Here is a 56917-nt window from a genome sequence, read left to right as displayed (position 1 = left end):
ATATAGGATTCTTTATCGGTATACGCTGCCATGAATCGACTTCGAACACTGCCATCTTGAGTCAGTGGAATGGATACATCTGCTTCAACACGGGTATTGTCCCATGAGCCATAAGTTGAGCTGACATTGCCCTTAAACTCTTTTTCAGGACGCTTACGTACCATATTGATGGTTGCAGAAGGGCTGCCTGTTGAACCAGTTAAGCCAGAAGCACCTTTGATCACTTCAACTCGGTCAAAGAAAAAACTATCAAAGCGGGGAGCATTGTCTCCTACAGGCATACCATCAATTTGCCTATTGGTAATTTGAAAACCACGGGAATAGTAGTTAGAACGTTCACTGTCATTTTTAGTCGCGGTAACGCCTGGTGTTGCGGCAAGAACATCATCCAGAATGGTCAGCCCGCGTTGTTCAATTTGTTCACGGGTGACGACGCTTACAGATTGTGGTGTTTCTTTTAAAGATAATTTTAATTTTGATGAGCTTCTTGAAGATTTTGCTTTAAAACTTCCGCTTCCCTCAGTTTTTTCATCCTGAGCATCTGCTTTAACTGTAATGGTTGGGAGTACCGAAGTATTCGCTTCATTACTTTTTTGCTCTTGCGCAAAAGCACTATGGGAAATAGCACTGCAAATAAGAATTGATTTTATTGCAATGTTTAATGCCGTTTGTTTACGTAGATTGTCCATAAGAATAGAAATTGGTAAATAAGAATCGTTATTATTATCAATAAGAATACAAAAAGATACAAATAGAACATAATTTTTAAACTTTTTATTGGTGATATAAATACAAGATATAGTCGGATTTTTTAATTTAAATATATGATTTTTAAGTGTAAGTTGTGAAGTGGTGGGTGTTATTTTTGAGTGTAAATTTACACTAATAAATTGCGAAATAATAAGCTTATATCTTTTTCCATTGTCGGTTTTCTTCTGAAAAATTAACCAGAAAAGAAATACCTGATTCATCACCAACAAGATATGAGGATGGGTTTACCATCAGTACCTTTAATAAAGTCCCAGTTTCAATAGTAATTGGTTCTAAATCATCTTTATTTAAGGTAACGGGTTGGAGTAATTCAATGATTTCCACTTTTATACTAACCTATTGTTTGAACATAAAATTCTATAAATAATTATTGCACAGCGCGATGAGCTTTGCTGAGATACAGCGTTAAGAAACGCAACATTGATGGGGCTTTATGTAGCCTAAACATTTTTAAAGTTTCACTGTTGTATAAGGCTAAGTTTTCTCTCAGCGGAAAACTTAGCTTAGACAGTTTTAAATTTTATAAAGTAATCGTTGCACCAAGCGCTTTAACAAATTGGGCTAACCAAGCAGGATGTGCTGGCCATGCTGGCGCTGTTACCAGGTGTCCATCTGTGACTGCTTCAGTGACTGCAATATCTGCATATTGTCCGCCTGCGAGTTTAACTTCTGCGGCACATGCAGGATAAGCGGAACATAAGCGTCCTTTTAATACATCGGCTGCGGCAAGTAGTTGTGCACCATGGCAAACAGCGGCAATTGGTTTTTTAATCGCATCAAACTCGCGAACAATTTCGATTACTCGATCATTCATACGTAAATATTCAGGTGCACGACCACCCGGAATCACTAATCCAACGTAGTTTTCGCTGTTAACTTGGTTAAAGTCATAGTTAATTGCAAAGTTGTGACCACGCTTTTCACTATAGGTTTGCTCACCTTCAAAATCATGAATCGCCGTTGCGATTGTATCGCCAGCTTTTTTATCAGGGCAGACTGCATGAACACTATAGCCCAATCCAGTGAGGAACTGAAAAGGAACCATGGTTTCATAATCTTCAACATAATCACCCACTAACATTAGAATTTGTTTAGACATTTTTACACCTTTTGTTTAAATTTTATGATTTATTTCATGTAAAATAGCATGCTCTAGTTGCAGTTTTAAGTTGAATTTATACGGCTTTAGTCTTAATTTAACAGACTTAACTGTAATAAAAATTGTATTCAGTGATGAATGAGAAAAATATGAAAAAGTGTCTATTGGGTTTAGTGATTGCGGCGGCTACCATGAGCAGCCATGCTGCGGTAGAAGAAACAGTGTATAGAGGAATGGGCGAGGCATCTGCACAGTTTCCAAGCTTTAAAAAGATGCAAAAGCAGGGGCTAATCAATAAAAAACCGGATATTTCAAGAAATGACTATAATGATGTATATAAATTAAAAAAACCGCTTCAATTTATGGGACAAACGGTTGCACTGCTATCAGACGAATATATGACACAGTATGCTGGATGTTGTGTTAGTGAGGGTTGGGGAGCGGTTTTAGCTAAAAAGAGTGATATGAAACTCTTGACTCAATTTGCCAAAACCAACCAGTGCTCATTAAGCAAAGTAGAATCAGATGCCAGTAACTATTATGGTTTTAAACTGAAAGCATTACCAACAGCAGAATATTATGAGCTTTCTTGCCGAGAACGTGATTTAGAAAACCAGCAGTAAAATAGATAAATCAAACTATATAGAGCAGTCGCGATTTAAATCTCAGATTACATTATAAGTTTTCTCCCTCTTTGCTTTGTGTGATACATGGCTTAGAGGGAGGGAGATGTCTTGACTGAATTTTTATGAATGAACCTGTGTAGGTGGTCTTGATCAATATCTACAGAATTAAAGCACCTGTACCAGCACCAATCACCATTAACCAAACTGGATGAACGTTTTTAAACAAACTTAGGCAAATAGTGATGGAGACGATTGCAATCAGTAAAATATTTTGAGCAGAGGCTTGGGCAATAATCCAAGCACTGACTAAAACCAAACCGACTGTAATAGGTTTTAACGCCTTTTCAAATTTCGCCCGAAGTGGGTGACTTTTAAAATTATTCCAAAATTTAAGTGCATAAATGGTGATGATTGAAGACGGACCAAACTTTGCAAAAGACGTCACGATCAATCCCATAGGCCCTGCGACATGCCATCCCACCAAGGGAACAATCATCATGTTTGGACCTGGTGCAGCTTGTGCCATTGCAAACATAGAGCTGAATTGCTCAGCAGTCATCCATTGGTGAATCACAACCACCTGATGTTGCATTTCAGGTAAGATCGCATTCCCGCCACCAAAGGCCAATAAAGACAGTTGAGTAAACACTAAAGTCAATGTGATGAGAACATACATCTTATTTTACTCCTGAGTCACTTTAGTTTGATTAAATGCTAAAACTGCCATATTCACGGTAATTAAAATCAACAGCGTCAGTGCCAAGGGCAATTTAATCAACAGCATAAAAATAATGGTCAAGATAATGGTGAAATAGGTCAGCTTACTTTTCATAATTGGTTTTAACATCTTAAAACCTGTAGCAAACAGTAGACCCGCAGCAGCGGCAGCTAAACCTTGAATCATGTGTTGCACCATTGGGATATCTTGAAAACTGCTATATAACTGGTACAACGAGATAACAATAATGGTCGGAGCCAGCATAAGACCAAATACCGCACTAATCGCACCTTTTACTCCAGCAAAGTCATAACCAATCGCCACTGCCATATTTACAATATTTCCACCGGGTAAGATTTGGCAGACACCCAACAAGTCGGTAAATTTTTCAGATGTTAACCATTTCTGATCTTCTACAATTAAACGATGTGCGAGAGGGAGTACCCCACCAAATCCCATGAGGCCAAGTTTCATAAAGCCTAAAAATAATGCTTTGCAATTGGGTGTGGTCATGGATTGTTCCATTGGGATTGCTTCAGTATTCATTTAGACCTCTTCAATTTGCTGTGATGTACTTGGCTTGAATGTGATTATCTGCTTGTTGAGTCATAAAGAAAAATGCTATTTTTGCTGTTATTCATACCTAAAAAGTATGCTTTAAACGTGAATTAGCACGATAAAAATGAAAAGATCGATATTGAGGCGAAAAGATGATTGATATTCATAAGCTTAATGCGTTTGTGGCTGTGGTTGAGGAAAGTAATATTTCTCGGGCAGCGGTACGTCTGAATATGCAGCAACCGCCTTTAACACGAATTATCAAAAACTTAGAAGATGAATTAGACACAGATTTATTGAAGCGTTTACCGCGTGGCGTAGAAGCAACTGAAGCGGGTAAGGCCTTATACCAAGAGGCACTTACCATACTTGCGCATGCACAAGCTATTCCCAAACGTGTGCAAAATATTTCTAAAGGTTTGGAAGGGCAAATCAATATTGGTTTTACCAACTCAGTCGGCTTACATTCCTTTTTGCCTGCTTTACTGCGTAATTTTCGTGAAGTATTTTCAGCGGTGTCTATTCATTTGGAAGAAGATGGCAGTAGCTCATTGATTGATTCGATTATCAATGAAAAGAACGATATCGTTTTTTTGCGTAAGCCTGCGCCGATTGGTTTGGGACTCACCAGTTTGCATGTACTTGATGAGCCTTTAATTGTGGCACTACCCAATAATCACCCCTTAGCTGAACATCCAGATGCCATCCAATTACTTGATTTAGAGCCTTATGATTTTGTACTGTATCGCCGTTTAGCAGGACAAGACTTGTTTGATAATATTTTGGCCAGCTGTTATCAGGCTGGATTTAGTCCAAAGATTGTTCAAGAAGCCCCACGTTTAACGTCGAGTTTAAATTTGATTGCAGCAGGGATTGGTTTGTCGATTGTTCCAGAGGCCATTCGAGATTTTTGGAACAAGCAAATTATTTACAAAGCGCTTAAAGCGGATACGCCGTGTATTGCACCAATTTATGCAGTCTATAAGCAGGATGCAGAAAATATCCGTTTAAAACATATTTTAAATTTGCTCGTTTAATTTATAGGTTGACTTGCTAAAGCTCCAACTAAATAAGTGGATTTATATATTTTGAATGTTTGAGCTATTTTGGAATAATTTATGCTTTGAAACTCTATCTTTAAAACAAAATCAGTGAATCATTGCATTTTTGCTACACATAAAGTCTGAGCTCAAGATTACTATTATTGTTTTAAATTCAAACCTTAGAAATAGAATTGAGGATATCGCTTTGAAACTTGGATTTGTAAAAAGTGTTTTAGCATCTGCAATCATGTTGTCATCTGCACCAGTATGGGCTGAAACAACAGGGCAAATCACTCAAACCACTTCAGCTATTGTGAAAGATCAAAAAAAATCGGGGATTGATCATCAATATTTTGATCAAAATGTAAAAGGAAATGATGATTTTTATCAACATGTAAATGGAGGATGGTTGAAAAATACCGAAATTCCTGCAGATAAATCACGTTGGGGAACTTTTGATATTTTGCATGAAGAATCATTAAAACAATTGCATGATATTGTCGATGAGCTTTCAAAACAGCAATTGGTGGAAGGAAGTTCTGAGCAAAAAGTGGCAAGTCTATATGCCAATTTTATGGATGAAAAAAGTATTGAAGCATTGGGTATTCAGCCGATTCAAGCGGAAATTACCAATGTTGATGCATTGAAAAGTAAAAAAGATATTGCGCAATTGGCCGCACATTTTTCACGTATTGGTGTTACCAGCCCTTTTGATGTGGGTATTGACCAAGACATGAAAAACTCAACTGAAATGGTGGCAATGCTTGGGCAAAGTGGTTTAGGGTTACCTGATCGTGATTATTATTTAAAAAATGATGCCAAATTTAAGAAAATCCGTTCGCAATATCTAAAGTATATTGAAAAAACTTTAAGCCTAGCTGGAGACAAGCAAGCCGCCCAGCATGCGCAAGGGATTTTAAAATTAGAAACGCAAATCGCCAAGATACAATGGAGTAATGTTCAAAACCGTGATGTAACAAAACTCTATAATATTTATAAAACGCAAGACTTAGCTAAACTTAGTCCAAAAATTGATTGGCAAACTTATCTAGAAAAACAAGAGTTGTCCGATAAGATTAAAACCATACAAGTCATTCAACCAAGTTACTTCAAAGGGTTAAGCCCAATTGTTGACAATACCTCACTAGAGGTTTGGAAAGCTTATTTTAAATTTCATTTAGTTAGTGATTTTTCATCATTGCTTAGTCAAGCTTTCGTAGACAATAGCTTTGATTTTTATAGCAAACAGCTCAGAGAAATTAAGGAGCAGAAACCACGTTGGAAGCGTGGTGTGCAATTGGTTGAGGGAACTTTAGGTGAAAGTTTGGGTCAGATTTATGTGAAAAAGTATTTTTCTGCTGAGAAAAAACAACGCATGGAAGTCTTGGTGCAAAACTTAATGAAAGCTTATTCTCAAAGCATAGACAAACTGGATTGGATGAGCCCAACCACGAAAGTTCAGGCGCAGAAAAAGTTAGCAAGTTTTGCGGTGAAAATTGGCTATCCAAACAAATGGCGTGATTATTCAGCTTTAGAAATCAAAAATAATGACTTGATTGGTAATGTGATCCGTTCACGTGAATTTGAACATCAATATGCCTTGAATAAATTGGGCAAGCCTGTTGATCGTGATGAATGGGGCATGACACCGCAAACCATCAATGCGTATTACAATGCTTCATTAAATGAAATTGTCTTTCCAGCAGCAATTTTACAACCTCCATTCTTTGATATGGATGCCGATGATGCGGTGAACTATGGTGCGATTGGTGCAATTATCGGACATGAGATCAGTCATGGCTTTGATGACCAAGGCAGTCAGTTTGATGAATTGGGCAATATGAAAAATTGGTGGACGGCAGAAGACCATCGAAAATTTAAAGAAAAAACCAATACATTGGTTGCTCAATATAACGCTTATGAGCCAATCAAAGGTTATCATGTCAATGGTGAGTTAACTTTAGGTGAAAATATTGCTGATAATTCTGGATTGGCAATTGCTTATAAAGCTTATCAACTGTCTTTAAATGGCAAGGCTGCACCAGTGTTGGATAATTTAACAGGTGAACAACGCTTTTATATTGGTTGGGCACAAGCATGGCGTTCTAAAATTACTGATGCAATGCAAGTTGAATTCTTAAAAAGAGATCCGCATTCACCTGATAAAGTTCGTGGCAATGCCACCTTGCTAAATCAAGCACCATTTTATGATGCTTTTCATATCCAGCAGGGCGATAAAATGTATTTACCTGCCAATAAACGCGTGACCATTTGGTAATTATCTGAGCTAAAAGCCTGCCAAGCTGTATCAAGACTTGGCAGGCTTTTTTATATTTTTTTCACATGTTGTATAAATAAATGGTAGTGGAATAGATGTCTAGATAGAGCTTTTTAAGTTTTAACTTAATTGATTATCTCTAATCATTTTTTTTGTGATTTTCTTATCACTTTATTTCGATAAATAGTCAATAAATTCAATGTAATAAGTTTGTTGTTTTGAGCATTTTAAGATATTTTTATGCATAAATATAATTGAGAAATATCAGGTGAATTTAAAAACATTCTTATTGTTGGGTGGGGTAGGTTTTGTATTGCAGGGTTGTACAACCATGAATACATCAACATCAGACGCTTTTAAACAATATGCTTCTGCTCAAGAACTCATTGATAAGCACAATATTAATGAAAACAATAGTGCATCTAAAGAATATGTTTATGATTGGGGAGCAAAACAAAGCGATCAGCAGATGCAGTCTTTAACACCGAAAAGTTACTTAAGCCGTTATTGTAATGCCAAAGGTGGTCATTTTTCTCAAGTGCAAAAAAGCACAATGAGTTCTGTTAAGGATATTTGGGCAAAAAAATTATTAAATACTTATAGCAGTGTTAAACAGGGGATCGGTGCATACCAATGTACTGAAAGTAATGGTCAGCAATGGTATGTATCCATCGAACCTTTATCTGAACGTAAACTCGACCAAACTGGAACTCGAGTTGTAAATTTGCAAACCAAAGTTTTATCTTTGGATGAGCTTAATAAATTCTATAACAACAAAAGCAATATGGCGGCAGTTGCCCAAGAAAAGAAATCTAAAAATAGTCATTCAAAAAGCAGTGATACAAAAAACATTGATATAAAAACGAACAATTCAAAAAATGCTACTGTTAACAGCGTAGCAAAAACTTCCCCTGTTAAAGTCGTGGAAGAAAAAAAGCCAGTCGCCGCAGTTGCAGAGGAAGTGAAAGAAAAGCTTCAGCCTGAAAAAACAATAACGACACCGCAGTCACAACAGATGCAATTATATATTTCTGCGCGTAAAGAGTTAGGACGTGGACAAAATCAGATCAATGCCTGTAACAATGCTGAACGTGCTTATAATTATGGGCGCTTGCATGGAACAAGTGGAATTAATGTCTATGCTGAGTCAGGTGTATTGGTGGCAAGATGTTTAACCAATGTGCCAAGTTATAGTCAGCGTTTTTCTAATCCGCAAGATCGAGCTAAACGAATTTTGCAGAATTTGGCGGGTAATCAAAATCATGCAGTTGCCAAACATATGCTAAAGCAGATTAAATAATGGAATAGGGTGTTTCATCTCAATGGAGCGAAACACCCGAATAAATTAAAAGCGTTATTCATCATTCAATGAACATTCAAAACTACTCGGATTCTCTTTACAACGAACTTTTTTGAGGAAATTCATCATTTGTGGATCATAAATACCTGATTTAGTCAGTGCAATACGAGATTCACGCATCATTTTGATATAGTTCAGTTGTTCATTGGCAGGAATATTCATCCAATATTTTGCAGGAATTTCTTTTTCATATTTGGCTACAATGTTAAATGTTCTGCCCAATTGACTCGCGACCCAAGTTCGAGATTTTTGTCCAAAGCCTTGAGGGAATTTGTCTTTGCGAATAATAAAATTGGCCGAAATTTGAGTCAGTGGGAATTTTACGATGCCGCCTTTTTCTCCTAGGCCCTTATAGAGCTCAAAAGGTTTAAATGCAACAACAGGTGCAGGAAGGATATCAATTTCATGATTGTTAAATTTAGCGCCTGCACTGGTGACATCAACAGAAACAGCTTGTGCGCCCACTTGTTGAACCAATTTTGGTTGCGCTTCGTCATAACGGAACACCCCAATTTTTTTACCAGCAGCTTTTGCTAATGTGTTGATATTTTTGTCATTTACAAATAGATATGCTGGGCCAATTGTACCTAATCCTGCAATTTCATAAGGACCATTGACCATTTTCTCCGCTGCTCGGGGTAAAGATAATAATTTATAGGCTGAAATGGCTGTCTTCATATCCGTTAATGCACCGATCGCGTCTAAGGAGCCAATATATTTATTAAATTGGCGACCACGTAAACCACTGATAATTGCACCATCACATTTACCCACTTTTAAGTCTTCTGCGGCGAGCCTTTCGTCAGTAACGGCTCTTAAATCTATATCAGCACCCCAATTTTTTGCTTCAAGTGCATAATCTTTAGCTAGGGCATATGCATCACCTGCTTTACCAACCGGATCAAAAACACATACAACTTGCTTTGCAAAAGCAGGCATTGAAAGTGCGAATAAAGTAGTTATTGTGAGAGCTTGAACCATTTTCATATATATTTCCCTATAAACAGTTATGGCATATCTTATTAAAACGTATGTGCTATTGATGAACTAATGACCATGAGGATTGTTTTTTGTGTCAATAAACCCAACAAATGTAGGTTTTTTAGTATGGATTATCGATTGAGATTTGAGATATTGGTCTTTTAGATCTTTAATCAGTTTGAGCTAGATGATGGATTAAGAAAGTATTTTATTTTTGAAACTTGAGATGCTTTCTATTTTTAATACAACCTAAATATTGAATCCAGTTTAGCACAGCAAATGAGATTATTTTCAGTAGATGTTGTTTACAGAGTCATAACAGGCGAATAGGTAGCGCTTGTGATACAAAGGATTTAATTTCGAATTGGACTTTGTTTATGTCACGCCAAATTTTCTCCTCAATGCATTCTAAATTTTCCCATATGGGTCGTTCTGTATTTATGGCGACGGCATTAATGGGAACAGCACAGTTTGCTGTCGCAGGGCCAACCGTCGATCAACTCAGTGATTGTTTGGTAAAAGCAACCACGGCAACAGATAAAACTACAGTATTGCAGTGGACCTTTGCTGCGTTATCTACACACCCTGATCTAAAAGCATTGAGTAATGTTAGTGATGCGCAAAGAACGCAACTTGATCAAAAGTTTGCTCAGGTTTTACAACGGGTGATTGTAGAGCAGTGTTCCGCACAGACCAAAGCAGTGATTGCTGCTGAAGGTGTGCAAGCAGTAGGTGATAGTTTCCAAGAGCTAGGTCGTACGACAGGTGAAGATATTATTAAAAACCCTGAAGTGAAAAAACAGTTACAGGGTGTATTGCGATATGTTGACTTAAATAAATTGGTGATGACGTTTTTAACCCCAGATATTTGGAATAAGTTGGGTGTGATTCGTCCATAAATCACTTTACCTTTACGGAGCAAGACTTCTTCTCTGTTTAAAGGAGTGGGAATCTTCATGACTCAATTGAAGTCATTATAGAAATCTCAACGAAGGCTCCTCTTACTATTGAAAGGGTTTGGGGAGTGGAATGAATGCATCAAGAAAACTTGTTTAAAGTGACATTGTTAAAATTAGATTGAGTCTTGATCTGTAAAAAAATGATGATTGAGGGTATTTAAAAGATCGGTTTTTTTCAGTGATTGCATGTTATCTTGATGATTTGATTCAAAGAAAGCTTAGGTCAATTTAATGAATTTTGAAAAACTCTTTTTATATAAACAATGGTCAGATCAGCGTTTATTTAAAGCCATAGATCAAATTGATCAAGTGCAATATTTAGAAGATTATAATTTTGCCAAGCAACAATTCAATCACATGATCATTGTCGAAGAGTTATTTAGATCTCGGCTAGAAAACAAAAAAGCGTTGCACAGCCAAACCAATACAGAATTTTTACCCGCCTTAGATGAACTTAAACATCGAATTGCTGAATCACATTTATGGTTTATTGAATTTGTACAAAATATTCAATCGGATCAACTTGCAGAAATTATTCATTTTCAATTTATAGATAAAAAAACGGGTAGCCTATCAATAGAAGAGATCCTCTTTCATATCATCAATCATGGAACATACCATAGAGGCAATATCGCGCATGCTTTACATCATGCTGAGGTGCTTCATCCTGCTGATACATATACAGTCTTTATTCATCAGTACGAACCTGAACGGAGAGTGGGATAAATCATTATCATGATATATGTAAGATGTTGAATTAAAAACTTTAAGTGAATAGATAAATAAACATGGACAAGAAAGCAGTCAAAATTTTACTTAAAACCATTAAAAGCTCGCAGGATCAAAATTTAGAGCGCTGGTTTTATTGGGATACATATATGCAATTCATTACTGAAGATGAGTTTGAATATGCAAAAAGCCATTCCGTTATGTTTGAACAAGAAAAAATAAATCACAATGAAATCTGTCGAAGAATAAAAACAGCAGTTAATCAAATTGAAAAGCAATCTGTGGTGGATGCATTTATTTACAGTCTAAGTACAAGACGATTGGAGTATCGATCTTTTTTATCAAGTTACTGTATTGGTAAAAGTTTGATTGAACATGACTTTGTTTCCAGTCCAGAACCAAACTCAAATATATGTGCAGTTTGTGGGCTATATACGTATGAGTTTGAAAGACTCATTGAGTTTAATACACTCAATTTCTTTAAATACAAACATGGAAGCTGTACAGATAATTTGATTTCTGTTTTATTTGATTTGGAACAATTTCTTAAATTTCCTGTCGTTGAACCAAGCGATGAAGATTACAATATTCTCAATGAACTCAAAACGATAATAGAAACAGCTCAACCCAATGACAGAATAGTTCAACTTAAAAAAAGTATTTCTAAAGCACTCAAGTCCAATGACGATGAGCGTTTGGGGCTTTTAGAGATTTTTGGAGTGATTGGTATTTTGCATGATGATAAGCATTTTGGCTATGCAGATAAATATGTGACTTATCCAGAAAGGGTACATCGCCCAATTAGAAATGATGATGTGAACTATCCAACACGATGGTGGCAAGGCCAGTTTGGCGTTGATCGTGAGAAATGGGATTATTGGTTTAATAATAAATGATCAGTAGCGCTCCTCATCTCGTAAACGGAGGGAGAACATTCATTGTTGGATGAATAGCATGATTAAGATCATATGAAGCTCTTTCTCCATTCGGGAGAGGGTTGGGGTGAGGGAAACTTCTCGCAAAAAATGACATTGAAAAGAAATAATCTATTTGGATATCTGGGAGAGATTTTAAAAACTCAGGGTATATATTTTATGAACTATAAGATTGCTCTTGAATAGTATCATCTTGCCGACACATATACAGTCTTTATTCATCCGTATGAACCTGAGCGTAGAGCGCTTTGATAGTTTAAAAATAACAGATGATTTTTGTTTTCTGATATTAGAAATAAGATAGGTATTGTGAAATCAATCCTTGTCTAATTTGGTTAAAATTTAATTGTTAAAAATTAACCAATACGTATAATTAATTAAATGATACGTATGAGGTGAAATCTTATGCAAGCGAAATTGACCTTGTCTATAAATAAAAAAGTGATTGAACGGGCGAAACTTTATGCTCAGGAACATGAGCAGAGTGTTTCGAGTTTGGTTGAAGCTTATTTAGATCGTATTTCAGCACACACTGAAATTTCGAGTGATGTTCAAGCGCCTATTACTGGAAGTTTGACTGGGATGTTTGCCATTCAAGACCAAGGGCAAGATTATAAGGCATTGCTTTCTGAAGCTCGTATGGAAAAACATAAATGAGCGAGCGAATATTTATTGATTCTGATGTAATTTTGGATATGGCTTTAGCACGTCAGCCTTTTGTTGAGGCAAGTCAAACTGTTGTAGCATTGTGTGAGAAAGGGCATTTGACAGGGTGCATTTCTTCGAACAGTGTTGCCAATATTTATTATATTTTGCGTAAGTTGGGAGGTGATGAGAAAGCGCGTCTTTTTATTCAACAACTTTTAAAATTCTTGGTGATTATCCCTGTTGATCATGTTGGGATTTCTCAAGCGTTGGTGTCTAAGTTTTCTGATTTTGAAGATGCAATTCAATATTTTTCTGCGTTGAGTTTTGGTTGTAGCAAAATCGTGACGAGAAATATTCAGGACTATAAATTTGCTGAAATAAGTGTTGTTTTACCGAGTGCTTTTATCGGCTGAGGGTATTTTGCCAGATAAAAAAATGAGAAAAATAATAGATTTAAATGTATGCCAAATTTTAAAAACTCAACATATAAATCCTTTAAACAAAGAAAACCCGCTCTAAAACGGATTTTCTTTTAAAATAAAATCAGCTTAACCAATCAATATTTTTTAATGCTTTGGCTTAAAGCAAGGTTGGTTTAGTTTAATGAGCAGGCTTTACCCTGATACTCATAGCGATTTATCTCATAACTTTTACCATCCCAACGATATACCGCAAAACATAAACCTGGACCTCCATTTTCAATATCAGGCCAGCCATCTTTTCCTTTGGTTTTTAGAAAAGTAGGGATGCCCATGTTTTCAAAAATGAGTTTCCAATTTCCAGTTTTTTGCTGAGCAACGATATGGTAGCCGACACCTGTGTTGCCATAGCACATGCTGCTGTAGTCTGAAATAACAGCATCATTTAGCCCATCGTTATTTAAATCTCGATATACAGTAATTTCACCCGTTTCGCATTTTCCTTCCCAACCATGTTTGGTTTTTGCAAAACCTGCTGCTTTAAAAATCAAGCTGGCTTCTTTTGAAGGAACATTAACTTTCGTTTCTGCGAAAGTTGTAGTTGTGAAAAGGACAAGTGTTGAGAGAGTTAGGATAGATATTTTCATTTTGACCTTGAATTTTGAGCAGTAGATTAATGTTTTTAAAGTAATAACAGCAAAGATTTCTTTTGAAAGTGTAACTGTTTCTGGAAAATAAAAAAGTAATAGTGAAGATAAAATGACTCTTTACCTCTTACCTCGTTATGCTTATTAACTCGTAAAAAGTATGAGATTAATAACATGATTAAAATCAGATGACGCTCCCTCTCCCTCTGGGAGAGGGCTGGGGTGAGGGTGCTTTTCCATATAAAAAATTTTGAAATAAAACAATAGATTTGAATATAACCAAATTTTTAAAAAGCTAAACATACCAACGCTTTAAACAAAGAAAACCCGCTCTAAAGCGGGTTGTCTTTTAAAATTAAATCAGCTTAACCAATCAATTTCTTCATCAATTCATTGACTTGAGCAGGGTTGGCTTTACCACGAGAGGCTTTCATCACTTGACCAACTAGACCATTGAATGCTTTCTCTTTACCAGATTTATACTCTTCAACCATCTTCTCATTGGCAGCAAGCACTTCTTTGATGATTGCTTCAATGGCACCTGTATCAGTTTCCTGTTTCAAGCCTTTTTCAGCAATGATGTCATCTGCAGTTTTGCCTTCTTCCCACATAAAGCCAAACACTTGCTTAGCAATCTTACCGCTAATGGTATTGTCAACAATACGTGCGATCATCCCGCCCAGTTGTTCTGCTGAAACAGGAGAGTCTTGAAGTTCAAGGCTGGCTTTATTTAAAGCACCTGAGAATTCACCCATCACCCAGTTTGCAGCAACTTTACCTTGAGCCGCGCCGCCAGAAGCCGTAACAACCGCTTCATAGAAGTCAGCCAATTCACGAGATAGAGTCAGTACATGTGCATCATATTCAGTCACAGCAAAGTCAGCGATAAAACGCGCACGACGTGCTTTAGGTAACTCTGGAAGTGCAGCACGAGCAGCTTCAATTTGCTCATTTGCAATGATCACTGGAAGCAAGTCAGGGTCAGGGAAGTAACGGTAATCGTTGGCTTCTTCCTTAGAACGCATTGAACGTGTTTCCATTTTGTTCGGATCGAACAAACGGGTTTCTTGATCAATACGACCGCCATCTTCCAAGATGTCCATTTGACGTTGAATTTCAACATTGATGGCTTGTTCGATAAAACGGAATGAGTTGAGGTTTTTTAACTCACAACGGGTACCAAATGGTTGCCCCGGACGACGTAACGATACGTTACAGTCAGCACGGAATGAACCTTCAGCCATGTTACCGTCAGAAATACCTAACCAACGCACCAATGTATGAATCGATTTGATATAAGCAACGGCTTCTTCAACTGAACGCATATCAGGTTCAGACACGATTTCCAGTAAAGGGGTGCCAGCACGGTTTAAGTCGATGCCAGACATGCCTTCGAATTGATCGTGAATCGATTTACCTGCATCTTCTTCCAAATGCGCACGAGTCACGCCTATACGCTTCACTGTGCCATCTTCAAGCTGGATGTCGATATGGCCTAGCCCGACGATAGGATTGTCCATCTGGCTGATCTGGTAGCCTTTTGGCGAGTCTGGGTAAAAGTAGTTCTTACGCGCAAACACAGAGGCTTGGTCGATATAGGCATCAATCCCCAAACCAAAACGAATTGCAAGATCAACCACTTCTTGGTTTAGCACAGGAAGTACACCCGGCATTGCCAAGTCAACAAGGCTGGCTTGAGTATTTGGGTCTTGACCAAATTCAGTTGATGAACCTGAAAAGATTTTAGACTGAGTTGCAAGCTGTGTGTGAATCTCAATACCAATAACGACTTCCCAACCGTCAATCAGCTTTGATACGGATGGTGCTAACTTTTGAGCTTCAGTCATTATGCATTCTCCTCAGCAATTGCCGCACGTTTAGTATGCCAATCTGTATTTTGTTGATATTGATGCACAATTGAAAGCAATTGTGATTCTGACCAATAGTTACCAATTAACTGTAAACCTACTGGGAGATTATTCGTATCAAAACCAACAGGTGCGTTAATGGCTGGTAAGCCTGCCAAGTTCACCGCAAGTGTATAGATATCGCCTAAATACATTTCGGTTGGACTCAAGTTCGCACCGATTTTGTATGCTGTCGTTGGTGCAGATGGTGCTGCAATGACATCGACATTCTCAAAAGCTTTTAAGAAATCTTGTTGGATTAAACGACGAACTTTTTGTGCTTTCACGTAGTAAGCATCGTAATAACCAGCAGAAAGCGCATAAGTTCCAATCAAGATACGACGTTGTACTTCTGCACCAAACGCTTCTGAACGAGAGCGTTTATAGAGATCTAAAATATCCGTTGGGTTTTCACAACGGTAGCCATAGCGAACACCGTCATAACGTGACAAGTTAGAAGACGCTTCCGCAGGCGCGATCAAATAATAAGTTGGTACATAGGCTTCAGTCATGTTGAGGTCAATCTCAACCAATATCGCGCCCATGTCTTGTAATTTTTTCAAAGATTCTTCAACACGTGCCTTAACTTCTGCATCGAGACCTTGAACATTGAAGTATTGTTTTGGAATACCAATACGTAAACCTTTCACTGCTGTTGCATTTAAGTTTGCAACATAGTCATCTACTTCTTTGTTGATTGACGTTGAATCTTTGAGATCATGTCCAGCAATGGTGTTCATCAAAAAAGCACAGTCTTCAGCAGAACGTGCCATTGGTCCACCTTGATCCAGTGATGATGCAAATGCAATCATCCCGAAACGAGAGACACGGCCATAGGTCGGTTTAAGACCGGTTAAGCCACAGAAAGAAGCAGGCTGGCGAATTGAACCACCTGTGTCGGTACCTGTTGCAAGCGGGGCAAGATCAGCTGCAACAACAGCCGCAGAACCACCAGAAGAGCCACCAGGAACATGTTCTAAGTTCCATGGGTTTTTAGTCGCGCCGTAGAATGAGCTCTCAGAGGTTGAACCCATTGCGAATTCATCCATGTTCACTTTACCTAAAGTCACTAGGCCAGCTGCTTTGGCTTTCGCCACCACAGTTGCATCATAAGGTGAAATGAAGTTGTCCAGCATTTTTGAACCCGCAGTGGTTTTAATCCCTTGGGTACAGAAAATATCTTTATGCGCCAGTGGAACACCAGTCAATATGCCAGCAGTTCCAGATTTTAGTAAGTTGTCAGCAGCATCAGCTTGAGCCAATGCTTGTTCGGGAGTGACCGTTACATACGATTTGACACGATCATCAATTTTCGCAATACGGTCCAAATAATGCTGAGTCAATTCACGAGATGAAAATTGGGCAGATTTTAAGCCTTCTGTCATTTCACGAATCGATAAACGGTGTAAATCAGTCATGAGTACAATTCTTTACGATTAATTTTTTAAAATAAGTTCATTTGATCAAATATTATTCAATCACTCTCGGAACGAGGTACAAACCATCCTGAGTTGCAGGAGCAATGGCTTGATATTCTTCACGATGGTTCGCTTCAGTCACGACATCTGGACGAAGTGGTTGCGGATTATCAAATGGGCTCTTAAGTGGCTCAACACCATCGGTATTGATCGCTTTTAAGGTCTCCATCATCCCTAAGATTTTATTTAAACTTTGAGCATATTCAGCAGATTGCGTATCATTCAGCGACAATCGAGCAAGATTGGCGATTTGTGATACAGTTTGTGCATTTAATTCTGCAGAATGCTGAACATCTGAACTTGACATGATGTCTCACCTAATCAGTTTTAAAAAAATTCAAAATATCGTGCGTTATAATAAGCGATTGACTTGTTCAAATCATCACATTTAGTTAAAGTTGCCATCTTGCGTCCATATAAAGTTTAAACTGAGAACGACCCGTGATTCTAAAACGACTAATTGGCTTGTTTTCGCCAGATCTCGCCATTGATTTAGGTACTGCAAATACACTTATTTATGCACCAGGAAGGGGCATTATATTAAACGAACCGACAGTTGTGGCGATTCGTCACAGTGGTTCGCAGAAAATTGTTGCAGCTGTGGGTTTAGATGCTAAGCAAATGCTTGGTCGTACCCCAGCCAATATTTCTGCAATCCGTCCGATGAAAGATGGTGTTATTGCAGATTTCGAAGTTACTGAAACCATGTTAAATCAATTTATTGGTAAAGTGCATGAAAAACGTTTATTTCCACCTGCACCTCGTGTAGTGGTATGCGTACCATGTAAATCAACATTGGTAGAACGCCGTGCGATTCGTGAAGCTGTGTTTAACGCAGGTGCACGTGATGTACGTTTGATTGAAGAGCCTATGGCTGCTGCGATTGGGGCGGGTATGCCTGTTGAGCAAGCATGTGGTTCTATGGTCGTAGATGTGGGTGGTGGTACAACTGAAATTGCCATCATTTCCTTACAAGGTTGTGTGTACGCAGATTCTTTACGTATTGGCGGTGATGTTTTTGATGAACAAATTATTAACTATGTACGTAAAGCACATGGTTGTGTAATTGGTGAAACAACAGCTGAAACTATCAAAAAAGAAGTGGGTATGGCTGTTGCTGACAGCACAACTTTAGAAATTGAAGTTCGTGGTCGTAACCTTGCTGAAGGTGTACCGCGTGCTATTACGGTAACTTCAGATGAAATTACCCAAGCGATTTCTGATCCATTACAAAGTATTGTTTCTGCTGTGAAATCAGCACTTGAGCAAACTCCACCTGAGTTATCTTCTGATATCGCAGAGCGTGGTATTGTGTTGACAGGTGGTGGTGCATTACTGCGTAACCTAGATAAGTTGCTTGCCCAAGAAACAGGTTTACCTGTTGTTGTAGCAGAAGATCCTTTAACTTGTGTAACGCGTGGTGGCGGTAAAGTCTTAGAATTCTTTGACAATCCAAACCATGATATGCTTTTTGTAGGCTAAACTATACTCGATTAAGTTTAAGGATGAGGCGGTGCAACCGAATCTCTTTTCAAGACAACCGCCATCTTTTCGCTCGTTCATCATTGCGGTCATCACTTGTTTGGTAGTGCTGTTTTTTAACTGGCGCATGCCACAAGTGATTCAACCTGCAAGAGATGTCTTGTATGCGGCATATAATCCAATTTATGCCTTAGCAAGCTATCCTGTATTGTCGAAAGAATGGCTAAATCAACAAACTAAATCTGAGGCTCAGTTACGTCGTGAAAATACCGCGATGCAAGCTGAATTGCTTCAGGCTCAAGTACGTCTGCAAAAACTCTCTGAACTTTCTGCTGAAAATACCCGTTTACGTGGTTTACTCGATACGCCATTGATTATCGATGGGCGTATGGAAATTGCAGAAGTGATTGGAACCGATGCTGACCCATTGCGCCATATCATTATCATTAACCGTGGTGAAGCCAATCATTTAAAAGTCGGGCAAACCGTTTTAGATGATAAAGGTATCATGGGGCAAATCATCAACGTCTATCCACATAGTAGTCGTGTTATGTTGCTTTCCGATAAAGAGCATTCTTTATCTGTACGTTTAGAAAGCTCAGGTATGCGTGCCATCGTGACGGGTACTGGTGATTTAGGACATTTGAAAATGGAATATGTTCCAACAAGTGCCAATATCAAAGTGGGTGATAAAGTTTATAGTTCAGGTTTGGGGCAACATTTCCCAGCAGGCTATTTGGTTGGTTCTGTATCTAAAGTCATGCGTCATAACACGGGTGAGTTTGCGCAAATTGATGTGGTTCCCGCTGCACAATTAGCAGGTGGTCATCATGTTGTGGTACTTTTCTCTGATTCTTTAGCGATGGAGCAGCCAAATGTTGATCGCTAAGAAATTACCTTCTGAAAAGCAACGTAAAGATCCATTATGGATTATTGTTGTCTCAATTATTATTGGTTCAATTTTAGTGGTTTATCCGATGTCCTATGCATTAGCAGGATGGCGGCCACTGTATATGTTTTTAATCATGCTATTTTGGGTGCTGTGTCAGCCTACATGGTGTGGAATTTGGTTTGCATTTACCATGGGGCTATTTACTGACTTATTGTTAGATGCACCTTTGGGGATGAATGCATTGAGCTATGTGTTGATTGCATTTTTAACTCGCTATTTTATTCGAGAAAGACGTGTACTGACATTTAGTAATCTTTGGATTATTAGTATGTTTGCAATTCTTGCGCATTTGGTCTTTACCTTTATGGCACAAGTGATGGCAGGTACGCATTTTTCGATTACCCGTCATTGGCAAACATTGGTTTCAAGTATTTTTTGCTGGCCAGTTCTTTATTATTTATTAAGAAGATGGCGCATTTAATTCTGGCCTCAGGCTCACCAAGGCGTAAAGAGCTGCTTTTACAAGTGGGCTTGGATTTTAGCATCCACAGCCCAGATATTGATGAATCTGTCTTGGAACATGAACAGATTGAGCAGTATGTACAACGTTTGGCTGAAAGCAAAGCCAAAGTGGTATTGACTTTGCATCCACAAAGCACTGTTATTGCAGCAGATACAAGCTTGGTTTTTGCCAATCAAATTATTGGGAAACCAACATCTAAGCAGCATGCTTTTGAAATATGGACATTATTGTCAGGTCAAAAACATGAAGTGTTGACAGGTGTTTGTGTTGCAAATGCACATCAATTATTGAGTGTCGTGGTTCGCACGGAAGTTGAGTTCCAACAATTCAGTCTGAATGATATGGAAGAATATTGGGCTACAGGTGAACCTTTGGGGAAAGCTGGCGCATATGCAATTCAAGGCATTGCGGCAAAGTATGTGACAGGTATAAAGGGTAGTTATAGCAATGTGGTTGGGCTACCGTTGCATGAAACGATACAGTTACTTGATCGTATAGATCAGCGCAGTTGAGGCACTAAATTAACTGCTGAAAAGAATTTTTATAATGTTTTGAGTTTAGTTATGTCTGACGAGTTATTGATTAACGTCACACCTATGGAATGTCGTGTGGCGCTAATTCAAAATGGTACGGTCAACGAACTGTTTGTTGAACGAACTGTTAAACGCGGGTTAGTCGGGAATATTTATAAAGGAAAAGTTGTCCGTGTACTTCCAGGGATGCAAGCAGCCTTTGTCGATATCGGGTTATCTCGTACTGCATTCTTACACATCAATGATATGATTTGGCCGCGTAATCAACCTACACCAAATGTCTTTGAGTTATTACAACCTGGTCAAATTCTGACGGTTCAAGTGATGAAAGACATGTTGGGCACTAAAGGTGCGCGACTCAGTACCGATCTTTCTATCCCATCTCGTTATCTTGTCTTGATGCCATATGGCAGTCATATTGGTGTATCGCAACGAATTGAGTCTGAAGAAGAACGAGACCGTTTACGCTCGATGATTGAAAGAATTCAAAGCGAGCATAAGTTGCCGGGTTCAGTGATTGTACGTACAGCCGCTGAAGGAATTGAAGAGGCTTCAATTGCTCAAGATATGGCATATTTAGCCAAGCTTTGGGAATTTATTCAGAAAAAACAAAAAATTATTGCAGTTCCTTCGTTGATTTTTGAAGAGCTTCCTTTACCACAACGTGTTATTCGTGATTTAGCCAATGATGATACGGCAACGATTTATGTCGATTCACGAGAAATACATGCCAAGTTGCAAGAGTTCGTTTGTGAATTTGTACCGAGTATGGAAAGCCGCTTGCAGCATTATCCTGGTGAGCGTCCACTTTTTGATTTGTACAATGTCGAAGAAGATATCCAAAAAGCATTACAAACCCGTGTAGCTTTGAAGTCAGGTGGCTATCTGATGATCGACCAGACTGAAGCGATGACCACAATTGATGTCAATACAGGTTCGTATGTTGGTGGGCGCACGCTAGAAGACACTGTGTTTAAAACCAATATGGAAGCGACACAGGTGATCGCGCGCCAATTACGCTTACGTAATTTGGGTGGCATTATCATTATTGACTTCATTGATATGCAGGAAGCTGTACATCGTGAAGAGGTCATGAACCAGTTTGATAAAATGCTGGAACGTGACCATGCAAAAACCAAGATTACCCAAGTCTCTGAACTTGGCTTAGTTGAAATGACACGTAAACGTACCCGTGAATCATTAGAGCATTTGTTGTGTGAATCATGTCCGACCTGTCAAGGGCGCGGATTTGTGAAAACAGCAGAGACAGTATGTTACGAAATTTTTCGAGAAATCTTAAGATATACCCGTGCTTATGAGTCTAAGAGTGGCTTTACTGTTATCGGTCATCCATCGGTGATTGATCGCCTATTAACTGCGGAAGCCCCAGCTGTCGCGGATTTAGAGCATTTTATTAATCGCGTGATTAAATTCCAAGTCGAAAATTTATACACGCAAGAGCAATACGATATCATTTTGAGTTGAAATTGTAACAGGATGTCGTTAAACAGTTGTTACATCTGAAATTTTACTTTTTCAACTGATTTCACAATACTAGATTACAAAGGTAGCCAAAGACTTTCTCCCTTTCACAGTCTTAGCAAGTGAGGTCATAAAATGAGTGTAAGTGAACAATTAATCAGTCGTAGTATTAAGCATGTGTTGGAAAGCCAACCTAAAAACACATGTGTTATGTTAGATGACAATGGTCAAGAAGTGAAAATCACCAAAGACATGGTGGTTAATGTCTGTCATCAACTGTTAAATAAGTGTCGTAATGTTAAAGATTAAGGGGCATATATTAGCCCCTTAATTTTTGAATCAATTTATGTTTTTATCTCTCAATCAACACTAAAATCAATTATAAAATCCTATACTAACTTTCGTGCTGCAACAGATTCCTTCGCTACATCTTGAGTATCCGTTTTTGCCTTGGCTTGAGCGTTTGGCTTTTTATCGGCGAGTTCTAGTGCATTTTTCTCTGCAATAATTTGCTCAAACTTTTGGATTTCATTTTCCAAATGCGTGAGAAGATTCTGCAATTTAGGTAGAGATTTACGGCAACCGGTTAAACCGACTTCTAATTTATCTAAATAACTGGTCATGGTGATATTTAGTGCCTGACCATCCAAAACAATAGAAACAGGGTAGAGAGCATCTAATTTAGCGCCATTCCAATACAAAGGTTCACGTGGTCCAGGTACATTGGAAATGATTACGTTAAACGCCTGACGTTTTGGCATGAGTCCTGATGCAATATTCACACCTGCTGCACCAAAAACGAAAGCACTATAATTTAAGATTTGATCAGAACTCATACGTTTAAAACGATTTTTTGCATTTTGTACACTGCGTTTAATGATGTCTAAACGCTCTAAAGGACTTTCTTTATGTGTACCTAAATTTGCCAAAATCATGGTGATACGATTACTCATATCTGAGTCATCATCACGTAATGAGGCAGGAACCATCGCAATCAGCGGTTTTTTCGGTAAAGCTTCTTGTGTGATTAAATAATCACGTAATGCACCTGCACACACCGCAAGTACCACATCATTAATCGTAACACCAAGGGCTTTGGAAATATCTCTAAAACGATCAAGTTCAAAAGACTGAGCAGCGAAACGACGTGATGAACTTACCCGTTGGTTAAATAAACTGCTTGGTGCTTGGAAGCTTGAAACATAATCGGGGTTTTTCCCCATTTCTTTAAATACTGTTTGGAACAGCTCTTGAGTCACTTTAGGTGCTGCTTCAACTTGCCCTTTTAAAGCAGAGAATATTTTTTTAGCTTTATCCAGTTTAGTTTCTTTTAAACGTTTTGCCCGTTTACCTTCGACACACCAAGGCGGAATAATGGTTTTGGAGTCAGCATCTTTTGAAAATGATTTTTCCACCAGACGCATACCAGCCACACCATCAATCATGGCATGGTGGATTTTAAAATACATGGCAAAGCGATTGCCTTCAATCCCTTCAATAATATGACAAGTCCAAAGCGGCTTTGCACGATCAATCAACGAACTGTGTTCCTGTGAAATATAAACCAATAATTCACGGATACGTCCCGGATGAGGTAATGCGATATGACGGAAATGATGGTCGATATCAAACTCTTCATCTTCATCCCAAAACATGCCGCTTAAGCGGTTATTAAAGGGTGGAACTGGAATGGATTTTGAATTACGAATATCTGCAACAAGATCTTGAATGAAGGTAGAAGGCGCATGTTCTGGTATTTCAAATAAGAATAACCCACCAACATGCATGGGTTGTTGACGTTTTTCTAAATTTAAAAAAATAAAATCAATAGGGTGTAATGGGCGCATAGTCTTGGATTGCCTCACTGCAATTTCTACAACAACTCTTTTATGAGCTGGTGAATTGTTAGAATTATAGAACCGTGTAACTTGGGTCTGTTGATCATTCGTCCATGTTTACAACGATGTGATGTTGGAAAACATCAGTTACATCGTTACTTTTTGTGTTGCCAACAATGCAGCGCTTTGTTGGCATTCTGGGTATAGCTAAAATTTCTCAGTTTGAGTGATGAAACCTGAAAATAGTCTCACTATTTTTTCATGCCTTTGCCTACTCAACTTTAGCCTATAACACAAGCTATAGATGAAATATCAACAAACCTTAGTATAAAACTTTTCTAAGCGTAAAATCCAAGCATTTCGATGAACGTTAAGTTAATAAAAATTCATGAGTTTTAATGAGTTTTCCTGATATTACTTTTTTAAATTGCCTGCGTGTAAGCCACATTCTTTATGTGTTGCTTCTTCCCACCACCATCGACCTTCGCGTTCATGTTGATTTGGCAATACTGGACGGGTACATGGTTCGCAGCCAATTGAGATAAAGCCTTTTTCATGTAATGGATTATAAGGAATCTCCATCATACGGATATAGTTCCATACATCCGCACTTGACCAATTGGCCAATGGGTTATATTTAATCAATTGTTTGCCTTCACCAGAAAAACCACTATCCGCTTGAATGACTGGAATTTCCGTACGTGTGCCCGGACTTTGATCTTTGCGTTGTCCAGTAATCCAACCATCTAAAGTGGCTAATTTTTTACGTAGTGGCTGAACTTTTCGGATACCACAGCATTCTTTATGGTCATCTTGATAGAAGCTAAATAAACCTTTTTCATTGACCAACTGTTGAACGGCATCGGCTTCTGGAAAGCAAATCTCAATTTTAATCCCATAGTGCTTACGTACGGTTTCAAGAAATTGATAGGTTTCAGGGTGTAAACGACCTGTATCTAAACTAAAAACACGAAATGGTTTACCTAAATTGTGTGCCATATCGATAAGAACAACATCTTCTGCGCCAGAAAATGAAATTGCAATTTCACCTTGCTGAGAAAGCGCAAGTTCTAAAATTTCAGAAGGTGATTTGTCGGCATACTCAGTCGCAAGTGCGTCCACAAGATCTATGGTTGGAATGGCGGTCATATCTGCTCCTGGCAGTTAGCTTGAAGCTACAATTTTCGTAAACATGTTCAAAAGATATTTGAATTTAAGCATTTTGGCAAAAATTAGCGCAATTCAACTTATGTGAATTACTGCTTTTGACGATCCAGATATTTTAAAGTAAATGAAATATGCTACTTAGCAGATTAATTAAAATGCTTATGAATAAAACAGATTTGTAAATATTGACAAGCCTTATGCATAACCAAATGAAATGGGTTTGCTGTAAAAACTTTCAGCATTCTTTTTAAACTTTAGTGCTATGATAAGCCCAAAATTTTTAACTGACATTTGGGAGAACCCATGGAAATCGTATGTCTTGATCTTGAGGGTGTATTGGTACCAGAAATCTGGATCAATTTTGCTAAAAAAACAGGAATCAAAGAATTAGAAGCAACAACTCGTGATATTCCTGACTACGATGTGTTGATGACTCAACGTTTAAATATTCTTAAACAGCATGGTTTAGGCTTAAATGATATTCAAGCTGTGATTGCAGACATGGGGCCATTTCCCGGTGCAAAAGAGTTTGTAGAATGGTTACGTACCCATTTTCAGTTGATTATTCTTTCAGATACATTTTATGAGTTTGCACATCCGTTGATGCAACAGTTAGGTTGGCCAACAATTTTCTGTCATAAATTAGAAACTGATGAAAATGGTATGATCACTGCGTATAAGTTGCGCCAACCTGATCAAAAACGTGAAGCTGTAAAAGCCTTACATGGTCTAAATTACCGTGTAATCGCAGCAGGCGACTCGTATAACGATACAACCATGTTGGGTGAAGCTGATCATGGTTTCTTATTTGACGCGCCTGAAAATGTGATTCGTGAATTTCCACAGTTCCCGCCAATTCATGGTTATGACGCACTGAAAGAAGCAATTCGTAAAGCATCTATTCGTGATATTCCAGCTTAATCTAAGATTTAAACCCAAAGGCGCTTAATGCGCCTTTTGTTTTTAATGGTATTTAATTTAAAATTATAAAATAAATAAAAATCATATCTTTACTGAATTGATTTAAATTTCATTGTACTAATTATTCGATATTATTTAAAATCAAATGCAACAAACGTGCAACATTGCAACTGGATTGAATTTAAAATGGCAACATATCAAAAAAGGAAGAAAGGGGTTACGGCTACCGTAAGAATCAAACCTCATCCGTCACAATCCCAAACGTTTACCACTATGCGTGATGCTAAAGCATGGGCCCAAGCATTAGAGATCCAGTTACGCAATGAAAGAAAAAATGATTACTGCCACATAACCTTAAGAGATGCGCTTGAGCAATATAGAGATAATGTTTCTATTAATAAAAAAGGTGCTGATCGAGAGCGAAACCGAATAAATCAATTTCTTAGAATCATGAAGGTAGATATCCCTATTGATAGTGTGGATAAGGAGTATTTAGTTTTATATCGGGAATCCAGACTTGAAGAGGTTGCTTCTGCAACAGTACGCCGCGAAATGCAGATATTATCAGCAATGTTTACGTGGTGTATCGATACAAAATTGTGGCTAAAAAAATCCCCTATGTTTGAGGTTAAATTACCTGCAGCTTCAGCACATCGTGAAAAAGTAATCTCAGAATATGAAGTAGAAACATTACTCCCATACCTAGATGACGAGTTACGAACAATCTTTCTGATTGCACTTGAAACAGGCATGCGACAAGCGGAGATATGTGGGCTTGAATGGGAACGCATATTTATTGATAAACAATACTTGTATTTAAAAACCACTAAGAACGGGCGCCCACGAGAGGTCCCATTAAGCAATACTGCGATTGAGTTGATTACTGGTATTGGCGTAAAGAAGTCCGGGAAGGTGTTTAATTATTCCCCTGGGATGGCGAGCTACAATTTTATGTGTGCAAGGATTAAAGCAAACTTGCTTGATATCGTTTTTCATGACACCAGACATACAGCAGCAACCCGAATTGCTCTAAAGTTGCCACTGCTTGATTTATGTAAGATGTTTGGATGGGTAGACCCTAAAAGGGCAATGATCTATTACAACCCAACAGCTACTCAGATCGCATCGCGTCTTTAACTGCTTTTAGTGAGTATTTACCATTAATACTCACTAGATTTTTTTCTTTGGCCAAGTTCTTAAACGTGTACCAAGACAAACCAGAAATACGATCGCAAATTTGTTTAATATTTAAAAACTCATCTTCCTGTTCTGCAAATGCCTCTCGGATTGCTTTTCGACAAACACGATCAAGTAATGATTCAAGTTCGTTTTCAGGGATACTGATCATTTTAGTTTCACTCATTCCACACCTTCCAACACTTTAACCGTATTCAGTTCATCCAGCACTACATTTGTTAATTGCCGCAATGTAATTTTGTTGCCTATCTGCTGATCACCCTCAGTGCAGACAGAGCATTCAACATCTGAAATATCTATGTCTTGAGACTCAATTAATGCAATAAGGCTACAAATTACACTAGTCGCCAATTCAGCTACGCCTTGAGCATGGTCCAATTGTTCCTTTAATGTATTCATTCCACACCATCCTCACTAAAAAAATTATTTACCAATTCAGCGATTTTTGTTAATCCATAAGCAGTTATGCGCATATGTAAATGAACTTGTTCTTCACCTGTATACTTGTTAGTAACAACGGGTGAAGGTCGATTTATAAAAATACCTTCAGCACGTTTGGTGGCATATGGCTGTAAACGACCACTTTCCTCGCGATAGATCCATTTCTTTTTAAGTAGTAAATCGACTAACTTGCGTTCACCTATACCAATTGTTTTGGCACATTCACGAATGTTGTATGTACCCTCGGTATTAGCGATGGTATCGAGCGCTTTTGCCTTAGGTTCAAGAATTTCAACTTTTTCGTGTAGAACTTGGTTCTCTTGCTCGGCATGCAAAGCAATCTGTAATATTTCTAATCGAGTTAATTCTCTTGGTTTTTGGTTTTCCAATTCATACCAGCGTTTGACTAAAGCTGCAGTAAACTCAGGACAGAGTTGAGCGACTACAGTGATTGAGTCTAGCTTGCCTTGTTCTCCCTCAAAAATATAAACACCGACTTGAATTGAAAATCCTAAGTTATTGATTTTTTCGACATTCGTCATTGGCGTATGTCGGATTACGCCTTTTTCCATCAATCTTTCAATTGATATTTTTACATTGCGGTGCTCAGTTTTAACCAATTCTGCAATATCTAAACTTGAGACTGAAACAGTATTTAAATTCACTAATGCGTTCATGCTTTGATCTCCTTGTTACTTCCAAGGTTGCTTTGCTTTGTGGTGTCTAAATAGATGTGCTCAAAACTGAGCGCATCTATTTCAAACTCGGCAAATACAATTTCATTTGCCGATTTAATCCCATCCTCAATTTGAGGTTGGATACTTACACCTTTTTCAGTCCAGAAAATTAATGATAGAGTATTTTTACCAATTTGAACTGAACCGATATTATCGGTGTAGATATGAGCAAATTTGCTCATATCTAAATTCAGCTCAGCAAACATCACTTCGCAATCACGTTTACCTTGCTCACCTGTGAACTCAAATACATTTGTAAGTTTATTTGAGCTAAGTGATTGTTTATTTTTAACTTTCACCATTGGGGGGAGTTGAATAACTCCTTTCTTAGCTCGGATAATGTCACCGATTTTGAATTTAGACATAGATTCACCCTTAAACCCTGAGAGGTATTAAAATGCCGTGCACATCATTTGTGATTTCTACATATGCGCTATGGTTTTCAGTTGTTGGGTAGAAAGATGGGAAAGCCTGTTTATAAACTTTCGCTACTTTCTGAAAAATACTCAAATATTCAAGATTGAACTTAGGGTAAAACTTAAATTGGATCTCTGTAGGTTTAGGAATATCAACACGCTTAATATCTGGATATTTACCCTCAATAAGCCTAAACATTTCAAAATTTCCGCCGTGGTTTAAGCACCAAAATTCATCATCAATCTGATGCAAAAGAGTGGTTTTGATTTTGCTTTTATTGCCAACTTTACGAATTAACGAATCAATTGCATCACCTGGTATGATTACGTCCATACCAACTGTATCGGGTTCAATACAGATCAAAGCCATGTGCCCATTAGTAGCAGCCACAAAACCATCACCCACATAAACACCAGTAAGATAAAAACGCACATCATGTTTAGACTTGCACAGTACAGTAGCTTTAAGATTGTCGTACTGAAGCTCAATTGTTTTCTTAAATTTCATTACGCTTCACCCCGTCCATTAATCGGCATGATCAAACCCTTGGCACCTGAATAATCATTGCCATAAAAATAAACATGGGCAGGGGTGTCTATACCTGTTGGTTTTAGATATGTGTCATCTGGATTGGTTGCACCCAATAGCTTGTTGATCTTCTGAAAATCAACCATATGGCGCCATTGAAAATGAGGTGATGCGCCCTTGTATTGCATTCCATCATCTTGAGGAATCATTGCTTGCCATTCAGCAGGGAATATCGATTCAACAGGGGTAAATATCTCTGGATCAATATCATTTACATTCAAAGCCAAACCATCGGTATGATGCACAACTTCAACAAAACAATTTGAGTGTGTTTTATCTAGTTTTTTCTCAAGGTTTTTAATTGCCTTGAGTGGAATAGTTAAAGGCTTTTTAAGTTTTGGTAATTCATCATATTTGCAGTAAAAAACACGTTCTGCATCTGTAGCCACAACATGGCCATCAATTAAAGTGACACTATTTAAGTATTTACGATGATCATTTTTAGCTGAACAAATTGAAGCTGATTGCAATAAGATCCATGGCAAAATTAATCTTTTCATTCTGGTGCTCCTAGATGTTCTAAAAATTCTGCGTAAAGTTGTTGTGCTGGTTTATTGAATTTCCAGTTAGGAGCGATTTTCACGTTCCTAGGGAATCTTTTATTTATAACGTGGCATTGAAACTCGAAAGTTCCACATGGGCGAATAACGCCTTTATAGCCAATCTTGTGTAGCCACAAAACAAAAGCCAGTTGTTTAGTTTTGATTGGTAGGTTAGAAAGGTCAGTCATTGGAATCACCATTCTTTTCAAGTGTAGCAACACGCTCTAAATGCTTTTTAATCCAAGCATTCCAGTATTTATTTTCATTTTTTGCTTCTACTGCTATGCTTGCATATATTCCACCTTCAACTCGCATAAAAGTTTTATCTGGAAATTGTTTTTGCAATTCCTCTTTGAATAGAAATGCTTCTTCTGCGGTGTAAAAAGGAGCATTCCATTTACCCATTGGATACAAGTCACCCTCAAAGGCAACAGCAAAATAATGAAAGTACTGCTTACTTTTTAGAACACTTGCAAGCCAATCTTGTGAGTGTTTAGGCAGGTTGTAGGTTGTCTTACTCATTCCGATGCTCCTTTGTTCAAAGCATCAATCTCTATTCCAATTTCTTCCACTTCCTGATCGTAGTAATCACAACGGTTTTTCATTGTGAATTCATTAATATCAAGGAAAGTTTCAAGGTTATTGAACGTGTAAGGATGTACACCTTTTTCCACACAATCAGCTTTAATTACTTTGATTTTGTGCTTAATATCCTCAAGGATATTAACAACCCACTGTAAGTCTTTATGAGCAACAACATTTGCAAATTGCAAATCGTCAATTGTGACGGTTTTTAAAGGAGACTTAGACATTTGCATTCCCCTCTACATTTGCTTTAAGGAGGTCTGGAATACTTTCTACAAGCTTAATAAGATCTTCACTAATAAGATAAATTCCACGTGCGAAAGCAGCTGCAAATCTGTCCACCATTGTTGTTGCTTCCAGAGCATTCAAAGCAAAAGATAGATCATGGACAATGGTCATTATCGACTCAATATCTTCATTATTAAGCTCAGATTCACTCAACTCAGCAACAAACAGATCAACTTTGAAAAGTAGCAAGGACGCAATATTAATAAGGCTTAATCGGGTTGGTTTGCGTACACCATCAGGAAGATGAGTGCAATCAGGATCAAATAGGCTTTCAATTTCTTTAAGTGTTGCTGAAAACGAAAGAGCTTTTAAAGGAATCTCTTGCTCATCGTAAGTTTCATCAAATTTCTTTGCGAGTAAAGCAAGTGAGTTTGAATCACGAACTTGACTAATATTGGTTTTTTGGTTCATAATAAATCACCAGTTATAACAATGCATCTCTGGAATTTTGGTAGGTAACAGAGAAAAGCATTAAGTTTTAAAATTAGCTCCACAGTGTGGGGCTTTTTGTGTTTCTGTGAAATAAAGGTAATCTAACTTACTTTTCTTGTCAATAATAAAAGTAATTAAAATTACTTTTTTAGTTTAAAGCTTACTTGATGTGATTAAACAAACAAAAGAAAACCCTGCATATAGCAGGGTTAAATAGATTCAACTTAGTTAAAAGGTTTTCATTATATTATCGTCTAATTTTTCGAACTTCTTGCTTCCACCATAATTGACCCACAATACGAACATTCTCTGATTCTATTAGGGCAGGTGAGTAATACTCATCAGGAAAGCGAACTTTGTCAAAGTTTCTAGAAACAGCCCTAAAACCACCTTGACCCTCTTCACCCCAATTAAAAAGAATCTTAATTTTGAGTTCGCTTCCTCTAGTAAAAGCGTAAATTTCACCGTCATAAATTTTTGTAGCTGACATATCAATTGATACTTTTTGATCTGGATAGAGATCAGGCATCATGCTTTCACCGTCTACGTTGATGATCTTGCAGTGTGGTGCATTAGCGCCAGCATGTAAGAGTTCAGCATCACCAATGAATAGTTTATATGGGCTGCTTTCTTCAAGGTTTATGTAGCCATTCCCGGCACTAGCTTTGACCTCAGGAAAGTAGTCTATTGCAGTGTACCCTTCAGGAACTGGATCTCCATAGTTGTAAAACCTAATACCATTGTCATTTTCAATATCTTCAACTACAGCTTTAGGCTCACCAAATTTCTTTTTAATTTCATCAAAGCTTAATGGCTTGAAAGAATTCGATTCTTTACCTGTTAGTAACCAGTCAGTACTAGTATCTAAAAGTTTTGCTAAAGCAGTCAAACTCTCATGTTTAGGTATGTTTTCGTCCTTTTCCCAGTAAATCACAGATGTCTTAGATACACCTAATGCATCAGCGATATTCAGTTGAGTAAGTTTTTTATTCTTTCTTAGTTCTTTGAGACGAGTTCCAAGCGTTTCCATATCGATTCAACCATTAGTTTGTAAGTTATCTTACCAATTGACGAGGTAAGTTTTATGTAGTTTAATATGGTAAGTAAAGTTACTCAAGGGTAATATAAGTGACCAAAACAGAAGCGCTGTCTCTTGTGAAAATGTCTGTGACTGAATTAGCAGATAAATTAGGGATTACACACAATGCTATTAGCGGATGGGATGAAGAAAGAATTCCTTTGGCTCGAGAATATCAAATTCTTGATTTAGCAAAGGGAAACGAACCAATTAAGAGAAAATCCAAAAATTAAAAACCTCCTTCGGCTCGAAAAGAAGGAGGTTGTTTGTATCACAGGAACGACTCTATGAATAGATCGATATTAGCACAAGATTTAGAAAGTTCAAATGATGACCAATGGTGGATTGATCATGAGGCTTATTCAGATGCACTTGAGGAATACAAAAAGGTTGAGACTGAATTAGAGGATGCATTAGGCGTTATTCGAATCTGTAAGCCTGAAGAATCAAAATCAATTGCAGATACTTGCGAAGAGTTGCGTATCAACATGTACAAATTTGGATTAATCCATCGCTTTGAGTCGGCTTATAGAAAAATGTTCGAGGCTAAAGGTAAATTATGATGAGTGAAACTGAAAATAACTCACAACTTCCAAAACCTCTAGTTCTTGAAAATGTAGACCTTAGAGATTTTGAGTATATGCCATTAGATGTGGTTCGCTTTCGAGATAGTGATTTTACAGCACTCGTTGAAGCTGAAGCATTTCGCGCAGGATTTTTGTTGATGTGTGCTTCATGGCATCAATTGCCAGCTGGAAGTATCCCTAACGATGATCGAGTGTTATCTAACCTAGCTGGATTTGGCCGTGTAGTTAAGGAATGGGAAAAATTCAAGGAAGAGGCTTTGCATGGCTGGATACTGTGTGACGATAATCGCTATTACCATCCTGTGGTTTCTGAAAAGGCTTTAGAGAGCTGGAAATCAAAACGAGAGTACAGTTATAAAAAGTTTGCTGATCGTATTCGCAAGGCAAATAAACAAATTCCTGAGCATGAACAAATCATCATTCCATCACTTGATGTTTGGATATTTGCTGGAATGCCTAGTGATTGGAGTAATGATTCCACACGAAAAATATCGGAAAACCAAGTTGCTTCCAATAACTTTCCAAAAGAACAGGTTAGCGATTCCGAAATCATTCCAAAAGAATCACAGAATGATTCCGCTGGAATTCCGTTGGAAAATGCTCTTAAGGGAACAGAACATAATATAAGGGAACATAATATAAATAATAAAAACATATGTCCACCTAGCGGTGAACCTGAGCCAGCCAAAAATCAAAACTTTAAAAACGAGATTCAAGAAATTTTTGAGTTTTGGAAAGCGACATTTGGTAAATCCAATCAAACCGTGTTGGATGACAAACGCAAAAGCAAGATTCTCTCAAGGCTGAAGCAGGGTTATTCAGTTGAGCAAATCAAGCAAGGGATTATTGGGTGTTCTAAATCCGATTATCACGTTGAACGTAAACACACAGATATTGAATTAATTTGCCGTGAAGCAAGTAAGTTAGATCGGTTCATTGAAATGGTACCCCCTGTGGAGCAGCAAACCCAACAGCCTCATTATGATGACCTCCAAAACAAACCACCTGAACAACAAGTTCAATTCACGATGGTTGAGACAGATTACTTAGCGATGGGAATGGAGATGCTTAATGGAAAATAATCTTTACTCATTGCAAATCGAACAAGCCGTTTTGTCGTCTCTCATGGGTTCACATGGGAATGTTGACGAGTTTGTTGATGATCTCTCTGAAAACAATTTTTATGCGCCAAAACATAAAATCATATTTTCTGAAATCAAAGCATTACACGCTCAAGGGAAACAGTTTGATGTGATTATGGTGTGGGACCAAATTAGGTTAGACCTTCAAAAATCAAAGATGGTCACTGAGCAATATATTCAAGAAGTTATAGCAATTGTTTGCTTACCATCACAACTTGAAGGGCACATTGTTAGGTTAAGAGAATTAACTGTATGGCGTAAAATTCATGAAGCTGGTGAAAGAATTCAGCTAGTAACTCGCAATATTGAGCAAAGTCCAGATCAAGCGCTTTCATTAGCTCAAAATATCCTCAATGAGATTGATTCGGATGATGAGGGTGATACCTTGCAGGATGCTTCATACTTTTCAAAAATTGCATTGCAAGAGTGTGTAGCTCGCCATGAAGCTTGGCATAACAATAAGCCGATTGTTAAGGGTGTCACTACAGGTTTTCGTGATTTGGATGACATGTTGGGGGAGCTTGAAAACGGTGATCTGATTTGTATTGGTGCTCGTGCATCAATGGGTAAAACAACACTTCTTCAAAACATTGCCCAAGACATTGCATTACGTCAGAAGAAGCCTGCTTTGTTTATTTCAGCGGAAATGAAAGGCGCACCAATTTCTCAACGGTTGATTAGTTCAATTGCAAAAGTAAATTTCAAGGTAGTTAAAACTGGTGTTACGACCGATGGTGAAGTTTTTAGTCGAATGGCTAATGCTCAAGTAATTATTGATAGCATTTCACTTAAAATCGATGAGAAACCAGGTGCATCACTTTCTGATATTCGAAGATCTGCAAGACGTGTAAAAGCGCAATATGGTGAAGTTGGAGCTATCTTGGTTGATTACCTTCAAAAACTCGAGTCACCGATTAAAGCGCCCAACCGTAAAGATTTAGAAATAGCTGCAATTTCTGATGGATTAAAAAAAATCGCCATTGAGTTTAATTGCCCTGTGATTTCACTCGTGCAGATCGGCCGTGGTGTCGAAAAGAATGGAGATAAACGCCCTAAAAACTCTGATATACGTGATTCAGGTGCAATCGAGCAAGATGCGGATGTAATCATGATGATTTATCGAGATGATTACTACAACAAGGATAGTAAAGAGAAAGGGATTGCAGAAATCATTATTACAAAATGTCGTAATGGTGAAGTTGGAACAGTCAGGTTGGCAACGGATTTAGCTCATTGTCGATTTGTCACACTCGATATAAATCACCACTTATTGAAAGCTGAAGATGAGGAGAGGTTGCCGTTTTGAAAATTAACATGACAAATAATGACCAAAATTTAAATGCTGAAGCTGAACATTTAAAACGTGGTGTAAGTACAGCTCGTTGCGATTTCCAACAAATTCCAGTGGTGAGTAAATGAATTCTAAGATTGAAATTATGGACTGGCCTAAGCTTACCCTTGAAGATTGGTTTAAGCAGTATGGCGCATGGATCTCGATTAACCGTATGCGTGGAGGGCATGAACCTGATCAATTAGAAATCAATCAAATATACTGGTTAGCACGTGAAAAAGAAGCAAAAATAAGACCTAACTCAAAACAGGTAATTATTGAGATCAGTGATTTTGAAGCGCTGCAGGTTGAGAAAATGATCTATGAGTTAAAGCACTCAAAGACAATATGCAAGTTTGCAAGGCCAGCAATTAACTTGTTCATTGAAAAATGGGTATGTGGTTTAAGCCTTGATCAGATGGCAGAAAGATTTAAATTGAGTCGCAGTTCAATCAACAGCATGCTTTATGCAGGTGAATTTTATTTGGCAGGGCATGACAAGAGACTTAAATTAAATAAAAAGTTTGCGTTTAAATGAAAAGTATGAAATATTGGTTATAGTTGAAAACTATGCGTAAATAGCTAGTTGGATTCTAAACCCACTTAGACCACCTCTTAAGTGGGTATTTTTTTACTAAGCTTATTTTCTAGTAACTCATAGTACTAATAACTTATTCTTGGAGGGATTTGAATGAGCATCAATTGGTTTTTCATGATTGCTTTTGTCCTTCTGTTGATCATTATTGTATTATTTTTTACGCGTAATAATTGATTTCCATACCCATCTATTCCAATACGTGGGTATTTTTTTGTCTGGACATTTTTAGAAACCGTTTAGTGCTACACTCCCACCGATAAATAGGAAAACACATGAATATTTGCATCGGTGGCGAACAGAACGGTCAGGTTGTAGAGAAAAGCCCGAATGATTACTTTCAGCAGTCAATCGTAATTGGTGAAAAGACATATAAGTTTTGGTTTTCAGATAAATTAAGTTTTCATGATGCGTTTGTCGAGGCTGAAAAGCTGGCAAGGCAGATCAAATAAGGGATTATCCCTTATTTGGAAAGATTGAATAGGCTCATCGAAAGGTGGGCTTTTTTGTCTCTATGTGATAAAAATCTCCAGATGAAAAAAATTGGAGAATAGCTTTGAAAAAAATATTGTGTGTTGGCGGTAGTGAGATGGGTAAGTGGGTTGAGAATATTGGAAAATTTGAAGTAGACCCACATGATAATCCATTAAGATCTGAAGTTTATGAATTGATGGAACTTATGAACCCTAAATCAAATAAGGTAGAAGTATTTTATGTATACAAAGGCTTATTTGAGCATAGACGTGAAGTAGCTTTGTTGCATGCTTTAAATAATCAACAAGAAATCTAATCTTAATATTTTTTATAAAGGCGCTTAGGCGTCTTTTTTTACGTCTAAATTTTATAAAGGTGCTTGTGACATGCACAAGTAATCTATTGAGGGTCTGCTCATGAAAGATCGTTAGCTTTAGAAGCAACTTGGATTTGTGACGCTGTACAATTTGTTCAGCTATAAGCGCAAACGGTGGGATGCAGAAACCAGCCGTATAAATCGGTTTGAATCCAATGTGATTTCGTCACACATTGAGTTAGCCTCAGAGCCTTAAAGCGTCGGTGACTCCCCGACCAATGGAATTGAAAGACACAGAGCGGATCAATAGCTAACTTTGAGATGTTTGTTGTGTTGAGTAGCGGTAGATCAGTTGCCGAGCTGATCAGTATCGTAAACTAAGGCAAGGATGTGGCAGATCACCACGTCCTTTTTAATTCCAAGGAGAACAACATGCTCCGAATCAAACAAATCTTCTGTCGTCACGTTTGGGAATATTCAGATTTCTTCACGGTGAGAGAATGTCGGAAGTGTGGGAAGGTGGTTGATGTGGTATAGATTTCAATAAGAAATATTTCCTGATATATTATTCAAAAATATTAAGGGGATAATTATGGGTGAGTGGTCAGAATACTTTGAAGATTTCCCTGAAGAAAATCCGGCAAATCACAAGCAAGAACCAGACTTAGGACCAATGTCGATTGTATTTCCACATCTACATCTTTCTCAACTAACTAAAGAAGAGTTAGCAAAAGAGAATTCCAAAATTTCTGAAATAAATGCCGAGATTGACCGTAAGGCTCTTGAAATTGAAAATACAATTGTGCTGGCGAAAAGAACCCCAGTAGCTGCTGTAGATGATTGTCCAATCTGTTATGGGAATACTATGAATGTTTTTATGGTATCTGAAAACTCATTTTACTGTGAATGCAGTAACTGTGACTCTTCAGGTGTAGGCACATCTCCTAAATCTATTTATCAAGATATAGAAGATAAAGTTTGGACTAATGATTCTTAAATCATAATTTATATATAACCCCACTCAGTTGGGGTTTTTTAATGCCTAGAGGAAACTATGACAGACACTGTACAGGCTAGAAAAGACTTAGAGCTTTGCAGTGCTGAGCTGTCTAAGTATCAGAACCTTAGCCGTTCAGGATTAAGACATAGTGAATTAATCGCAATAGACAATGTGATGATTCGATTAAAAGAACAGATTAAGAATTTAAGAGTTGTGTTGGGTGATTGATCTTACTTGGATAATTTGATAATTTATTGTTTCTAAATTAATTATAGAGATAATAATGAAATCAAAACAATATATCTTAGTAAATATTTGTGGAGATAAATTTGGATTCTCAGATATAAGTAATAGCGGGAATCTAGAACTTTATCTATCTGGTCAAGAATATGATAAGTCGTCTTATGAATTTGAATCTGCAAGTATTATTCTTATATTTGAAGCCAACTTAGAAGATGACATAAAAGAGATGATCCATAAATCCTTTCGTAAGCAGTTAGTTGGTTAATAACTAAACCTCCTTCGGGAGGTTTTTTATTGGGTGATGAAAGTAATGCAGAAAAAATAAAAGCCCATCAATTGGGCTTCTAATAAAGACTTCACAGTTGCCGTGATTCTTTTTGGGTGGCGTCCTTCGTTCTTTCGATTGACTACAGGCTGGTTACTGCTTCTGTCAATAGGAGTTCAAAAACTTACCTAACGGCAGGAACCCTGTGCATTGAATCATCAAGCCATCGGGAAGTCCTTGCTCCTGCATTAATAATTATAAGTTTTGATTTGAAGTTAATCAATTGGGAGATTCATTTATGGAAGATATTGACCTTCCGAAAGGGACTGAGCCCTTAAAAAACAATCAACATGAATTGTTCTGCAATGAGTATCTATTTGATTTAAACATTACTAAAGCCGCAATTAGAGCTAAATATAGTGAAAAATCAGCAAAACAGCATGGCTTTGTTGTATTTAGTAGACCAGAAGTAAAACAAAGAATTGAGTTCCTTAAATCAGAGCGAGCAGAGCAATTACACATTGAGCAGATAGATGTTCTTCAAAGGCTTTGGGCTATTGGTACAGCTGATCCAAGAGATCTAGTTAAACACAAATTAGTAAATTGTCGTTTCTGTTGGGGTGTAGATCATCAATACCAGTGGCGTGATGAAGCAGAGTTTGAAAATGCTTTACAGCAAGCAATAGTTGAAGAAGAAGGAATTCAAAAAGAAGATCCTGCTTATTCGGCCAATTATCCAACCGATGTTGGTGGGTATGGATTCCGCAGAACCAAGCCGCCTCATCCTGAATGCCCGTCATGTGATGGCGAGGGCAAGGGCTATTTGCATCTTGAAGATACTTCAACTTTAAGTGAATCAGCTCAATTATTGTATGCAGGTGCAAAGCAAACAAAAGAAGGCATTGAAATCAAAATGCATGATCAAATGGCTGCTTTGAAGTTAGTAGGTCAACATATGGGCCTATTTAAAGAAAAAATTGAGCATGATATTTCTGATCCACTTAAAGAACTATTGAACAGAGCAAGTGGTAATACATTAAAACCGAAAGGATAAAACCATGACACCAGACGAGCTAGAAAAACTCTTGTCTGACCCGTGGCAACGTCTTACAAGCGGTTTTTTATATCAGATACTTATTAAGGGTGATGAAGATACAGAAGGTCTTAAAGCTCCATTCATGCCAAATGAGCATCAATTGGATTTTATGAATAACCTTTGGTATCGCAACATTATTCTCAAGGCGAGGCAGTTAGGTTTCACAACACTGATAGCAATCTATTATTTGGATTGCTGCTTGTTTGGTGAAGGTAATATTCGTGCTGGTATGGTTGCTCAAGACCGTGATTCAGCCGAAAAGCTATTTCGTGACAAAGTTAAATTTGCCTATGACAATTTACCACCTGAAATTAAAGAAAGATTTCCTTTAGCTCGTGATAGTGCGAGCGAGCTTTTATTTGCTCATAATAACAGCTCAATTAAAGTCGGCACATCAATGCGCTCAGGAACTTTGCAATATTTGCATGTTTCAGAGTATGGCAAGATTTGCGCTCAATACCCTAAGAAAGCCAAAGAGGTTAAAACGGGCTCTATACCTGCAGTTTCTCCAAATGGGATTGTAATTATTGAATCTACTGCTGAGGGTGATCATGGAGATTTCTTTGATATGACCGAAATTGCTAGAAATAAAAAAGACAGTGGTAAGGAGTTATCGAAAAAAGACTACAAATTCAATTTCTATCCTTGGCATGGTGCAAAAGAGTATCAGCTTGATCATCAAAATATCCATATCACAGATAAAGAACATGAGTATTTTGACGGCATTGAGCAAGAATGTAATGTAAAAATTACTTTAGATCAAAGGGCTTGGTATGTAGCTACACGTGATAGCGATTTCAGTGGATCGTCTGAGTTGATGTGGCAAGAATATCCATCAACCCCAGATGAAGCATTTAAGAAATCAAAAGAGGGGTGTTGGTATACAGAGCAATTCCTCAAAGTGCGTAAAGAAGGACGTATTTGCACTTTACCGATTAGGACAGACGTTCCTGTTAATACCTTTTGGGATATTGGTAATTCAGACGGTACAGCTATTTGGTTTCATCAAAGAGTGGGTATGCAAGATTTGTTTATTGATTTTGCTGAGGGATGGGGCGAACCATATGAGTATTTTGTCAAAATAATGCAATCCAAAGGCTATTTATGGGGCAAACACTATTTACCTCATGATGGTGCTCACGCAAGACAAGGCGAAAGTAAAAATTTATCTCCTCAACAAATGTTGAAAAACTTGGGGCTAACCAATGTTGAAATTGTGCCGCGGGTTTCTGAGTTACTTCATGGTATTAACCAGACTCGTAATGCCCTAATGAATGATGTTTGGTTTGATGTTGACCGTTGTAAAAACGGCTTAACACATATCGAGAATTACACACGTAAATTTAATGCTCATGCTCAAACATATACAAGTGAGCCAGTCAAATCAGACGGGCATTCTGAAGCATCTGACGCATTTAGACAGTTTGCTCAAGTACGAGATCAAATAGGGCGTGTCGCTAAAAAATCCCCACCTCCACCACTTGCAAAACGGACAACATTGTCATGACAGATGAAAAGAAAAAAGACACTGATATTCTTGGACGTGTGCGCAAGCTTTGTGATGAAGCCGAGGATTATTGGGCTGATAATTACAAACTGGGCAAAGATGATCGACAGTTTGTGACAATTGATAAAGCGCAGTGGAGTGAAAAAGACCGTAAAGAGCGAGAAAATGACGGCATTCCAACACTTACTTTTAACGTGCTTAGAACCTATTGCAAACAACAAATCAATTCAGCTCGGTTGAATCGTCAGCAAATCAAAGCTGAACCTGTTGATGATATTGCTGATCCAGCAATTGCGAAAGTTTTTAATGGATTGTTGCGTGACACCGAGATAACCAGTGGCGCTGATAATGCCTATGATGCAGCAGTTGAGGGCGTGGTTTACGGTGGCATGGGCTTTGTGCGTATTCACGTTGATTACGTTTCACCTGATAGCTTCCAACAAGAACCTAAAATTCTCACAATCCATAATCCAGAGTCAGTTTATCTTGATCCGATGAGTAAAGAACTAGATGGCTCAGATGCTCGCTATGTTGTGATTAAAACATGGTTGCCAAGGGCTGACATTATCGACCAATACGGTGAAGATGCCGCAAGCGATTTTGATGATTCAATTCAAAATAGTGAATGGCTCAATCACGATGATAAAACGGTATGTGTTGCTGAAATGTTTGAGATTCAGCGAAAATCAAAGACTTTGTATTTATTGATTGATGGCACAACCACATACAATAAACCAGATGATGTATCGCTAATTGAAAAAGAGCGCGACAGTTATGAAGAGAAATGTTGGTGGTATAAGCTTACTGGTACAAAAGTTTTAGAAGATCGCGAATTTATTGTACCAATGTTGCCGATTATCCCGGTATATGGAGATGTGACTTGGGATGGTGAAAAGCGTTATGTGTATTCAATGGTGCATTTTGCGCGTGATCCTCAAAAGCTCTATAACTTTTGGAAATCGTCAGAAGCTCAACAAATTTTAGAGGGATTGCGTAAGCAATATATGGTATCTGTTGAGGCATCACGTGATTTGCCTGAATGGGCGAATCCTAACGGTTATCAAGTTTTACGCTATAACCATGTTACTGATGAAAATGATGTGCCGTTACCTCCACCTCAACAAATGCCTTCATTAACTGCTTTAAACGGCATTTTAAATGCAGCAGATGGAGCCAAGCAAAGTATTGAGCAGATTCTCAATATGCAACCTGCAGCAATGGGGAGTGATGAGCGTGGTCTTTCAGGTAAAGCCATTGGTATGCTGCAACAACGTGCCGATGTGAGCCATTTTCATATCACTGACAATTTGAATAAATCACTTGCTCAGGTTGGCCGTGTGTTGATTGGCGTTTATCAAAAAGCCTATTCAGTGCAAATGGTGAAACGTATAACAGGTGAAGACAATAAAACTGAGCGTGTTCAACTAAATGCACCTGCGCCAATGCAACAGCAAGGGCAAAAAGTTGATGGTGTAATTGATGGAATTTTAAATAATTTAACAGTTGGTCGTTATGATATTCGTATGTCTACAGGGCCAAGCTTTATCAGTCAACGTCAAGAGAATAAGCAAGCACTTACAGAATTATTGCAGTTTGTTCCACAGATCGGTCAAGTCGCACCTGACTTATTGCTCAAAGCTTTTGATGACGGCAATATGCTTGAAGATATTGTTGAACGTATCAAAAAATCTCTTAATCCTGCCCTGACACAAGATGGTGAAGATCCGCAGCTACAAGCATTAATGCAACAATATCAGCAGCAAATGCAGCAGCTTCAACAAGCATTGCAACAAGCTCAAGCACAAGTTGAGGATAAGAACGCAGAACGTCAAGCTAAGTTTGAGATTGAGAAACTCAAAGCAGAAACAACGCTTGCTGTAGCCCAAATTAATAATGTAGCCAAAGCTGAATTGGAAGAGCTCAAAGGTGCAATCAATCTGATTTTGCAACATATGCAACCGCCTGAAGAATGGCTTGATACCAATTCACACAATCAGCCACCACCCGAACAACAGACTTATCAAGAACCGCCACAAGATGGCGGTTTTTTAATGCCTCAAGATCAACAAATGCTTGAACAGCAGATGTTAGAGCAGCAGGCACAGCAACAAGAATTCGCACCTGATGACGGTCAAATTGGGATAAATGCGCAAAACCTGACTGTAGATGAACAAAACCCCGAACTTGACGGTTTTCAAGGCATAAGTGAGCAGTAGTATGGAAGATTTAGAGCAAACAACAGACAACACTGAACAAACCACAACACCAGTAGAGACAGAGCAATCTGAACAGACTCAAGGTGATGGCAGTGAAGTCGAATTAACAGAGGAACAGCAAGCCGAAGCTGCCCAAAAAGCAGAAGAGGAAAAAGCTACTCAACGGCAAAGTGCGATTGATAAGCGTATTGCAAAACTAACTTGGGAGAAAAACGACGCAATTCGTAAAGCTCAAGAGTTAGAGCAAAAGTATGCAAGTCAAGCTCAGTCTGCTTCTAAAGAGCCACAATTGCATGAATACGATTCAATCGAAGATTATGCAAATGCAATCTCTAAGTTCCAAGCAGATAAAGCACGGCAGGAGTACGCAAGCCAACATGAGCAACAACGTAATGATCAATTACATCAAGCTCAAGCGTACAAACTTGAAGTAGCTGAAGCAGAGTTTTTAAAAACTCATCCTGATTATCAGCGTGTTGTTGGTGCACTTGTTCATATTAGTGGTGGGGAATTACCAGTACAACTAAGCCGAGCAGTGCTTGAGTTGGGTGATGCTGCGCCTGCTGTGCTTTATGAACTAGGTAAAGATCCTGTTGATGTTGTTGAATTGCTCGATATGAGTCCAACACAGCAATTAATGAAGCTTGGGGAAATCCGAGCAACACTTAAAAATAGTCCAAAAACTCCAAAAATCCCTAATGCCCCTGCGCCAGTGACTCCACCAAAGGGTGTGGCAAACTCAAAAAAAGATCCATACAAAGGATCTGATGAAGAGTTTTTGCGCAGCCGTGGTATCAAATAAGGTAATTGAAATATGTCAAATAATGTTTTAACGCATGATGTTGTAGCAAAAGAAGCAGCAGCAATGCTAATTGAAGAATCTGTCTTTATTAAATCGATCAACCGTGGTCGTGAGACAGAATTCAATAAAGATAAAGCAGGTTATAAAGTCGGTTCTCAAGTTCGAATCAAAATTCCACCAGTGCCAATTGTTACAGATGGCAAAGAATATAACGGGGATGATGCGGATCTAAACGCCAAAGAATCAACACGTGTTTTAAAAGTTGATACTCAAAAACACGTGTCTTTGGAATTTGGTGCAGCAGAACAAACATTGACTCTAACTGACTTTAAAGATCGCTTTTTAAAGCCAGCTATCCAATCTTTGGCAATGACTGTAGATGCAGATCTACTTAAACGTGCAATTGTGACTGTAAACAACAGCACATTGATTGGGGCTAATGAAATTTCGCCACTTGCGCCTTTTGGTCGTGCACGTGAAATGTTGGCGCGCTCTTTAACGCCTGCAGCTGGTCGTATTGCCTTACTGTCATCTGAATTTACCAACGGCATTGTTGATACATCAGGCACTCTATTTAATCCAAATGCTGAAATTGCCAAGCAATACAAAGAGGGTTATGTAGGCCGTGCACGTGGTTTTGACTTTGTTGAGTCTGAGCATATTTACCGTCAAGTAAATGGTAAAACATCTGGGATTACTGTTAATGGCGCTGGTCAAACTGGTGGCTTATTGACAGTTGGTGGTTTGGCCAATGGTGATGTGATCAAAGCAGGTCAGGTTTTTAGTTTACCTGGTGTTGAAATGCTACATCCATTAACTCGCTTATCTTATGGCAAGCTTATGCAGTTTGTAGTGCTTGAAGATGTAACGGCAGGCGATGCTACAGCAACCCTGAAAATCTACCCTGAAATCACGCCTGATTTAGTTAATGGGACGAAACAAGCAAATGCCAATGTTTCTGCATCTCCAGCAAACTCCGCGGGCCTAACTTTCGTTGGTGCTGATAACGATGTTATTGATCAGGCGCTTTGCTACACCAAAGACGCATTTAGTGCCGCTTTTGCTCCACTGAAAGTCCTTGCAGGTTGTGAGGGTTATACCTTCAACACTGAAACAATGGCATTGCGTGTGCAAACGGGTGGCAACTGGGTAAGTGACTATGAAGGAACACGTATTGATGTTCTTTATGGTTTTACCATGGTCCGTGGTAATCATGCCGCGCGTGTAGGCCGTATCGATTAACCAAAAATAAAATTGACAACACATGCCCCTTAATTGGGGCGTTGTCATTTTTGGAGTATGTAAAATGCGTGAATTTCCAAAAATGCTGTATGTGGGTTCTACACAATCACATAAGCATCAAGTTGCACAAAATGAAGATCATGAAGCTGAATTGCGTGAATTAGGCTTTGTTGATTTTGCAGATTTAGAAAGTGAACAAGGGCAAATTTCAGGCGGTGCGGTTGGCAGTGCATCAAGCGAAGATTTTAAAAACGCTTTTGTACCTATTGAACAATTTGATGCAGTCAGCGAAGAACTTGTTCAAAAAGAATTACAGCTCAATGTTGCACAAACTGAACGTGATGATTTTAAAGCTGAAAATGATGATCTTAAAGCTCACTTGAGCAAAGCACTTGAAGAAAATCAACAGCTCAACGAGCAACTAAGCAAAATGCTAGATGCGGAAAAATATCCAAAACAAGGCGCAGGAATTGATGTTGATCACAACTCAATGACTTCTGAGCAATTGCGAACAATCCTTGATGCTAAGGGTATTAAGTATTTAGCACGTGACAATAAAGATACCTTGCTTGCTTTATTGACTCAGCCAGTTAAAACGGAAGAATAACAATGAAAGTTCGTGATTTAGTCCATGCCTCAGCACGTGCTATTGGCATCATTGCGTCAGGCGAAAATATGACAGATGCCGAGTTGAGCGATGCAGTATCATCATTGAATATGCTTTTAGGGCAATGGTCTACATCACGAGATTATGTGTTTTCGACTCAAGATATTGAGATCGATCTTAGCGGCAATTCGTTATATCAAGTCGAAGCAAATTTGATTTCAGATAATGCCAAACTCAATGACGAAGAAATCAAAATCTATCGTGATATTACTCAAAACAAGCCTAAAAATTGCATTGAGTATACCAAGGTGCTGAATGGCTATGAGTTGCTTGTTCCCCAAAAATTCACAGGCAAATTAACGATTCAATCTTTGATTAGCCCTCAATTTCCACTTAAAGCACTTGATGATCTTACTGTACCAGATGAGTATTTCCGCGCAATTAAATACGCTTTAGCAATTGAGCTTGCACCAGAATATCAATTACCGATTACTCCTGATGTTCAGCAGCAATATCAGCAAGCTATGCGTATTATGCATCGTGCACAGTCTACACCAACACCAGTAAAACCTGATCGAGTATTGATGGGAATAAGTCGTGGTAGATATTGGGGGCATTATGATTAAATTGCCTTTGGTTGGTCCAGCCTACAAAATGCAATCTCAAAGCATTAGTTGCCAAAATTGTATTAACTGGTATCCGCAAACTATTGAGTATCCAAACGGTTCCCGTGTTGCAGCATTGATGCCTACACCAGGCTTAAAAAAATTATTTAATGGTGAAGTTGCGGCCACTCGTTGCTTATATGTTTTATCCAATGGTGCATTGCTTGTAGTTATTGGGAAAAAGTTATATCACAGTAAGTCAACTAAATTAGATTTAAAAGAGATCGGTTTGATTAGTGCTCTTGGCACAGTGAGAATTGCTGATAACGGGCAAGTTGCACTTATTGTGAATGGCACATATACATACGCGCTTGATCTCAAGAAACTAACCTTGACTCGCTTATCAGGATCTACAATCCCTCGATCTACACATGTTTTATTCTTAGATGGTCGTTTTGTGGTGAATAAAGCAAATACAGGTCAATTCTACTGGTCTGATTTGTATAGCACTAAAGTAAATGCATTGTCTTATGCAACCGCAGAATCTACACCCGACAATATCACCGCAATTGTGACATTTAACCGTGAATTATGGTTGTTTGGTGCGCAAAGTGTAGAGCGATATTATGGTACCGGTTCAAGTAATTCACCTTTTTCTCGCTTGTCAGGCGGTGCAATGGCCTTTGGTTGTCTTGCTCCCGATAGCATTGTTTCCTTGGCTACAGGTGTGATTTGGCTGGGTGTTAGTGAGTTTGGCGGCAATCAGATTGTGATGAGCGGTGGCGGTATTCCTGATCGAATCTCGACTCATGCACTTGAAGAAGAAATTTCCTCATTTACCAAAACTTCTGACGCTTCGGCTTATGCTTATCAAATCGAGGGGCATGTTTTCTATGTTATTTCATTCCCATCTGCAAATGTGACTTATTGCTTTGATGTTTCAACAGGTCTTTGGCATCAACGTTCTTTTACAAATGCGCAGGGCTTACATGAGCGTCATCGTTCTCAGCATCATGCTTATTTCAACAATACCCATATTGTCGGGGACTATCGAAACGGCAAGCTATACCAACTCGATAACAATACATTCACCGATGATGGTGAGTTGATTTTAAGAGAAAGAACAGCTCAAGCGGTAATTACTGATAAAAAATTGACTCGTTTTAGTAAATTAGAAATTGTGTGCGAAACTGGGTTTAATTTAGAGAATGTGCAGAGGATTGATCCTGAACCGCCTTTGATTATTATGTGTAATGATGAAACAAATAGCGTTCGCGTTGCTATGGCAGCTAAGCAATCTGAGGTTCCTTCAATCGCTGCTAGAGCTTTATCAAATACAAATAATCCAATGGATTATTTTGAGTTAAGAATTGATAGTGAAGTATATCCGTTTGATCGACCTTTACCAGAGCATATACAGCTAGAGCCTTCATTTTATCCACGCGTATTTTTACCAGAAGGGTTTGATTGGCTTAACGCATTTCAATTTATAAATCTTAATAAGGATTCGACTGCTAAAATTGAATTTCTGTCAAAAAATCCAGAATTATTTATTTTTGCGTGGGATAACTCAACTATTGTAAATAATTTTTCAGGAACACATTTTGGAGCGTGTTTAGCAACAAACAAAGAAGTGGATCCTGAGCCGGGCTTTGATGGTCCAGATTGGTTTGTATTAAACAATGTGACAAATCAAGATTTATATATTGATGATGTTCTAGTTGCAACCGCAAAAGATTGGGATACTCAATGGGATTATTTAACTCGCTTACAAAGAGTATTTTCTAGTAAAAATATTGATTTACTCTTTGTTGGTGAAATTAATAATAATATTCCTGCGATATATTTACGCAATGAAAAGATTGCATCCACAAAGATTTCATTCAAAAAAAATGGCTATGTTAAAGGCACTATTACATCACCAGATGAAAATGTTAACACTTCATTTGTTGAAAGTGATGATGGGGTGACTATCCAACTTGGTAAACAATTTACTGAGGATTTAATTTACAAGCCGAGTGAAAGCAATAATTTCTTTGCATATCAGTATTATAGTGTGAGTGACTTTAGTAAAGCTCAAGCGATGATGCAGATTTATATCAACGATCAGCTTTTTGTAACTAACGCGAATGATCCTTTTTACTACTCTAAAGATTTAGAGAGATGGCACGGCATTCGAGCAATGTCTAAAGAATTTTATGAAGATCCAATTCTTGAAAATATCAATACCTATGTATTTGAGAATATGACAGAAAAAGAGATCAAATTAAGATTTAGATATTTCACCCCACTAGGTTGCCAGAGTACAAAAACAGCTTTAAATGATTCTGCAAATTATTTAGAGCGGAATTTATGTATTGTTCTTGCACCTCGAAAACTTGTTGTAGATGTTAAAGACAGGCCATCTTACGCAATTAATTTAAGGTATGAATTTAGTCGTAAATATCCTGTGTATTTACAAAGCGACCTCGTCGTTGAATACAACATCAAATCAGACTTAAAACCTTATGTAAATATTGAGGATTACTTTACAGAGCAGTATCCAACTAAAATGTGTAATGCATTGTGTAATATGGATCCTAATTACAGCCAGTTTGATCATGTTAAAGCTTCAAGTATTTTTGTTGGTGAATTCCCAAGAAAACTCATAAAAGGCCAAGAGGGATCTGGTTATGAGAATAGATGGGGAGCACCAATAGAAAGCAACAATCAGTGGATTTATGACGTTTGGGGTAGCAATGTTACTGTGAATTTAAATATTGAATCTGAGGTTTATGGATTGGGCGGCGCAGGCGGTAATATCGTTGATCGCTTAACAGGCAACTATGACTTGAATGGACAAAATGGTTTTGCTCCAATTAGTAACTTTGATGAAGATGTAATAGTCAACTTAACAGTGAAATCAACAGGTAGGATTATTGCTGGTGGGGGTGGAGGCGCTTCATTCCCAACTGGTAAATTAAAGGTTGAGTTTAGAGAAAGACATACTTTTGAAAACTCAAATGAATGGACTGAATGGACTGATTGGCAGTTCGATAAAATCACAGGCGAGTTTTACTTATTTGGTGGTACTGGTGGTTTGCCTAACGGAATAGTGGGTAATTACAATGCGCCTAATGATGATTTCCCTTATGCATTATCAACAATTTCAAATGAATATGCGTTTACTGATTTTTTAAAAAGTAAAATGCTAGACCCTAAGTATGCCTTTGATTTTAATAATGAGGAAATGGCAAAGTTCAATTCGGGGTTACCCGGAGGCTTTGCTAAACGATCTGTAAAATCTCCACCAGATGATAGTGATGGCCTTCCTTTTGTTATTAACAATGTTATTGAAAATAGCGGACTATACCAGAGGGAGTTTAACCGTAAATGGGAGGACTTAAGGAATGATCAAGCTATGGGTGGTTTGGCTGGTAAGCTTTTTCAAGGTGGCAAAGTGGGCAAAATCATAGTGCACAATGGCGGCAAAATACTTACAGATGATGCTAATGATCTCGACATAGAATACCTATAGGAGCGTTACATGGAACCACTTTTACAGCTGAATTGGTCAGACGATAACGGTCATACTTGGTCTGATACTCGCCTGATCCCATTAGGTAAAAAGGGTGAGTATCGTAAACGTGTGATTGCTCGTCGGCTTGGCTCTGGTCGAGATCGAGTCTTTCGGCTCAGATGTTCAGAGCCAATCAAGATCGTCATTATTGAGGGGATTTTGGAATGAGCCAAGGCATCCCCTCAAGAGATTCACTCGTTGATAGAAACGGCCAGATGACTACAATCTGGCTTATTTTTTTTGAGCAATTGTATTCTGTTTATTCTGACTCGAGTCAAAACAATACAGAATCTATTGCACAGATTAAAAAAATTGCAGATCAAGCGCTTGGACTTGCTCAACAAGTAGAATCAAGCAATAAAGAGCAACAAAAGCAAATTGAAGAATTGCACAAATTAATTACTAATTCAGCGGGCGATTTTGCAACTACTCAAGATATTACAGCAGTAAATAAACGAGTAGAACAGACCGAATATGACTTGCAGCAATTACAACTCGCTTTAGATAATTTAAAAAAAACATTTGATGATTCTCAAAAGGAATCAAAAGATACAATCAAAAATCTGCAAGATCAAATTAATGAATTAGCACGGTCTAGTTTTATTGAGGCGCCAGTAGATGGAAAGACCTATGGGCGAAAAGATTTAGAGTGGTCTGAAATTGTGGCAGTGAAATTATCATTGCCATTTTTTTTGAGTGATGGAACAAGACAGAGCATTCCACTAACAAGTGATTTTCAACTTCCATTTTTCTTATCAGATGGCTCTCAGCAAAATATTCAAACGGTGACAGTATGACAATTCCCTTAAAACACAGACCAGATGGTTTGGGTGAATTCGAGCCTAATGATGTTGTACCTGTTGAGCATGGAGGTACTGGGGTTTCAACTATCTTAGATGCTCAAAATGTCTTGGGAATTTCGGATAAGTTAGATCGTTCTGAGTACATCCAACACTTTAAAGGTATATTTAATAGTTATGCAGCTTTGACTGCGGTTTTACCAACTGCCAACGATGGGGATTATGCTCATATTGACTCAGGTACAGGTTTCGATCGAATGGTCGCTATTTGGGATAGTTCAGACAATAAGTGGGTAATTAGTCAGGCGAATGCAGGAGCCAATACAGATGAAGTACCAGAGGGTAGTCAAAATCTATATTTTAAAAACCAACGAGTTTTAGCAACAATTCTTGAAGGTTTGGTTGCTGGTACAAATGCAGAGATATTACCAGCTGATAATGTGATTACTGCATTTCAAAAGTTACAAGCGCAGATTAAGGCTTTAAATACTGTTTGGGTTAGGGCTGATACTATTGGCACTTTCAACACATCAACAGGTTACGGTAATGGGCAAATTAATGGAGCACCAGCATATTTAGAGTTTGCAAAAATCAACGGTAATTTATGGGTACGCGGTTTTATAAAAATACCGTACGGCAATGGTCTGGCATATACACTTACTGATAAAACTTATAATGTTTTAACTCAAAACGATTCAACGTCAGTAATTTTGAGTTTTTTTATGTATCTCTCTCCATCTCCTACGCGAATTTGGCTCAGATCAAACACGAAAGTAAGTGATCAACAGACTGCTTCAAATGCAACACAAACTTTTGTTATACCTGATAACTCTACTGAAGGTGTCTATCACATCACAGCTCAATGCTTAGGTAAATTGGCAATATAAAGAAGGAGTCAATCATGGATCTACTCAATGCTTTAATTCATCAAAATGAAGTGAACTCAAAAGAAAATGAACCACTCGATTATTATAAGAAAGCGTTTGATTTACAAAAAAGTTTGTTTGAACTTGAGCAATTAGACATACCTGTTGAACACCATTTTGCACCTGGTAATTATGCGCGTGAATGTTTTTTACCAGCAGGCTCAGTAGTGATTGGAAAAGTACACCGTCATGCTCATGTGAACATTATCTCAAAGGGCAAAGTAACAGTTGCAACTTCTGAAGGGCTTCATGAATACGAAGCACCATTAACCTTTATCAGTGAACCCGGAGCGAAACGAGCTTTGATTGTTCATGAGGATACGGTATGGACCACTGTGCATCCAAACCCATCAGATACGCAGGATCTTGCATTGATTGAATCCGATGTGATTGTTCCTGAGAGTGAAGTTGAAGCATTTATTCTAAGTTTAAATCAGGAGAAAATCACATGTCATGGGTAGCAGCAGGTACCGCAGCAGTATCAATCGGGAGTAGTCTTTATGGAAGTAGTAAAGCAAAAAAGGCTGCAAAACAAGCCGCAGCACAACGAGCTCAAGCAGCGAATCAAGCTGCAGGTCTTCAAAGTGAGGCTTATACAAATGCTGGAAAATTACAGTCTGATGCATCTTTAAAAGGTTCAGGGTTATTAAGTCAAGGCTATCTTGATTCAAATAGCAACCTCACTGAAGGATATGACAAAGCTAATGCGACCTTAACCAATGGTTTAAATTCTGCATTAGGATATCAACAACCTTATGCAAATTTAGGTTCACAGGCGAGTGGTTTACTTTCAAAAGGTTTAGCTGATGGCAGTTTGACACGTGGATTTAACATGGCTGATTTTAATGCCGATCCCGGTTATGCATTTCGTAAACAACAAGGTATGGATGGAATTCAATCTAGTGCGGCCGCAAGTGGTGGATTGCTTAGTGGTGCAACTCTCAAAGCATTAAATGGTTATAACAGTGATCTTGCAAGCCAGGAATATCAAAACGCTTACAACCGCTTTGGTAATGATCAGGCTAATGCATTTAATCGTTTAGCAACAACCACAGGAATAGGTCAAAGTGCAGCAAACAATATGAGCAATATGACGTATAACAATGCTTCTAATATTGCTGGCAATCAAACCACGCTTTCTCAATTGATCTCACAAGGCTTACTTGGCTCTGCAAATGCTAATGCAGCTGGATTAATTTCATCTGCGGGCTTTAATGCTGATGCGCTTGTAAGTTCTGCAAATGCAAAAGCAACAGGAATTTATAACGCTGCTGGTGTCAATGCTAATAGCACAATTCAACAAAGTAATATTAACAACCAAATGCTGAATGATGTTATTAAAAATGGTTCTGCAGGTATTGGTGCTTTAGTTGGACGCTATGGTGGTGGTAAAACTTCATAAGGTGTAAATATTATGGCGACTCAAAATCCAATCCCTGTTTATTTCAATCCTGAAATTGGCCCAAACTATCAAGGCCTTTCATTTGAAGACATAGCAAACTCTTTTAACAATGGCCAACAGTTCAGTAATCAGATTCAACAACAGCAGCAAAAGGGCATTTTAGCTCGATTGATCGCTCAAAATACTGGTGCAGACGGTCAAGTTGATTTAAATAAGTCTTTACAGTCAGTACAAACAAATCCCAATCACAGATACCAACCTGAAATTGTTAATACATTGTCAGGGATGATTCAGCAACAAAATGCAGCTAAATTGAAATCTCAGAATGATGCTTTAACACTTGATGCAGATTTAAATAAAAAATATGCTGAAACTGGAAAACTGAAACAAGAGGGATTGGGTAAAGGCCTTGAAAATAGCGAAAAAAAATTAGGAGCTATAAATCAGATCTTTCAAGCTGCTGCTTTAACTGGGAGCAAAAACAATGTTTTATTGGGTTTGAATGGTGCGCTTAAAAGTGGTGTTATTGATCCTGATACCTTTAATCAGCAAAAGCAAATCGTTGATTTAATGTCTCCTGAAGATATTAAATCTTATGCTTCAGGGATTAGCTTTGGAAATGCCAAGGATCCAGCAAGTATATTGTATCAAACAGCAAATAATGCCGCTGATAATGCTACAAGTTCTGCTAATAATATGCGTACCACCAATGCTTCAATCTATTCTACGGATATTGGCGCTCAAACTGCTGATAAAAACCGTGTTCAACAAGATTCGCAATTCCAGCAGAATTATACACTTAATCAGCAAAAAGCCTTTTTTGAGCAAAACAAACCAACATCGTATGGCTATGATACTCAAGGTCGTCAGTATGCAGTTCTTCCAAATGGGAAAGCTGTATATGTGAAAGATGAACAAGGTCAGTATGTTGTTGGGCAACAGAAAGGCGGTAAAGGTCTGAGTGAGCAGCAAAGTAAGGATGCTTTGTTTGGTGCAAGGATGCAAGAATCAAACGCCATTTTAAACGAATTAGAGAGCAAAGGAATCTCCCAAACAGTTATGAGTCGTTTACCTTGGTTAGGAGATTCCTTGTCTACTTCGCTTCCATCTGTTTTAGGTGGGGCAAATGAATCTCAAGGAAAATACATGCAAGCTCGCAGAGACTTCATTAATGCGGTACTGCGTAAAGAATCAGGTGCAGTAATTGCCGATAGTGAGTTTAGCAATGCTGAAAAACAATATTTCCCACAAGTAGGCGACTCAAAGGAGATTATTGCTCAAAAAGCAAGAAACAGAGACTTAGCAACAAAAATGATCTTGGGGAGTGCGGGGCCTGTAGGACAGCAATTGGTTAATCAAGTCAGAGGGAAAGAAGGTGCAAGTACCACTCAACCACCTTTGATCAATTCTTCTTCGTTTATGCCATAGGATATGCTATAAATCCCTCATAACTATGGGGGATTTATAATGAAAATATGGGTTTTAATTTGTGGCTTGCTTGCTTCAAGTTTAAGTTTTGGGGCTGATTGGGTATATGTTAATTCCAGTAATTCTGAAAGTTTTTGGGTTGATAAGGGTTTTTACAAATACAATGTTAAAAACAACACAGTAGATGTATGGAATAAAGCAATAAAAAAGAAGTCAAATAGTAATGATTTCTATACAAGTTCGAAGTCTCTAGAAAGATACTCTTGTATGGATAAGTCTTCAAAAAATCTTGCTTATGTTGAATATAAGGAATCTGGAGAGGTATCCAAGTCATACACCACCCCCTCTAAAAGTTTCTCAGTAATTTTTCCAGACTCAATTGCTGAAGGGATTTGGGAGGTTGCTTGTAGCTCAAAAGGCAGGGGTTTTAGATTTTCAAAAAAGCAATTAGAAACTCTCTCAGTTTTTGAAATGCAGGAAAAATATGCCAAAAATGCACCTTATGAGCCCGAATATGTTCCAGAAAGCTTGATATCTGATAAATAAAGCATCCTAGGGAGTTATTTGTGTAGCTTTCTGTTTTACAAAATCATCCATTGTATCAATCTAATTTAGAAAATAAATCAAGAACCCACTTCGGTGGGTTTTTTAATGTCCGGAGATAAAGTATGGCAAGTCTATTGCAGAAACAAGTTTATCAAGCCTACTTGAATGCAGGCTTGTCACCTAATCAAGCGAGAATCATCACAGCGGAAGTAGGGCGTGAAGGTTCATTTAGCCCTAAAAATCTGTTTGGGGTGCATATTGACCCTAAAAACGGAGCTGCAAATTTAGGCATGTTGTCATGGCAGGGCAACCGTGGGCAAGCGCTTTATCAAGATTTGAAATCAAAGGGTTTGATAAAAGGCAACGGTATATTACCTACTCAAGAAGCGCTTAACTCAATGGCGCATTTCTCTGTGAACGAGATGAGAAATAACAAAGCTTATAGCAAAACAGCTCAAACCTTTTTGAATAATCCAGATATTGATTATCAAACTGGTGCGGCAGTATTGGGGCGAGATTATATCCGATGGCGCTATGACGACCCTGTTTACAAATCAGGGCATGTGAATAGAGATAAGTTTTATCAAGCTATGGGTGGAGTGGTAGGACAGCAATCTCAACAAGAATATAAGCCTGAGTATGTTCCGCAAAACCTATTACAAGCTAAAAGTGGGTACAAAGCTGAATATGTCCCTAAAGACAACTTAACTCAAGAAGGGTACCAACCCGAATACGTTCCACAACAATTATTAGGTGGTTAATCATGGCAGGCGAACAATCTAAAGCATTTATAGATGCACAACGAAAAGCTGGGAAATCCGATATAGAAATTTTCAATGCGATGATTGATATTCCTAAATTTAGGGAGGGTATTCAAAGAGGTAATAGTCTAGGGCATACAAATCGGGATATTGCTCAGGGACTTGGTTTAAACCTACCTGAACGCAAAGCGGTAGATATTAACGAAGTTAAGCAAAAAGCAATGCTTGACGAAGGAAAAAAGGCGGGGAAAACTTCTCTTCTTGACTCTATTAATATGGGCATAACAGGAGGGATTGGTGGAGGGGTAGCTCAAGGTTTCTATAAAGCAAGTGATTTAATTGATAGCGGAATCAATAAGCTAACTGGTGCAGAATACTTGCCAACTGATCGTTATGAAAAATTCACACAACAACGAAAAGATTTTGCAGACCTACACAATGCTCAACGTGAAGCCAATGAACAAGGCTTTGATTGGGTTCAATTGGGTACTAATGTTGCAACAGAGTTGCCAGTAGCTGCATTAGGAAAAGGGTATCAAGGTGCTAAAATACTTTCTGGTGCAGGCGCAAAAGTCACAGGTCGTAATGCATTAGTAGGGATGGGCTTAGGCGGGGCAAGTTTTGCAGATGACTCTGATGCCCGATTAGCTCATGCGGCTTTTGGAACTGTTGGTGGGGCAGCTGGAGGAGTGGTTGGAGAAAAAATTGGGCAGGGTTTAAGTAAAGCGATACAAGCAAGTAAAAATGTAAGTTCTAGATTTTCAACAACTCAAACCAACCAATTGCTATCCCAAATCAACCAAAAACTTGATGATGCTTTACGTCAAAATGGATTAACTTTAGGCGAGTTGTCTGCGGATATCGTTAATGGATTGCGTCAAGATGCTTTAAAAGCTTTGAGATCAGGTAAAGATTTAAATCCTACAGCAGTAGCCAGAAAAGCTGTAATTGATCGTTTGGGATTGACTGGAACAAAAGCTCAGATCTCAGGTGATGCAAAGCAATGGCAACAGCAAGCAGAGCTAGCAAAAATCAATGGAGCGGGTGACCCTCTTCGAGATAAATTTATTGATGACAATGTACAATTAACACGATTACTTAATGAAGTTGCTGATAATACCAAAGGAACATCAGTAAATAGTTATGGCCCCATGGATGACGCTCTAAAA

General features: G+C 38.1%; 67 protein-coding genes (2 of these 67 running past the window's edge). 44 read left to right on the top strand and 23 right to left on the bottom strand.

The genetic code is table 11. From position 1 onward, the window contains the following. The 3 genes from MTO68_RS17565 to MTO68_RS17555 all read right to left on the bottom strand — a co-directional run. Window positions 1–689: the 5' end (the start) of a TonB-dependent siderophore receptor gene (locus MTO68_RS17565; protein ID WP_244013632.1), read on the bottom strand. 1552 nt of this gene lie to the left of the window's left edge; the window shows 689 of its 2241 coding nt (coding positions 1–689); the start codon lies at window positions 687–689; its stop codon lies off the left edge, out of view. 217 nt (window positions 690–906) lie between these two features. Next, window positions 907–1095 carry a hypothetical protein gene (locus MTO68_RS17560; RefSeq protein ID WP_239045155.1) on the bottom strand — a complete coding sequence of 63 codons (189 nt, stop codon included), beginning with the start codon at window positions 1093–1095 and terminating at the stop codon, window positions 907–909. Between the two features lie 196 nt (window positions 1096–1291). Beyond that, the gene (locus MTO68_RS17555; protein WP_004717451.1) at window positions 1292–1870 is read right to left on the bottom strand and encodes a DJ-1/PfpI family protein; all 579 of its coding nucleotides are present in this window, start codon (window positions 1868–1870) and stop codon (window positions 1292–1294) included. 149 nt (window positions 1871–2019) lie between these two features. Here MTO68_RS17555 and MTO68_RS17550 point away from each other — a divergent pair, with 149 nt between their 5' ends. Beyond that, the gene (locus tag MTO68_RS17550; protein ID WP_239046753.1) at window positions 2020–2493 is read left to right on the top strand and encodes a hypothetical protein; all 474 of its coding nucleotides are present in this window, start codon (window positions 2020–2022) and stop codon (window positions 2491–2493) included. Window positions 2494–2653: 160 nt separating this feature from the next. On the opposite strand, the gene MTO68_RS17545 is transcribed toward MTO68_RS17550, so the two are convergent. Next, the gene (locus tag MTO68_RS17545; protein ID WP_244013630.1) at window positions 2654–3172 is read right to left on the bottom strand and encodes a chromate transporter; all 519 of its coding nucleotides are present in this window, start codon (window positions 3170–3172) and stop codon (window positions 2654–2656) included. 6 nt (window positions 3173–3178) lie between these two features. Then, the gene (locus MTO68_RS17540) at window positions 3179–3760 is read right to left on the bottom strand and encodes a chromate transporter (RefSeq protein ID WP_004717445.1); all 582 of its coding nucleotides are present in this window, start codon (window positions 3758–3760) and stop codon (window positions 3179–3181) included. 164 nt (window positions 3761–3924) lie between these two features. On the opposite strand from MTO68_RS17540, the gene MTO68_RS17535 reads away from it, so the two are divergent. From MTO68_RS17535 to MTO68_RS17525, 3 genes are all read left to right on the top strand, one after another. After that, on the top strand, window positions 3925–4809 hold the full coding sequence (locus tag MTO68_RS17535) for a LysR family transcriptional regulator (RefSeq protein WP_004717443.1): 885 nt from the start codon (window positions 3925–3927) through the stop codon (window positions 4807–4809). Between the two features lie 211 nt (window positions 4810–5020). Beyond that, the gene (locus tag MTO68_RS17530; protein WP_034610740.1) at window positions 5021–7093 is read left to right on the top strand and encodes a M13 family metallopeptidase; all 2073 of its coding nucleotides are present in this window, start codon (window positions 5021–5023) and stop codon (window positions 7091–7093) included. Between the two features lie 268 nt (window positions 7094–7361). Next, window positions 7362–8393, top strand: a complete 1032-nt coding sequence (locus MTO68_RS17525; RefSeq protein ID WP_244013628.1) for a hypothetical protein — start codon at window positions 7362–7364, stop codon at window positions 8391–8393. 54 nt (window positions 8394–8447) lie between these two features. Here the strand turns inward: MTO68_RS17525 and MTO68_RS17520 are convergent, their stop codons facing one another. After that, window positions 8448–9440: a putative solute-binding protein gene (locus tag MTO68_RS17520; RefSeq protein WP_056518048.1), complete on the bottom strand. Its 993-nt coding sequence runs from the start codon at window positions 9438–9440 to the stop codon at window positions 8448–8450. A gap of 371 nt (window positions 9441–9811) precedes the next feature. Between MTO68_RS17520 and MTO68_RS17515 the strand changes: the two genes are divergently transcribed. The 5 genes from MTO68_RS17515 (at window position 9812) to MTO68_RS17495 (ending at window position 13118) form a co-directional block, all read left to right on the top strand. Then, window positions 9812–10333, top strand: coding sequence for a hypothetical protein (locus MTO68_RS17515; protein WP_105713556.1), 522 nt, complete (start codon window positions 9812–9814; stop codon window positions 10331–10333). A gap of 291 nt (window positions 10334–10624) precedes the next feature. Then, the gene (locus tag MTO68_RS17510) at window positions 10625–11119 is read left to right on the top strand and encodes a DinB family protein (protein WP_244013626.1); all 495 of its coding nucleotides are present in this window, start codon (window positions 10625–10627) and stop codon (window positions 11117–11119) included. Between the two features lie 62 nt (window positions 11120–11181). Further along, window positions 11182–12018 (top strand): hypothetical protein, encoded by an 837-nt coding sequence (locus tag MTO68_RS17505; RefSeq protein WP_244013625.1) that lies wholly within the window; start codon window positions 11182–11184, stop codon window positions 12016–12018. 444 nt (window positions 12019–12462) lie between these two features. Next, complete coding sequence (locus MTO68_RS17500; protein WP_034610758.1) at window positions 12463–12714, top strand: DUF6364 family protein; 252 nt, start codon at window positions 12463–12465, stop codon at window positions 12712–12714. Then, window positions 12711–13118: a PIN domain-containing protein gene (locus MTO68_RS17495; RefSeq protein WP_244013623.1), complete on the top strand. Its 408-nt coding sequence runs from the start codon at window positions 12711–12713 to the stop codon at window positions 13116–13118. The genes MTO68_RS17500 and MTO68_RS17495 overlap by 4 nt, the downstream gene beginning before the upstream one ends. Before the next feature lie 182 nt (window positions 13119–13300). On the opposite strand, the gene MTO68_RS17490 is transcribed toward MTO68_RS17495, so the two are convergent. The 4 genes from MTO68_RS17490 to gatC all read right to left on the bottom strand — a co-directional run bounded on the left by MTO68_RS17490 (window position 13301) and on the right by gatC (window position 17463). Further along, entirely contained in the window at window positions 13301–13771 is a 471-nt protein-coding gene (locus tag MTO68_RS17490) for a hypothetical protein (protein ID WP_244013621.1), read from the bottom strand. A 365-nt stretch (window positions 13772–14136) separates the two neighbouring features. Beyond that, on the bottom strand, window positions 14137–15618 hold the full coding sequence (gatB, locus tag MTO68_RS17485) for an Asp-tRNA(Asn)/Glu-tRNA(Gln) amidotransferase subunit GatB (RefSeq protein ID WP_004717427.1): 1482 nt from the start codon (window positions 15616–15618) through the stop codon (window positions 14137–14139). Then, window positions 15618–17096 (bottom strand): Asp-tRNA(Asn)/Glu-tRNA(Gln) amidotransferase subunit GatA, encoded by a 1479-nt coding sequence (gene gatA, locus MTO68_RS17480; protein WP_034610768.1) that lies wholly within the window; start codon window positions 17094–17096, stop codon window positions 15618–15620. The genes gatB and gatA overlap by 1 nt, the downstream gene beginning before the upstream one ends. A gap of 52 nt (window positions 17097–17148) precedes the next feature. Next, window positions 17149–17463 carry an Asp-tRNA(Asn)/Glu-tRNA(Gln) amidotransferase subunit GatC gene (gatC, locus tag MTO68_RS17475; RefSeq protein ID WP_004717422.1) on the bottom strand — a complete coding sequence of 105 codons (315 nt, stop codon included), beginning with the start codon at window positions 17461–17463 and terminating at the stop codon, window positions 17149–17151. Window positions 17464–17597: 134 nt separating this feature from the next. Between gatC and MTO68_RS17470 the strand changes: the two genes are divergently transcribed. From MTO68_RS17470 to MTO68_RS17445, 6 genes are all read left to right on the top strand, one after another. Beyond that, window positions 17598–18638, top strand: a complete 1041-nt coding sequence (locus MTO68_RS17470; RefSeq protein WP_279578596.1) for a rod shape-determining protein — start codon at window positions 17598–17600, stop codon at window positions 18636–18638. A gap of 31 nt (window positions 18639–18669) precedes the next feature. Next, a complete protein-coding gene (gene mreC / locus MTO68_RS17465) occupies window positions 18670–19527 on the top strand; it encodes a rod shape-determining protein MreC (RefSeq protein ID WP_004717416.1) in 858 nt (285 codons plus the stop codon). Further along, window positions 19514–20011, top strand: coding sequence for a rod shape-determining protein MreD (gene mreD / locus MTO68_RS17460; RefSeq protein ID WP_004717415.1), 498 nt, complete (start codon window positions 19514–19516; stop codon window positions 20009–20011). Before mreC ends, mreD begins: the two co-directional genes overlap by 14 nt. Continuing rightward, window positions 19999–20565, top strand: coding sequence for a Maf family nucleotide pyrophosphatase (locus tag MTO68_RS17455; RefSeq protein WP_244013619.1), 567 nt, complete (start codon window positions 19999–20001; stop codon window positions 20563–20565). The genes mreD and MTO68_RS17455 overlap by 13 nt, the downstream gene beginning before the upstream one ends. 51 nt (window positions 20566–20616) lie before the next feature. After that, window positions 20617–22071: a ribonuclease G gene (gene rng / locus MTO68_RS17450; RefSeq protein ID WP_004717413.1), complete on the top strand. Its 1455-nt coding sequence runs from the start codon at window positions 20617–20619 to the stop codon at window positions 22069–22071. A 132-nt stretch (window positions 22072–22203) separates the two neighbouring features. Beyond that, complete coding sequence (locus MTO68_RS17445) at window positions 22204–22377, top strand: PA1571 family protein (protein WP_004717412.1); 174 nt, start codon at window positions 22204–22206, stop codon at window positions 22375–22377. An 80-nt stretch (window positions 22378–22457) separates the two neighbouring features. On the opposite strand, the gene MTO68_RS17440 is transcribed toward MTO68_RS17445, so the two are convergent. Further along, window positions 22458–23915 carry a wax ester/triacylglycerol synthase family O-acyltransferase gene (locus tag MTO68_RS17440; RefSeq protein WP_209827326.1) on the bottom strand — a complete coding sequence of 486 codons (1458 nt, stop codon included), beginning with the start codon at window positions 23913–23915 and terminating at the stop codon, window positions 22458–22460. A 405-nt stretch (window positions 23916–24320) separates the two neighbouring features. Further along, the gene (locus MTO68_RS17435) at window positions 24321–25055 is read right to left on the bottom strand and encodes a phosphoadenylyl-sulfate reductase (protein WP_004717410.1); all 735 of its coding nucleotides are present in this window, start codon (window positions 25053–25055) and stop codon (window positions 24321–24323) included. A gap of 321 nt (window positions 25056–25376) precedes the next feature. Between MTO68_RS17435 and thrH the strand changes: the two genes are divergently transcribed. Together thrH and MTO68_RS17425 are read left to right on the top strand one after the other, a co-directional pair. Beyond that, entirely contained in the window at window positions 25377–25994 is a 618-nt protein-coding gene (gene thrH, locus MTO68_RS17430; protein WP_004717409.1) for a bifunctional phosphoserine phosphatase/homoserine phosphotransferase ThrH, read from the top strand. A gap of 186 nt (window positions 25995–26180) precedes the next feature. Beyond that, the gene (locus tag MTO68_RS17425) at window positions 26181–27131 is read left to right on the top strand and encodes a tyrosine-type recombinase/integrase (protein WP_004823334.1); all 951 of its coding nucleotides are present in this window, start codon (window positions 26181–26183) and stop codon (window positions 27129–27131) included. On the opposite strand, the gene MTO68_RS17420 is transcribed toward MTO68_RS17425, so the two are convergent. The 11 genes from MTO68_RS17420 to MTO68_RS17370 all read right to left on the bottom strand — a co-directional run bounded on the left by MTO68_RS17420 (window position 27106) and on the right by MTO68_RS17370 (window position 32251). Next, window positions 27106–27357 (bottom strand): hypothetical protein, encoded by a 252-nt coding sequence (locus tag MTO68_RS17420; protein ID WP_004823333.1) that lies wholly within the window; start codon window positions 27355–27357, stop codon window positions 27106–27108. The two genes, MTO68_RS17425 and MTO68_RS17420, sit on opposite strands and share 26 nt — an antisense overlap. Further along, the gene (locus MTO68_RS17415; RefSeq protein ID WP_004823330.1) at window positions 27354–27590 is read right to left on the bottom strand and encodes a hypothetical protein; all 237 of its coding nucleotides are present in this window, start codon (window positions 27588–27590) and stop codon (window positions 27354–27356) included. Before MTO68_RS17415 ends, MTO68_RS17420 begins: the two co-directional genes overlap by 4 nt. Next, the gene (locus MTO68_RS17410) at window positions 27587–28309 is read right to left on the bottom strand and encodes a phage antirepressor KilAC domain-containing protein (protein WP_004823329.1); all 723 of its coding nucleotides are present in this window, start codon (window positions 28307–28309) and stop codon (window positions 27587–27589) included. Before MTO68_RS17410 ends, MTO68_RS17415 begins: the two co-directional genes overlap by 4 nt. Further along, window positions 28306–28734 carry a hypothetical protein gene (locus MTO68_RS17405; protein WP_004823328.1) on the bottom strand — a complete coding sequence of 143 codons (429 nt, stop codon included), beginning with the start codon at window positions 28732–28734 and terminating at the stop codon, window positions 28306–28308. Before MTO68_RS17405 ends, MTO68_RS17410 begins: the two co-directional genes overlap by 4 nt. Before the next feature lie 10 nt (window positions 28735–28744). Next, window positions 28745–29293, bottom strand: coding sequence for a hypothetical protein (locus tag MTO68_RS17400; protein ID WP_004823326.1), 549 nt, complete (start codon window positions 29291–29293; stop codon window positions 28745–28747). Continuing rightward, window positions 29293–29874, bottom strand: a complete 582-nt coding sequence (locus MTO68_RS17395) for a hypothetical protein (protein ID WP_244013617.1) — start codon at window positions 29872–29874, stop codon at window positions 29293–29295. Before MTO68_RS17395 ends, MTO68_RS17400 begins: the two co-directional genes overlap by 1 nt. Further along, a complete protein-coding gene (locus MTO68_RS17390; protein ID WP_035371059.1) occupies window positions 29871–30104 on the bottom strand; it encodes a hypothetical protein in 234 nt (77 codons plus the stop codon). Before MTO68_RS17390 ends, MTO68_RS17395 begins: the two co-directional genes overlap by 4 nt. Beyond that, window positions 30097–30438, bottom strand: a complete 342-nt coding sequence (locus MTO68_RS17385; RefSeq protein WP_244013615.1) for a hypothetical protein — start codon at window positions 30436–30438, stop codon at window positions 30097–30099. The genes MTO68_RS17390 and MTO68_RS17385 overlap by 8 nt, the downstream gene beginning before the upstream one ends. After that, entirely contained in the window at window positions 30435–30728 is a 294-nt protein-coding gene (locus MTO68_RS17380) for a hypothetical protein (RefSeq protein ID WP_244013613.1), read from the bottom strand. The genes MTO68_RS17385 and MTO68_RS17380 overlap by 4 nt, the downstream gene beginning before the upstream one ends. Further along, the gene (locus MTO68_RS17375) at window positions 30721–31200 is read right to left on the bottom strand and encodes a hypothetical protein (protein WP_244013611.1); all 480 of its coding nucleotides are present in this window, start codon (window positions 31198–31200) and stop codon (window positions 30721–30723) included. The genes MTO68_RS17380 and MTO68_RS17375 overlap by 8 nt, the downstream gene beginning before the upstream one ends. A 268-nt stretch (window positions 31201–31468) precedes the next feature. Next, window positions 31469–32251: a helix-turn-helix domain-containing protein gene (locus tag MTO68_RS17370; RefSeq protein WP_244013610.1), complete on the bottom strand. Its 783-nt coding sequence runs from the start codon at window positions 32249–32251 to the stop codon at window positions 31469–31471. Between the two features lie 98 nt (window positions 32252–32349). Here MTO68_RS17370 and MTO68_RS17365 point away from each other — a divergent pair, with 98 nt between their 5' ends. From MTO68_RS17365 to MTO68_RS17235, 27 genes are all read left to right on the top strand, one after another. Continuing rightward, complete coding sequence (locus MTO68_RS17365; RefSeq protein WP_244013608.1) at window positions 32350–32532, top strand: Cro/CI family transcriptional regulator; 183 nt, start codon at window positions 32350–32352, stop codon at window positions 32530–32532. Between the two features lie 54 nt (window positions 32533–32586). Next, window positions 32587–32862: a hypothetical protein gene (locus tag MTO68_RS17360; RefSeq protein ID WP_244013607.1), complete on the top strand. Its 276-nt coding sequence runs from the start codon at window positions 32587–32589 to the stop codon at window positions 32860–32862. Then, window positions 32859–33968, top strand: a complete 1110-nt coding sequence (locus MTO68_RS17355) for a DUF1376 domain-containing protein (protein ID WP_244013605.1) — start codon at window positions 32859–32861, stop codon at window positions 33966–33968. Before MTO68_RS17360 ends, MTO68_RS17355 begins: the two co-directional genes overlap by 4 nt. Continuing rightward, entirely contained in the window at window positions 33958–35334 is a 1377-nt protein-coding gene (locus tag MTO68_RS17350) for a replicative DNA helicase (protein WP_244013603.1), read from the top strand. The genes MTO68_RS17355 and MTO68_RS17350 overlap by 11 nt, the downstream gene beginning before the upstream one ends. Before the next feature lie 109 nt (window positions 35335–35443). Next, complete coding sequence (locus MTO68_RS17345; RefSeq protein WP_004823310.1) at window positions 35444–35896, top strand: hypothetical protein; 453 nt, start codon at window positions 35444–35446, stop codon at window positions 35894–35896. A gap of 332 nt (window positions 35897–36228) precedes the next feature. Further along, complete coding sequence (locus tag MTO68_RS17340) at window positions 36229–36405, top strand: hypothetical protein (protein ID WP_004823309.1); 177 nt, start codon at window positions 36229–36231, stop codon at window positions 36403–36405. A gap of 104 nt (window positions 36406–36509) precedes the next feature. After that, window positions 36510–36743, top strand: a complete 234-nt coding sequence (locus tag MTO68_RS17335) for a hypothetical protein (protein WP_004823308.1) — start codon at window positions 36510–36512, stop codon at window positions 36741–36743. Between the two features lie 592 nt (window positions 36744–37335). Continuing rightward, window positions 37336–37740, top strand: a complete 405-nt coding sequence (locus MTO68_RS17330) for a hypothetical protein (RefSeq protein ID WP_004817468.1) — start codon at window positions 37336–37338, stop codon at window positions 37738–37740. A 57-nt stretch (window positions 37741–37797) separates the two neighbouring features. Continuing rightward, on the top strand, window positions 37798–37971 hold the full coding sequence (locus MTO68_RS17325; RefSeq protein ID WP_004823307.1) for a hypothetical protein: 174 nt from the start codon (window positions 37798–37800) through the stop codon (window positions 37969–37971). Window positions 37972–38026: 55 nt separating this feature from the next. Then, on the top strand, window positions 38027–38251 hold the full coding sequence (locus tag MTO68_RS17320) for a hypothetical protein (RefSeq protein WP_004823306.1): 225 nt from the start codon (window positions 38027–38029) through the stop codon (window positions 38249–38251). Between the two features lie 298 nt (window positions 38252–38549). Continuing rightward, on the top strand, window positions 38550–39305 hold the full coding sequence (locus MTO68_RS17315) for a terminase small subunit (protein WP_244013601.1): 756 nt from the start codon (window positions 38550–38552) through the stop codon (window positions 39303–39305). A gap of 4 nt (window positions 39306–39309) precedes the next feature. Beyond that, a complete protein-coding gene (locus MTO68_RS17310; protein ID WP_244012961.1) occupies window positions 39310–40854 on the top strand; it encodes a terminase in 1545 nt (514 codons plus the stop codon). Next, a complete protein-coding gene (locus tag MTO68_RS17305) occupies window positions 40851–43070 on the top strand; it encodes a portal protein (RefSeq protein ID WP_244012959.1) in 2220 nt (739 codons plus the stop codon). The genes MTO68_RS17310 and MTO68_RS17305 overlap by 4 nt, the downstream gene beginning before the upstream one ends. A 1-nt stretch (window position 43071) precedes the next feature. Further along, complete coding sequence (locus MTO68_RS17300) at window positions 43072–43872, top strand: hypothetical protein (protein ID WP_244012957.1); 801 nt, start codon at window positions 43072–43074, stop codon at window positions 43870–43872. A gap of 12 nt (window positions 43873–43884) precedes the next feature. Beyond that, window positions 43885–45114 carry a P22 phage major capsid protein family protein gene (locus tag MTO68_RS17295; protein ID WP_244013599.1) on the top strand — a complete coding sequence of 410 codons (1230 nt, stop codon included), beginning with the start codon at window positions 43885–43887 and terminating at the stop codon, window positions 45112–45114. 64 nt (window positions 45115–45178) lie between these two features. Further along, complete coding sequence (locus tag MTO68_RS17290) at window positions 45179–45721, top strand: hypothetical protein (protein WP_004823296.1); 543 nt, start codon at window positions 45179–45181, stop codon at window positions 45719–45721. A gap of 2 nt (window positions 45722–45723) precedes the next feature. Beyond that, a complete protein-coding gene (locus MTO68_RS17285; protein WP_004823294.1) occupies window positions 45724–46347 on the top strand; it encodes a hypothetical protein in 624 nt (207 codons plus the stop codon). Further along, complete coding sequence (locus MTO68_RS17280) at window positions 46340–49843, top strand: packaged DNA stabilization protein (RefSeq protein WP_244013597.1); 3504 nt, start codon at window positions 46340–46342, stop codon at window positions 49841–49843. Before MTO68_RS17285 ends, MTO68_RS17280 begins: the two co-directional genes overlap by 8 nt. 9 nt (window positions 49844–49852) lie before the next feature. Next, window positions 49853–50053, top strand: coding sequence for a hypothetical protein (locus MTO68_RS17275; RefSeq protein WP_004823290.1), 201 nt, complete (start codon window positions 49853–49855; stop codon window positions 50051–50053). Then, a complete protein-coding gene (locus tag MTO68_RS17270; RefSeq protein ID WP_004823289.1) occupies window positions 50050–50682 on the top strand; it encodes a hypothetical protein in 633 nt (210 codons plus the stop codon). Before MTO68_RS17275 ends, MTO68_RS17270 begins: the two co-directional genes overlap by 4 nt. Then, window positions 50679–51572 carry a hypothetical protein gene (locus MTO68_RS17265; RefSeq protein WP_004823288.1) on the top strand — a complete coding sequence of 298 codons (894 nt, stop codon included), beginning with the start codon at window positions 50679–50681 and terminating at the stop codon, window positions 51570–51572. Before MTO68_RS17270 ends, MTO68_RS17265 begins: the two co-directional genes overlap by 4 nt. A 14-nt stretch (window positions 51573–51586) precedes the next feature. Beyond that, window positions 51587–52072, top strand: coding sequence for a hypothetical protein (locus tag MTO68_RS17260; protein ID WP_004823287.1), 486 nt, complete (start codon window positions 51587–51589; stop codon window positions 52070–52072). Next, window positions 52060–53013 (top strand): hypothetical protein, encoded by a 954-nt coding sequence (locus MTO68_RS17255; RefSeq protein ID WP_004823286.1) that lies wholly within the window; start codon window positions 52060–52062, stop codon window positions 53011–53013. The genes MTO68_RS17260 and MTO68_RS17255 overlap by 13 nt, the downstream gene beginning before the upstream one ends. 12 nt (window positions 53014–53025) lie before the next feature. Further along, window positions 53026–54441: a hypothetical protein gene (locus MTO68_RS17250; RefSeq protein WP_004823285.1), complete on the top strand. Its 1416-nt coding sequence runs from the start codon at window positions 53026–53028 to the stop codon at window positions 54439–54441. A 39-nt stretch (window positions 54442–54480) separates the two neighbouring features. Next, the gene (locus MTO68_RS17245; RefSeq protein WP_004823284.1) at window positions 54481–54987 is read left to right on the top strand and encodes a surface-adhesin E family protein; all 507 of its coding nucleotides are present in this window, start codon (window positions 54481–54483) and stop codon (window positions 54985–54987) included. A gap of 122 nt (window positions 54988–55109) precedes the next feature. Further along, the gene (locus MTO68_RS17240; RefSeq protein WP_004823283.1) at window positions 55110–55748 is read left to right on the top strand and encodes a phage tail tip lysozyme; all 639 of its coding nucleotides are present in this window, start codon (window positions 55110–55112) and stop codon (window positions 55746–55748) included. Between the two features lie 2 nt (window positions 55749–55750). Next, window positions 55751–56917 carry the 5' portion of a hypothetical protein gene (locus tag MTO68_RS17235; RefSeq protein ID WP_004823282.1) on the top strand. The gene runs 1020 nt beyond the window's last position, so the window shows 1167 of its 2187 coding nt (coding positions 1–1167); its start codon is at window positions 55751–55753; its stop codon lies off the right edge, out of view.

Source organism: Acinetobacter sp. NyZ410 (assembly GCF_022828975.1).
Lineage (GTDB): Bacteria > Pseudomonadota > Gammaproteobacteria > Pseudomonadales > Moraxellaceae > Acinetobacter > Acinetobacter guillouiae.
The sequence above is the reverse complement of the archived record's forward strand: the minus strand, read 5'-3'. Positions and strand labels throughout refer to the sequence as shown.

Coding starts and splice junctions, on each gene's coding strand:
- MTO68_RS17555 (WP_004717451.1), bottom strand. CDS start 1,870: ATGTCTAAACAAATTCTAATGTTAGTGGGTGATTATGTTGAAGATTAT.
- MTO68_RS17550 (WP_239046753.1), top strand. CDS start 2,020: ATGAAAAAGTGTCTATTGGGTTTAGTGATTGCGGCGGCTACCATGAGC.
- MTO68_RS17545 (WP_244013630.1), bottom strand. CDS start 3,172: ATGTATGTTCTCATCACATTGACTTTAGTGTTTACTCAACTGTCTTTA.
- MTO68_RS17540 (WP_004717445.1), bottom strand. CDS start 3,760: ATGAATACTGAAGCAATCCCAATGGAACAATCCATGACCACACCCAAT.
- MTO68_RS17535 (WP_004717443.1), top strand. CDS start 3,925: ATGATTGATATTCATAAGCTTAATGCGTTTGTGGCTGTGGTTGAGGAA.
- MTO68_RS17520 (WP_056518048.1), bottom strand. CDS start 9,440: ATGAAAATGGTTCAAGCTCTCACAATAACTACTTTATTCGCACTTTCA.
- MTO68_RS17515 (WP_105713556.1), top strand. CDS start 9,812: ATGTCACGCCAAATTTTCTCCTCAATGCATTCTAAATTTTCCCATATG.
- MTO68_RS17510 (WP_244013626.1), top strand. CDS start 10,625: ATGAATTTTGAAAAACTCTTTTTATATAAACAATGGTCAGATCAGCGT.
- MTO68_RS17505 (WP_244013625.1), top strand. CDS start 11,182: ATGGACAAGAAAGCAGTCAAAATTTTACTTAAAACCATTAAAAGCTCG.
- MTO68_RS17500 (WP_034610758.1), top strand. CDS start 12,463: ATGCAAGCGAAATTGACCTTGTCTATAAATAAAAAAGTGATTGAACGG.
- MTO68_RS17495 (WP_244013623.1), top strand. CDS start 12,711: ATGAGCGAGCGAATATTTATTGATTCTGATGTAATTTTGGATATGGCT.
- MTO68_RS17490 (WP_244013621.1), bottom strand. CDS start 13,771: ATGAAAATATCTATCCTAACTCTCTCAACACTTGTCCTTTTCACAACT.
- gatB (WP_004717427.1), bottom strand. CDS start 15,618: ATGACTGAAGCTCAAAAGTTAGCACCATCCGTATCAAAGCTGATTGAC.
- gatA (WP_034610768.1), bottom strand. CDS start 17,096: ATGACTGATTTACACCGTTTATCGATTCGTGAAATGACAGAAGGCTTA.
- gatC (WP_004717422.1), bottom strand. CDS start 17,463: ATGTCAAGTTCAGATGTTCAGCATTCTGCAGAATTAAATGCACAAACT.
- mreD (WP_004717415.1), top strand. CDS start 19,514: ATGTTGATCGCTAAGAAATTACCTTCTGAAAAGCAACGTAAAGATCCA.
- MTO68_RS17455 (WP_244013619.1), top strand. CDS start 19,999: ATGGCGCATTTAATTCTGGCCTCAGGCTCACCAAGGCGTAAAGAGCTG.
- rng (WP_004717413.1), top strand. CDS start 20,617: ATGTCTGACGAGTTATTGATTAACGTCACACCTATGGAATGTCGTGTG.
- MTO68_RS17445 (WP_004717412.1), top strand. CDS start 22,204: ATGAGTGTAAGTGAACAATTAATCAGTCGTAGTATTAAGCATGTGTTG.
- MTO68_RS17440 (WP_209827326.1), bottom strand. CDS start 23,915: ATGCGCCCATTACACCCTATTGATTTTATTTTTTTAAATTTAGAAAAA.
- MTO68_RS17435 (WP_004717410.1), bottom strand. CDS start 25,055: ATGACCGCCATTCCAACCATAGATCTTGTGGACGCACTTGCGACTGAG.
- thrH (WP_004717409.1), top strand. CDS start 25,377: ATGGAAATCGTATGTCTTGATCTTGAGGGTGTATTGGTACCAGAAATC.
- MTO68_RS17425 (WP_004823334.1), top strand. CDS start 26,181: ATGGCAACATATCAAAAAAGGAAGAAAGGGGTTACGGCTACCGTAAGA.
- MTO68_RS17420 (WP_004823333.1), bottom strand. CDS start 27,357: ATGAGTGAAACTAAAATGATCAGTATCCCTGAAAACGAACTTGAATCA.
- MTO68_RS17415 (WP_004823330.1), bottom strand. CDS start 27,590: ATGAATACATTAAAGGAACAATTGGACCATGCTCAAGGCGTAGCTGAA.
- MTO68_RS17410 (WP_004823329.1), bottom strand. CDS start 28,309: ATGAACGCATTAGTGAATTTAAATACTGTTTCAGTCTCAAGTTTAGAT.
- MTO68_RS17405 (WP_004823328.1), bottom strand. CDS start 28,734: ATGTCTAAATTCAAAATCGGTGACATTATCCGAGCTAAGAAAGGAGTT.
- MTO68_RS17400 (WP_004823326.1), bottom strand. CDS start 29,293: ATGAAATTTAAGAAAACAATTGAGCTTCAGTACGACAATCTTAAAGCT.
- MTO68_RS17395 (WP_244013617.1), bottom strand. CDS start 29,874: ATGAAAAGATTAATTTTGCCATGGATCTTATTGCAATCAGCTTCAATT.
- MTO68_RS17390 (WP_035371059.1), bottom strand. CDS start 30,104: ATGACTGACCTTTCTAACCTACCAATCAAAACTAAACAACTGGCTTTT.
- MTO68_RS17385 (WP_244013615.1), bottom strand. CDS start 30,438: ATGAGTAAGACAACCTACAACCTGCCTAAACACTCACAAGATTGGCTT.
- MTO68_RS17380 (WP_244013613.1), bottom strand. CDS start 30,728: ATGTCTAAGTCTCCTTTAAAAACCGTCACAATTGACGATTTGCAATTT.
- MTO68_RS17375 (WP_244013611.1), bottom strand. CDS start 31,200: ATGAACCAAAAAACCAATATTAGTCAAGTTCGTGATTCAAACTCACTT.
- MTO68_RS17370 (WP_244013610.1), bottom strand. CDS start 32,251: ATGGAAACGCTTGGAACTCGTCTCAAAGAACTAAGAAAGAATAAAAAA.
- MTO68_RS17360 (WP_244013607.1), top strand. CDS start 32,587: ATGAATAGATCGATATTAGCACAAGATTTAGAAAGTTCAAATGATGAC.
- MTO68_RS17355 (WP_244013605.1), top strand. CDS start 32,859: ATGATGAGTGAAACTGAAAATAACTCACAACTTCCAAAACCTCTAGTT.
- MTO68_RS17350 (WP_244013603.1), top strand. CDS start 33,958: ATGGAAAATAATCTTTACTCATTGCAAATCGAACAAGCCGTTTTGTCG.
- MTO68_RS17345 (WP_004823310.1), top strand. CDS start 35,444: ATGAATTCTAAGATTGAAATTATGGACTGGCCTAAGCTTACCCTTGAA.
- MTO68_RS17340 (WP_004823309.1), top strand. CDS start 36,229: ATGAATATTTGCATCGGTGGCGAACAGAACGGTCAGGTTGTAGAGAAA.
- MTO68_RS17330 (WP_004817468.1), top strand. CDS start 37,336: ATGGGTGAGTGGTCAGAATACTTTGAAGATTTCCCTGAAGAAAATCCG.
- MTO68_RS17325 (WP_004823307.1), top strand. CDS start 37,798: ATGACAGACACTGTACAGGCTAGAAAAGACTTAGAGCTTTGCAGTGCT.
- MTO68_RS17320 (WP_004823306.1), top strand. CDS start 38,027: ATGAAATCAAAACAATATATCTTAGTAAATATTTGTGGAGATAAATTT.
- MTO68_RS17315 (WP_244013601.1), top strand. CDS start 38,550: ATGGAAGATATTGACCTTCCGAAAGGGACTGAGCCCTTAAAAAACAAT.
- MTO68_RS17310 (WP_244012961.1), top strand. CDS start 39,310: ATGACACCAGACGAGCTAGAAAAACTCTTGTCTGACCCGTGGCAACGT.
- MTO68_RS17305 (WP_244012959.1), top strand. CDS start 40,851: ATGACAGATGAAAAGAAAAAAGACACTGATATTCTTGGACGTGTGCGC.
- MTO68_RS17300 (WP_244012957.1), top strand. CDS start 43,072: ATGGAAGATTTAGAGCAAACAACAGACAACACTGAACAAACCACAACA.
- MTO68_RS17295 (WP_244013599.1), top strand. CDS start 43,885: ATGTCAAATAATGTTTTAACGCATGATGTTGTAGCAAAAGAAGCAGCA.
- MTO68_RS17290 (WP_004823296.1), top strand. CDS start 45,179: ATGCGTGAATTTCCAAAAATGCTGTATGTGGGTTCTACACAATCACAT.
- MTO68_RS17285 (WP_004823294.1), top strand. CDS start 45,724: ATGAAAGTTCGTGATTTAGTCCATGCCTCAGCACGTGCTATTGGCATC.
- MTO68_RS17280 (WP_244013597.1), top strand. CDS start 46,340: ATGATTAAATTGCCTTTGGTTGGTCCAGCCTACAAAATGCAATCTCAA.
- MTO68_RS17275 (WP_004823290.1), top strand. CDS start 49,853: ATGGAACCACTTTTACAGCTGAATTGGTCAGACGATAACGGTCATACT.
- MTO68_RS17270 (WP_004823289.1), top strand. CDS start 50,050: ATGAGCCAAGGCATCCCCTCAAGAGATTCACTCGTTGATAGAAACGGC.
- MTO68_RS17265 (WP_004823288.1), top strand. CDS start 50,679: ATGACAATTCCCTTAAAACACAGACCAGATGGTTTGGGTGAATTCGAG.
- MTO68_RS17260 (WP_004823287.1), top strand. CDS start 51,587: ATGGATCTACTCAATGCTTTAATTCATCAAAATGAAGTGAACTCAAAA.
- MTO68_RS17255 (WP_004823286.1), top strand. CDS start 52,060: ATGTCATGGGTAGCAGCAGGTACCGCAGCAGTATCAATCGGGAGTAGT.
- MTO68_RS17250 (WP_004823285.1), top strand. CDS start 53,026: ATGGCGACTCAAAATCCAATCCCTGTTTATTTCAATCCTGAAATTGGC.
- MTO68_RS17245 (WP_004823284.1), top strand. CDS start 54,481: ATGAAAATATGGGTTTTAATTTGTGGCTTGCTTGCTTCAAGTTTAAGT.
- MTO68_RS17240 (WP_004823283.1), top strand. CDS start 55,110: ATGGCAAGTCTATTGCAGAAACAAGTTTATCAAGCCTACTTGAATGCA.